General features: G+C 49.2%; 49 protein-coding genes (1 of these 49 running past the window's edge). 36 read left to right on the top strand and 13 right to left on the bottom strand.

Annotation, left to right across the window (positions count from 1 at the left end; genetic code table 11):
- Nucleotides 1–178 precede the first annotated feature (178 nt).
- The 14 genes from HAV38_RS18930 (at nucleotide 179) to HAV38_RS18995 (ending at nucleotide 17029) form a co-directional block, all read left to right on the top strand.
- Nucleotides 179–739 carry a hypothetical protein gene (locus HAV38_RS18930; protein WP_168056970.1) on the top strand — a complete coding sequence of 187 codons (561 nt, stop codon included), beginning with the start codon at nucleotides 179–181 and terminating at the stop codon, nucleotides 737–739.
- Between the two features lie 81 nt (nucleotides 740–820).
- Complete coding sequence (locus HAV38_RS18935) at nucleotides 821–1765, top strand: EpsD family peptidyl-prolyl cis-trans isomerase (protein WP_168056971.1); 945 nt, start codon at nucleotides 821–823, stop codon at nucleotides 1763–1765.
- 53 nt (nucleotides 1766–1818) lie between these two features.
- Nucleotides 1819–2619 carry a polysaccharide export protein EpsE gene (gene epsE, locus HAV38_RS18940; protein ID WP_168056972.1) on the top strand — a complete coding sequence of 267 codons (801 nt, stop codon included), beginning with the start codon at nucleotides 1819–1821 and terminating at the stop codon, nucleotides 2617–2619.
- Between the two features lie 127 nt (nucleotides 2620–2746).
- Nucleotides 2747–4165, top strand: coding sequence for a chain length determinant protein EpsF (gene epsF / locus HAV38_RS18945; RefSeq protein ID WP_168056973.1), 1419 nt, complete (start codon nucleotides 2747–2749; stop codon nucleotides 4163–4165).
- Nucleotides 4166–4693: 528 nt separating this feature from the next.
- Complete coding sequence (locus HAV38_RS18950; protein WP_168056974.1) at nucleotides 4694–5968, top strand: polysaccharide polymerase; 1275 nt, start codon at nucleotides 4694–4696, stop codon at nucleotides 5966–5968.
- 14 nt (nucleotides 5969–5982) lie between these two features.
- Nucleotides 5983–7107 (top strand): glycosyltransferase family 4 protein, encoded by a 1125-nt coding sequence (locus HAV38_RS18955; protein ID WP_168056975.1) that lies wholly within the window; start codon nucleotides 5983–5985, stop codon nucleotides 7105–7107.
- Between the two features lie 49 nt (nucleotides 7108–7156).
- Nucleotides 7157–8257: an acyltransferase family protein gene (locus HAV38_RS18960; protein ID WP_168056976.1), complete on the top strand. Its 1101-nt coding sequence runs from the start codon at nucleotides 7157–7159 to the stop codon at nucleotides 8255–8257.
- Complete coding sequence (locus HAV38_RS18965) at nucleotides 8257–9354, top strand: glycoside hydrolase family 5 protein (RefSeq protein ID WP_168056977.1); 1098 nt, start codon at nucleotides 8257–8259, stop codon at nucleotides 9352–9354. Before HAV38_RS18960 ends, HAV38_RS18965 begins: the two co-directional genes overlap by 1 nt.
- A 114-nt stretch (nucleotides 9355–9468) precedes the next feature.
- Complete coding sequence (locus tag HAV38_RS18970; protein ID WP_168056978.1) at nucleotides 9469–10947, top strand: lipopolysaccharide biosynthesis protein; 1479 nt, start codon at nucleotides 9469–9471, stop codon at nucleotides 10945–10947.
- A 54-nt stretch (nucleotides 10948–11001) separates the two neighbouring features.
- Nucleotides 11002–11778 carry a WecB/TagA/CpsF family glycosyltransferase gene (locus HAV38_RS18975; protein WP_168056979.1) on the top strand — a complete coding sequence of 259 codons (777 nt, stop codon included), beginning with the start codon at nucleotides 11002–11004 and terminating at the stop codon, nucleotides 11776–11778.
- Between the two features lie 97 nt (nucleotides 11779–11875).
- Nucleotides 11876–13150 (top strand): nucleotidyltransferase family protein, encoded by a 1275-nt coding sequence (locus tag HAV38_RS18980; RefSeq protein ID WP_168056980.1) that lies wholly within the window; start codon nucleotides 11876–11878, stop codon nucleotides 13148–13150.
- A complete protein-coding gene (locus HAV38_RS18985) occupies nucleotides 13147–14565 on the top strand; it encodes a mannose-1-phosphate guanylyltransferase/mannose-6-phosphate isomerase (RefSeq protein WP_168056981.1) in 1419 nt (472 codons plus the stop codon). Before HAV38_RS18980 ends, HAV38_RS18985 begins: the two co-directional genes overlap by 4 nt.
- Before the next feature lie 242 nt (nucleotides 14566–14807).
- Nucleotides 14808–15920, top strand: coding sequence for a glycosyltransferase (locus HAV38_RS18990; protein WP_168056982.1), 1113 nt, complete (start codon nucleotides 14808–14810; stop codon nucleotides 15918–15920).
- A gap of 56 nt (nucleotides 15921–15976) precedes the next feature.
- Nucleotides 15977–17029: an acyltransferase family protein gene (locus HAV38_RS18995; protein ID WP_168056983.1), complete on the top strand. Its 1053-nt coding sequence runs from the start codon at nucleotides 15977–15979 to the stop codon at nucleotides 17027–17029.
- 133 nt (nucleotides 17030–17162) lie between these two features.
- Here the strand turns inward: HAV38_RS18995 and ilvD are convergent, their stop codons facing one another.
- Entirely contained in the window at nucleotides 17163–19040 is a 1878-nt protein-coding gene (gene ilvD, locus HAV38_RS19000) for a dihydroxy-acid dehydratase (protein ID WP_168056984.1), read from the bottom strand.
- A gap of 563 nt (nucleotides 19041–19603) precedes the next feature.
- On the opposite strand from ilvD, the gene metC reads away from it, so the two are divergent.
- Nucleotides 19604–20773 carry a cystathionine beta-lyase gene (metC, locus tag HAV38_RS19005; RefSeq protein ID WP_168057048.1) on the top strand — a complete coding sequence of 390 codons (1170 nt, stop codon included), beginning with the start codon at nucleotides 19604–19606 and terminating at the stop codon, nucleotides 20771–20773.
- Between the two features lie 65 nt (nucleotides 20774–20838).
- Here the strand turns inward: metC and HAV38_RS19010 are convergent, their stop codons facing one another.
- A complete protein-coding gene (locus tag HAV38_RS19010; protein WP_168057049.1) occupies nucleotides 20839–21309 on the bottom strand; it encodes an Lrp/AsnC family transcriptional regulator in 471 nt (156 codons plus the stop codon).
- Nucleotides 21310–21978: 669 nt separating this feature from the next.
- Between HAV38_RS19010 and HAV38_RS19015 the strand changes: the two genes are divergently transcribed.
- The gene (locus tag HAV38_RS19015; protein WP_168056985.1) at nucleotides 21979–22632 is read left to right on the top strand and encodes a HugZ family pyridoxamine 5'-phosphate oxidase; all 654 of its coding nucleotides are present in this window, start codon (nucleotides 21979–21981) and stop codon (nucleotides 22630–22632) included.
- A gap of 128 nt (nucleotides 22633–22760) precedes the next feature.
- Here HAV38_RS19015 and HAV38_RS19020 read toward each other — a convergent pair whose 3' ends face one another.
- Both HAV38_RS19020 and HAV38_RS19025 read right to left on the bottom strand, forming a co-directional pair.
- Nucleotides 22761–23468, bottom strand: coding sequence for a haloacid dehalogenase type II (locus HAV38_RS19020; protein WP_168056986.1), 708 nt, complete (start codon nucleotides 23466–23468; stop codon nucleotides 22761–22763).
- A 184-nt stretch (nucleotides 23469–23652) separates the two neighbouring features.
- Nucleotides 23653–24849 carry a DUF2252 domain-containing protein gene (locus HAV38_RS19025; protein ID WP_168056987.1) on the bottom strand — a complete coding sequence of 399 codons (1197 nt, stop codon included), beginning with the start codon at nucleotides 24847–24849 and terminating at the stop codon, nucleotides 23653–23655.
- A gap of 366 nt (nucleotides 24850–25215) precedes the next feature.
- Here HAV38_RS19025 and HAV38_RS19030 point away from each other — a divergent pair, with 366 nt between their 5' ends.
- The 3 genes from HAV38_RS19030 (at nucleotide 25216) to cynS (ending at nucleotide 27063) form a co-directional block, all read left to right on the top strand.
- The gene (locus HAV38_RS19030; RefSeq protein ID WP_168056988.1) at nucleotides 25216–25614 is read left to right on the top strand and encodes a DoxX family protein; all 399 of its coding nucleotides are present in this window, start codon (nucleotides 25216–25218) and stop codon (nucleotides 25612–25614) included.
- 188 nt (nucleotides 25615–25802) lie between these two features.
- Nucleotides 25803–26399, top strand: coding sequence for a hypothetical protein (locus HAV38_RS19035; RefSeq protein WP_168056989.1), 597 nt, complete (start codon nucleotides 25803–25805; stop codon nucleotides 26397–26399).
- 193 nt (nucleotides 26400–26592) lie between these two features.
- A complete protein-coding gene (gene cynS, locus HAV38_RS19040) occupies nucleotides 26593–27063 on the top strand; it encodes a cyanase (RefSeq protein WP_168056990.1) in 471 nt (156 codons plus the stop codon).
- A 127-nt stretch (nucleotides 27064–27190) separates the two neighbouring features.
- Here the strand turns inward: cynS and HAV38_RS19045 are convergent, their stop codons facing one another.
- The 3 genes from HAV38_RS19045 to HAV38_RS19055 form a co-directional block, all read right to left on the bottom strand.
- A complete protein-coding gene (locus HAV38_RS19045) occupies nucleotides 27191–28351 on the bottom strand; it encodes a zinc-dependent alcohol dehydrogenase (RefSeq protein WP_168056991.1) in 1161 nt (386 codons plus the stop codon).
- A gap of 147 nt (nucleotides 28352–28498) precedes the next feature.
- Nucleotides 28499–28681: a hypothetical protein gene (locus tag HAV38_RS19050; protein ID WP_168056992.1), complete on the bottom strand. Its 183-nt coding sequence runs from the start codon at nucleotides 28679–28681 to the stop codon at nucleotides 28499–28501.
- Between the two features lie 27 nt (nucleotides 28682–28708).
- Complete coding sequence (locus HAV38_RS19055) at nucleotides 28709–29293, bottom strand: DUF4142 domain-containing protein (RefSeq protein WP_168056993.1); 585 nt, start codon at nucleotides 29291–29293, stop codon at nucleotides 28709–28711.
- A gap of 772 nt (nucleotides 29294–30065) precedes the next feature.
- Between HAV38_RS19055 and HAV38_RS19065 the strand changes: the two genes are divergently transcribed.
- The 8 genes from HAV38_RS19065 to HAV38_RS19100 all read left to right on the top strand — a co-directional run bounded on the left by HAV38_RS19065 (nucleotide 30066) and on the right by HAV38_RS19100 (nucleotide 40524).
- The gene (locus HAV38_RS19065; RefSeq protein WP_168057050.1) at nucleotides 30066–30656 is read left to right on the top strand and encodes a type 1 glutamine amidotransferase domain-containing protein; all 591 of its coding nucleotides are present in this window, start codon (nucleotides 30066–30068) and stop codon (nucleotides 30654–30656) included.
- 133 nt (nucleotides 30657–30789) lie between these two features.
- Nucleotides 30790–31044: a hypothetical protein gene (locus HAV38_RS19070; RefSeq protein WP_168056994.1), complete on the top strand. Its 255-nt coding sequence runs from the start codon at nucleotides 30790–30792 to the stop codon at nucleotides 31042–31044.
- A gap of 226 nt (nucleotides 31045–31270) precedes the next feature.
- On the top strand, nucleotides 31271–31735 hold the full coding sequence (locus HAV38_RS19075; protein WP_168056995.1) for a PRC-barrel domain-containing protein: 465 nt from the start codon (nucleotides 31271–31273) through the stop codon (nucleotides 31733–31735).
- Between the two features lie 146 nt (nucleotides 31736–31881).
- Complete coding sequence (gene ku / locus HAV38_RS19080; protein ID WP_168056996.1) at nucleotides 31882–32820, top strand: non-homologous end joining protein Ku; 939 nt, start codon at nucleotides 31882–31884, stop codon at nucleotides 32818–32820.
- 21 nt (nucleotides 32821–32841) lie between these two features.
- Complete coding sequence (ligD, locus tag HAV38_RS19085) at nucleotides 32842–35463, top strand: DNA ligase D (protein WP_168056997.1); 2622 nt, start codon at nucleotides 32842–32844, stop codon at nucleotides 35461–35463.
- 262 nt (nucleotides 35464–35725) lie between these two features.
- The gene (locus HAV38_RS19090; protein WP_168056969.1) at nucleotides 35726–35947 is read left to right on the top strand and encodes a hypothetical protein; all 222 of its coding nucleotides are present in this window, start codon (nucleotides 35726–35728) and stop codon (nucleotides 35945–35947) included.
- 208 nt (nucleotides 35948–36155) lie between these two features.
- Nucleotides 36156–37955, top strand: a complete 1800-nt coding sequence (locus HAV38_RS19095; RefSeq protein WP_168056998.1) for a VRR-NUC domain-containing protein — start codon at nucleotides 36156–36158, stop codon at nucleotides 37953–37955.
- 28 nt (nucleotides 37956–37983) lie between these two features.
- Nucleotides 37984–40524 (top strand): ATP-dependent DNA helicase, encoded by a 2541-nt coding sequence (locus tag HAV38_RS19100; protein ID WP_168056999.1) that lies wholly within the window; start codon nucleotides 37984–37986, stop codon nucleotides 40522–40524.
- A gap of 410 nt (nucleotides 40525–40934) precedes the next feature.
- On the opposite strand, the gene HAV38_RS19105 is transcribed toward HAV38_RS19100, so the two are convergent.
- Nucleotides 40935–41411, bottom strand: coding sequence for a hemerythrin domain-containing protein (locus HAV38_RS19105; RefSeq protein ID WP_168057000.1), 477 nt, complete (start codon nucleotides 41409–41411; stop codon nucleotides 40935–40937).
- Between the two features lie 508 nt (nucleotides 41412–41919).
- On the opposite strand from HAV38_RS19105, the gene HAV38_RS19110 reads away from it, so the two are divergent.
- The 3 genes from HAV38_RS19110 to HAV38_RS19120 all read left to right on the top strand — a co-directional run bounded on the left by HAV38_RS19110 (nucleotide 41920) and on the right by HAV38_RS19120 (nucleotide 46599).
- Complete coding sequence (locus tag HAV38_RS19110) at nucleotides 41920–42915, top strand: hypothetical protein (RefSeq protein ID WP_245182456.1); 996 nt, start codon at nucleotides 41920–41922, stop codon at nucleotides 42913–42915.
- A gap of 383 nt (nucleotides 42916–43298) precedes the next feature.
- Nucleotides 43299–43502, top strand: coding sequence for a cold-shock protein (locus tag HAV38_RS19115; RefSeq protein ID WP_168057001.1), 204 nt, complete (start codon nucleotides 43299–43301; stop codon nucleotides 43500–43502).
- 1696 nt (nucleotides 43503–45198) lie between these two features.
- A complete protein-coding gene (locus tag HAV38_RS19120; protein ID WP_168057002.1) occupies nucleotides 45199–46599 on the top strand; it encodes an MFS transporter in 1401 nt (466 codons plus the stop codon).
- Nucleotides 46600–46685: 86 nt separating this feature from the next.
- On the opposite strand, the gene HAV38_RS19125 is transcribed toward HAV38_RS19120, so the two are convergent.
- From HAV38_RS19125 to HAV38_RS19145, 5 genes are all read right to left on the bottom strand, one after another.
- The gene (locus tag HAV38_RS19125; protein ID WP_245182457.1) at nucleotides 46686–47396 is read right to left on the bottom strand and encodes an HAD family hydrolase; all 711 of its coding nucleotides are present in this window, start codon (nucleotides 47394–47396) and stop codon (nucleotides 46686–46688) included.
- A gap of 991 nt (nucleotides 47397–48387) precedes the next feature.
- Nucleotides 48388–48870, bottom strand: a complete 483-nt coding sequence (locus tag HAV38_RS19130; protein WP_168057003.1) for a hypothetical protein — start codon at nucleotides 48868–48870, stop codon at nucleotides 48388–48390.
- 77 nt (nucleotides 48871–48947) lie between these two features.
- A complete protein-coding gene (locus tag HAV38_RS21695; RefSeq protein ID WP_184013468.1) occupies nucleotides 48948–49349 on the bottom strand; it encodes a hypothetical protein in 402 nt (133 codons plus the stop codon).
- Nucleotides 49350–49770: 421 nt separating this feature from the next.
- Nucleotides 49771–50091: a BON domain-containing protein gene (locus HAV38_RS19140; RefSeq protein WP_168057004.1), complete on the bottom strand. Its 321-nt coding sequence runs from the start codon at nucleotides 50089–50091 to the stop codon at nucleotides 49771–49773.
- Between the two features lie 527 nt (nucleotides 50092–50618).
- Complete coding sequence (locus tag HAV38_RS19145) at nucleotides 50619–51968, bottom strand: MFS transporter (protein WP_168057005.1); 1350 nt, start codon at nucleotides 51966–51968, stop codon at nucleotides 50619–50621.
- 150 nt (nucleotides 51969–52118) lie between these two features.
- On the opposite strand from HAV38_RS19145, the gene cyoA reads away from it, so the two are divergent.
- The 6 genes from cyoA to HAV38_RS19175 form a co-directional block, all read left to right on the top strand.
- Nucleotides 52119–53048, top strand: a complete 930-nt coding sequence (gene cyoA, locus HAV38_RS19150) for a ubiquinol oxidase subunit II (RefSeq protein ID WP_168057006.1) — start codon at nucleotides 52119–52121, stop codon at nucleotides 53046–53048.
- A gap of 96 nt (nucleotides 53049–53144) precedes the next feature.
- Nucleotides 53145–55148, top strand: coding sequence for a cytochrome o ubiquinol oxidase subunit I (cyoB, locus tag HAV38_RS19155; protein WP_168057007.1), 2004 nt, complete (start codon nucleotides 53145–53147; stop codon nucleotides 55146–55148).
- Nucleotides 55141–55776 (top strand): cytochrome o ubiquinol oxidase subunit III, encoded by a 636-nt coding sequence (cyoC, locus tag HAV38_RS19160; protein WP_168057008.1) that lies wholly within the window; start codon nucleotides 55141–55143, stop codon nucleotides 55774–55776. The genes cyoB and cyoC overlap by 8 nt, the downstream gene beginning before the upstream one ends.
- Nucleotides 55773–56264, top strand: coding sequence for a cytochrome o ubiquinol oxidase subunit IV (gene cyoD, locus HAV38_RS19165; RefSeq protein WP_168057009.1), 492 nt, complete (start codon nucleotides 55773–55775; stop codon nucleotides 56262–56264). The genes cyoC and cyoD overlap by 4 nt, the downstream gene beginning before the upstream one ends.
- A complete protein-coding gene (locus HAV38_RS19170) occupies nucleotides 56261–57256 on the top strand; it encodes an SURF1 family protein (protein ID WP_168057010.1) in 996 nt (331 codons plus the stop codon). The genes cyoD and HAV38_RS19170 overlap by 4 nt, the downstream gene beginning before the upstream one ends.
- A 4-nt stretch (nucleotides 57257–57260) precedes the next feature.
- Nucleotides 57261–57671, top strand: partial view of an ATP-binding protein gene (locus HAV38_RS19175; RefSeq protein WP_245182464.1) — the start only. The gene runs 918 nt beyond the window's last position; only the first 411 of its 1329 coding nucleotides appear in the window; its start codon is at nucleotides 57261–57263; its stop codon lies off the right edge, out of view.

Raw genomic sequence — 57671 nt, forward strand, 5'->3', positions numbered from 1 at the left:
GTCTGGACCTGTTGATTATCGCCCGCACCGTCAAGGAAGTATTGAAAAAAGATAATGCGTATTAAGTCGGGACATGAATAATTTTGTTCAATGATGGATCCGGGGATGGGGAATTGAACGTTGCCCGGATGTTTTGAATGCACGCCAGATGTGTTGGTGTGCGTATTCTTAAGGAAAGATGATGAAAAAAGTCATATTTTTGCTGGGTCTCGCACTCTCAGGACAAGCGACTCTTGCTAGCGCTGCGATACCGATCTTTCAGCTGGCACCACGCACGATAGATACATCGCATTTAACCCAAAGTGTCAGCTCTGTCACGACCCAGAATTTGACGACTATCGCACGGGCTGGTTCACCCAATATAACGCGGATACGATTTGAAAAATCCGCATTGGGATCGCGCCGCACCAGTGATTCGAGTTCTGCCCCCGCCCCGCATGTTGTCTTTGCCGCGTTAGCGCAGTCCCATGGTATCTGGCCGCATATCGATGCGGCAACGCGGAACTCGGGACTGGCCATCGGCGGAAGCGAGGTGCATGAAAAAACAGTGTCGAGCGTGAGTGCTGTTGATGACTCTCTGTACTACTTTCTCAGAAACTTCAAGCGGCAACCACCCCCAAAACCTGCCAGCTGGACGTTGCTACTGGTAGGACTTTGCTTGACGCTTTATCAGATACGCCGTCGCCCGATGCGCGCATCAATCGGCGTATATCCGACGCAGATTATTGCCGCAGTCTGATTTATTCGTTGCGACGCTAACGGGTCAATTGATGCGCACGGCAAACAAGGGCGGTTGTTCTTTATTTTCAGGAGTCGGATTTTGACTAGCCACAAACACTTTAATAACTCTGATAAGTCCAAGGTGGCCTTGCGCCGTAATGGTGTAGGGATACTGATGCTGTTGGCACCGCTTGCAGCCATGGCGTTATCCGGCTGTAGCGATAGGGATAAAAATATTGGAAAGATTTTGGTCAGGGTAAATGGTGCCGAGATCACGTCGCATCAACTCGATGCGGAGTTAGCGCGCGCAAGCCCTGTCCGGGAGTCCGCTACGCAGGTTAGCCCAGCCGCACGAAAACTGGCCTTGGAAGCGTTGATTGAACGGAAGATTTTGTTAGAGGAAGCGGAGCGTAGCAAAATGGATCGCGACCCGAGAGTGCGGGAAGCCATAGAGCAATACAGGACTCAGGCGGTCGTTCAGGCCTATCTTGAATCGCAAGCGGGAACCTCAGTCAAGCCCTCTACAGAAAATATTGATAATTTTTTCAAGTCGCATCCTGAGTTATTTTCTCATCGAAAGGTGCTTGATATTCATCAATTGCGCATCGCCTCGCAGGATTTTAGTAGTACGCTACGAGCCGTTATGGAGGCCGCAACCTCGCTGGATCAGGTAGAAGCCTGGTTGATTGCGCACCACATTGCACATGTCAAAACGGCCGTTTCATATGTTAGCGCCGACTTACCTGCTGATGCACTTAGCCAGCTTCAAAACCTTAAAAAAAATCATTTGTTTGTTTTGAAAGACGGCGACCGAGATTTGCTTTCTGCACTTACCAACGTGGTGGAGAGTCCCATTCCTTTGGCACTGGCAAAAGCGCAGATAGAGCGATATTTGATGAATACCAAGATACAGGAGGTGGCGGCTTCAGAAGTAGCCCGCTTGCGCCCATTAGCCAAACTTGAGTATCTCGACTACCCCGACAAACGCGATGATGACAAACGCGAAGAAGCAGCAGGCTCGGTCACCGCGTTGAATAGAAAATGATTAACGTGATCAAAATCTGCAGCGAAGAAACACCCCTTATGAGGATAAAGGAAATGCTAAAAAAACTTTTTACAGCCTTGCTGACGATGTTGCTGCTAACGTCGGCGCTTTCAACAATTTGTGCGCGTGCCGCCGATATTCCGCTAGGCCCCGGGGATGTGTTGAAAATAGCCGTATTTGGCAATCCGGACCTGAGTCTGGAGACCAAAGTGAGTGAAGCTGGAAGTATTACCTTTCCTCTTATCGGCCATGTCGATGTCGGTGGGCTGTCTGCGTCAGACGCTGAAAAGAAGATTTCGGGTCTGTTGATCGGCGGAAAATTTTTGCGTACGGCTCAAGTCAACATTCTGGTCACCGAGTTACAGAGTCAACAGGTATCTATTCTTGGTCAGGTTCTGCACCCCGGCCGGTATCCCATTAATGGCACGCGCACCGTGACCGATATGTTGGCTGTGGCGGGCGGCGTCGGTCCGGATGGTGGGGATACCGCTACCATCGTGCGGACCCGTAACGGAAAAACTAAAAAGCAGGTTATTAATTTGGTCGATATGATTCATTCTGCCGACATGACCGCAAATCTGGACCTCATCAATGGCGACATGGTGTACGTGGATCGCGCACCAAAATTTTATATCTATGGCCAGGTACAGCATCCGGGCGGCTATCGGCTGGAACGCAATATGAATGTGACGCAGGCGTTGTCGATCGGCGGTGGACTGACGCCGCGTGGTACGGAACGCGGCTTGCGCGTCAAGCGTCTTGATGCGAACGGAAAAACAGAAACTTTTAGCGTTAAAACCGATGATGAACTCAGGTCGGATGACGTCGTGTATGTCCAGGAAAGTCTGTTTTGATTGCCGCAAAGAGTGGCTTTAAGAACGCGATCGGTAAAAAATGCGGTTCTTATTGGAGCAAGGCATGTGTGGATCTGGTGTCACACGTAACCTTACTTTTTGATAGCCATGTAGGGGGGATGTTAGCATGACTTTTTACCAACTTTTAATCATTCTGCGCGCACGCTACAAAATTGTGCTCGCTTCATTGGTCTTGATTGCAGGAGTGACCGCAGTTGTCAGCCTGTTTCTACCAAAAACCTACAAAGCATCAAGCACGATGCTGCTCAACTATAAAGGGTCCGATCCGGTATCGGGAGAGGTCCTGCCCGCGCAGTTGGTCGCTGGCTATATGGCCACGCAGATGGATATCGTCAGCAGCAGAATTGTCGCGTTGAAGGCGGTGGATAATCTCGGCCTTGTGAATGACCCATCCTTTCAGCAGCGCTTCGCAAAGGTCTCAAACGACGCCGGTTCGATCCGTGACTGGCTGGCGGATAGTTTGTTAAAAATGGTGGATGTTTCCCCGGCACGAGAAAGTAGCGTGGTTGAAATTAATGCCAAAGGTAGCGATCCAAAGTTCGCTGCAACAGTCGCAAACGGTTTTGCGAACGCCTATCAACAGGTCAACCTTGAGATCAAGACCGCGCCAATGCGCCAGGCTGCGAAGTATTTCGCCGCACAGATAAAAACCTTGCGTGTGGATCTGGAAACGGCGCAGAACAAACTTTCCCGATATCAGCAAGAACACGGACTAGTCAGTACCGATAATCATCTGGACGTCGAAACTGCGCGTTTGAACGATCTTTCCAGCCAACTGGTGAGCGCTCAGGGGCAGGCCATCGAAGCTTCGTCCCGCGGTAAACAGGCGATGGGTAGCGGCGGCAAAGATTCGCCGGACGTGATAGCCAATTCGCTAGTGCAAACGCTCAAGTCATCACTTGCGTTAGCCGAAGGAAAATTTGCGTTGATGGCGCAGAATCTTGCACCTAATCATCCTCAGTACCAAGCGGCAAAAGCAGAAGTAGATAGATTGCGTGCCGAGCTAAACAGTAATATCAGCGCCACAAATAATGGCGCTGCAAATAATGGTCGGATATTGCGTCAGCGTGAGGCTGAAGTACGCGCCGCGGTAGCAGCACAAACAGCCAAGGTATTGCAACTTAATCGTGCACGCGACGGACTGGCGGTACTGGTAAAAGATGTGGACAACACGCAGCGGGCGTATGACGCAGTTAATTTGCGTTTAACACGGTCTGAACTTGAGGGAAATTCCAATCAGTCAGATGTTTCATTGCTAACCGCCGCGACCATTCCGATGCACCCGGTCAGTCCTAACATTTCACTCAATATAGTTCTGTCGATCATGTTGGGCTTGATGTTCGGCGTGGCATTGGCTGTATTAAAAGAATTGGCACATCGTCGAGTGAGGACTCATCAAGATACTTCGTCGTTACTGCAAGCGCCTGTATTTGGCACTATCAACTGGGGCAAGTCCGGGCCTAAAAAAGTTGAACCTGCTGCGCGATCAATTTCCCGACGGGAAAAACCAGGGCTAAAGGGTTAAGCGCGATGGTTTATTTCAAAACCCGGATCGTCGATTCGTCCCCCCATTCGCGCGGTGGAGCCTTGGTAAAGTCGATTCACAGCGACCGCGCGCAAGGATACCAATATGTGGCGAAGTCTGCTGGAGCAAGGATAGCTAACAGTGGACAACTGACCAAGGTTCAACGTTTGCAACAGGAAAAAGGTATTCGTTTCGAGGATGCGCGGCGGCTTGAGACAGTCTCCGAGCATGACCTTCAGTAGGAATTGTCTCAGCCGTTCGATTGCCAGACTTTGTTAGCAGAACAAAGTGTTTTCCCTTCCACATAAAAAGCGACGTATCAACCCTTTAATCTGTAAGTGGAGGGATTTGGGGAAATTCGTAGCGGACTAAGGCGGCGTTGGTTTATGAATAATTGCAAGACGCTGGCGGTAAGACGACAAAAGTAGTGGATTCAGTTGTGGACAAAATTTTTGATACAAATTTTGCTTTTAAAGCGTCGTGGTTTCGGACGTAAACGTATTGCAACAATAAAGGCACACCAGGCGTATGCATTACTTTATAGCCGCCAGGAATTTTATTTTCCCGCGTAAAGTGGATCTGACAATACCGGATAGCGCGCTGGTGTTTTGGATTTTGATGATCGCGTTGGTTTATCAAGCGGTCCTGTGCGCGATTCATACCAATGTGCATACGATCTCAATGGCTGGCGTGGGTTTGACCGAGGGCGTTATTTACCTCGCCTGTATCGTGGTATTAAGTAAGCAAATCCGGCTTGAGTTTGTGGCCACGGCCACGCTGGTCGGTGCTTACCTTTTGCTGATGGCAATTTTTCGCAATCAACTGGATCCAAAAGGCTTCAGGGACGTGATGATTCCTATCCTGTTCTACGGACTTGGACGCCAGATCGGTAACCTTCACTATGCGGACCGCCTCTTGAAAATGATGGTCATGGTAGTGCTGGTTTTTGGACTTTTCGAATTATTATTTCTGGATTCGTTTTCCCGCATTTTCAATATTTTTTCCTATTACGTTAGTCAAGGCAGTTTGGTTGCCGGTTCTAACTGGTCCAAGGGCAGTGTCCTCGGATTGAACGGGATGCGACCGGAAGGTATCGGACGCACGATCTTACCAGCGTTACTCGGGAGTCACCGCGTATCGTCGATTTTTCTGGAGCCCGTATCGCTCGGTAATTTTGCGGTGATCGTTGGTGCCTGGGGCTTGTCTAAGCGGCGTGAGGAGATCAAGGAAATGCTTTTTTTTCTTTTGGCTGCCGCCATGATGATCACATTAAGCGACTCGCGTTACGGGATGATTACCGTGGCGGCGCTGGTATTGATGCGCTGTCTGCCTTTCAGTAAAAAAAATGTCTGGATGATCGTCATGCCACTGCTCAGCGTCGGGATGTTGTTGGGAATTGCGCTATTTTTTGATGGCGGGTATGGCGATAACGTTATCGGACGCCTTTACGTTAGCGGAAAAATGTTGCTGAAATCAAGTCTCGGAATGATATTTGGTGTCGAAGGATTTGATATGAGTTTTGGAGATATGGGATATCAGTCTTTGCTAACACGACTGGGTGTGGTGCTGTGCCTGTCTCTTTGGGCTGCCTTCTGGATGCTCAGAATGGAGGACGAAAGGGGAGATCGTTTTCGATCCTATATCACACTATATATGTCTCTGATCCTGTGCGTTAGCGGCACTTCATTATTTGCACTAAAGACTGCCGGCATTCTTTGGTTTCTGGTCGGCTGCCTGGTCGGTCAAGAAAAAGTGGCGGTGTCAGCTCGACCCGGAATCGCATCAAAACTGTTTCGCGCTTAAAAAGGACGCTTACTATGCCTATCAAAGTCGTACACATTGTGCGCCAATATTCTCCTTCCATTGGCGGCCTGGAAGACGTGGTACAAAATATCGCGCGCCAGCAGCGCGAACACTATGACCAGCTTCCACGGATCATTACCCTCAATCGGTTATTCAGAAATTCCAGCGAAGTTTTGGCGTCTACAGCGGTGGTCAACGGCGTGGGTGTCGTGCGCCTGCCGTTTCATGGAACCAGCCGTTATCCACTCTGCCCCCAAGTATTGCAGCATGTAGCCGACGCTGATATTATCCATGTGCATGGGATTGATTTTTTCTTCGATTACATGGCGTTGACAAAGCTCTTTCATCGTCGACCGCTGGTTGCCTCAACGCATGGTGGATTCTTTCATACTAGTTTTGCATCGACACTCAAAAAAATCTATTTTAATACGATAACGCGCACGTCCGCCATGGCTTACGACATGATCATTGCCACCAGCGACAACGACGGCGACATCTTTAAAAAAATCGTCAAGGCCCCTAAGTTGGCGGTGATCGAAAATGGTGTCAACGTTGAAAAATACAGGAACCAGGCGGCGCCGATGCCAACCCGGACGCTGATATATTTTGGGCGCTGGTCTATCAATAAAGGATTGCTCGAAACACTTGCCCTATTTAAACAATTGGCAGTGCGTCAGCCCGGCTGGAAACTGATCGTGGCCGGCCGCGAATACGATCACACTGCAGACGAATTGCAATCATGGTTAGTTACGCACCGGCTGACGGATGCCGTTCAAATAGTGCCCAATCCAACGGATGATGAATTGGCAGCATGTATCGGGCAGTCCAGCTACTTTATCTGCTTGTCGCGGCATGAGGGTTTTGGGATCGCACCGATTGAAGCAATGAGCGCGGGACTGACGCCGGTTCTGAGTGACATCCCACCTTTTCGCAATCTGGTCAAACAATCTCAAAGGGGCCTATTAGTTTCGTCAGAAAATGCAAAAGATACCGTTGGACAACTACTTCGATTACACGAAGAAAACCAATGTAATTATGCGGCGGGACGTACCCACATGCAGCAGTTCGCGGATCGCTACAACTGGCGACATATCGCGAGTAAATATGTGGATGTTTATAAAAATTCAATAAAGTGTTAGCGCGGTTTTTATCAAATTTATTTACTAAATATTTTTTATTGGTAACGTTATGATAAAAACGAGAATTGATGCGATTACCGGCTTGCGCGGCTTGGCGGCGTTGATGGTGGTGTACGCCCATTCGATAAGCTCTTTTTCATTACCTTTAAAAATCAATTTTTTGGGAGAGGTCGGTGTAACAATTTTCTTTTCATTGAGCGGATTTTTGATGGCCTATCTTTATGTAGGGAAGACATATTCGCTGGGAAATGTAATTGAGTATGCAATCTCGCGCTTCTCAAGGATCGCGCCAGCTTATCTTTTTATGTTGTTACTTTCTTATATCGTTTATACGTTTATGGATCCGAATTTTGTATACCAGATATCCAACCAGAACATCCTGCGACATATTCTTTTCTCAGGGAATGTTTCGGTGTTCTGGAGTATCACGCCGGAAGTTGAATTTTATGTTTTATTTATTCTTGTATGGGCCGCCACCAGTCGGTATCTGAAGCGATTCGATATCGTGGGAATCATGTTTTTGGTGTTTGGGAGCATCGCCATTCTGTCCTGTCGGAATTTTTTTCCCGGTACTTTTATAGGCGCTAAATTACATTATTTTTTGTTTGGGGTTGTCGCAGGTGTGGTGCGCTCCCGCATTAAAGATGAGCAAGAAAAAAATTCCATCACTTTTTTGCATATGATTCTGATCGGCCTGCTGGTCCTGATGCAAAGCGGTACCATTTCATTGCCCTTTATAAGTAACAAGGAATTTTATAACAGTTTACTGACGGCTGTTGTCGGGGCATTTTTGGTTTTTTGCTTTACGTTTCCATCGAGAGTTGGAAAAATATTTTTCGAAAATAAGTTTATCGTTTTTTGTGGCGAATGCAGTTTTTCCCTCTACTTACTGCATATGCCTTTGATATATCTTTTTCTGAAGTTGCCCAGGGTGAATGGGAGCGACTTCATTTCGGTCTCGCTTCACATTATTTATTTGGTTGCGTTTGGCTTGGTGGTTTTGCTTGCCTCCTGGTTGAGTTTTCACTTTATTGAGAAACCTGGTGCACGCTTAATTAACGCACTAGGCACTTCTTGTAAGAAAAAAATATTTTCAATATTTCCTGTGCCATCCACTGAAAAAATGCGCTCCATTAAAGGTGATAACTAATGATAAAAATATTTTCAACATCGATACTTTACTATTTGTTCTACCTGGGAAGTCTCGCGCTCCAGCTACTTCGACCGTTGCTACGTAAATCGCGCAGCGGTTTAACGGTGTCGCTATTGGTCGGATGCTCACTTGTGACGCATGCGGCATATGCTAACTGCCTCAATAGCAATCGCATGGCTGGCGTCAATTTAAGTGGAGCGGAGTTTGCTGCTGAAAAATTGCCCGGCGTGGTCTTTAGGGATTACATTTATCCGGAGATGGCGGATATGGATCATTTTCAGGGAGCGGGGATGAATACTTTTCGTCTGCCGTTTCTTTGGGAGCGGATCCAGCCAACATTATTCGGCGCTCTTGACCCGGGCGAACTCCAAAGGATCACTGACACTGCCGCTGCTGCTCGCTCGCTCGGCGTCTGCTTGATACTGGACGTACACAACTATGGCGAGTATCGAGGCCAACCTATTGGTTCTGCCACGGTGCCGCATCTGGCATTTATCGACTTGTGGAAGCGTCTGCTAACTTCCTTTAAAGATCCTGCTAACGTTGCATTCGGATTGATGAACGAACCCAGTAAATTGCCAACTGCGGAATGGGCGGTAGTTGCGCAAGAAACGGTAATCGCCTTGCGCATACAAGGTGCAAAAAATTTGATTTTGGTTCCCGGCGGCGGATGGAGCGGCGCACATTCATGGTTTGAAAAAGGTGCCGGGGTATCAAATGCGGACGCGTTTCGCAGATTTCATGACCCCGCAAATAATTACATGATCGAAACTCACCAATATGCAGATGCCAATTTTTCCGGTACTAGTAACAGTTGTATTGATCCTGCGGCTTTGGATACCATCATGGCTAAAATGACGCGATGGGCGATTGCTAGCAGACAACGGTTATTTCTTGGCGAATTCGGCGTGCAACCTAATCCGTCGTGCCTTCAGGCGTTAGGGGCGATTGTCAACGGTACCAAAAATACATCCATCTGGGGAGGCTGGACTTATTGGTCTTCCGGAAAATGGTTAGGGAGTTATCCGTTCACCCTCCAACCGGACGCTAACGGTGATAAGCCTCAAATGGCAGTTTTGAAACCAGCGATGTGACACGGCTGAATGTAAAAGTGTTTGCGGTTACCAAGTGTGAACACTTCAAATTATTTAAAGAACGAGAGTACCCATGGAATTTAAGTCTGAGCGCAAGTTGAGAGTAAAAGCAAAATGAAACTTAAGCAATCCGGGGGCGTTGCGTCAGGATCGATGTGGTCGATCGTGGATAACCTCGCGCAGCAGATTCTTTCTTTCGTGATCTTTGCGGTGCTGGCACGATTTTTGGCACCGGATGCTTTCGGCTTATTGACGGTCGCGCACCTTTTTATCTTGTTCACGCGCCTGGTCGTGTTTGATGCTATCGCTATGCCTATCGTGCGGTCCAAAGAACCCACTGACAGGCTGTATTCCTGGGTATTTACTTGTTGCACGCTGGCCGGTCTGCTGCTCGCCGGATTAATGTTCTTTTCGGCGGGCCTGGTGTCCGTGCTTTTTCGTGCGCCAGACCTGAAATCGGTGTTGCAAGGTATGAGCGTTTCGGTAGTGTTTTATGGCCTGGTGCGTGCGTATGAAGCCAGGCTGGTGCGCAACATGATGTTCCGGCAGCTTGCGGTCCGTTCGATTTTATCAGTGTCGATTGGCGGTGCGGTAGGCATTGTGCTGGCAACAAAAGGGTGGGGCGGTATGGCGCTGGTTGTGCAGCAGGTGACCGCATCCGCCCTTGCACTGGTGTTGGTTGTGGTGCAAACCCGGTGGTTGCCTCGGTGTGTTTTAGACAGTGCGTTGACGCGGCGCTATTGGGATGACATTCGGCAAGTAGGACTAACCGGGGTTCTTGGATTTGCCAACACGAATGGTGATTCTTTATTGGTAGGCCTATTTCTTGGGCCGTATGCCACGGGCCTTTACAACCTTGCTAAGCGCGTGACGTCGTCTGTGTATCTGGTTATTGCCAGTTCCATGCATAAGGTAGCGTTACCGGTATTTTCCAACGCAGGGACAGATTTGGCAGCGTTGCGTCAGGGGTATTTAAAAATACTGGGCATTACTTTCTTTTGCGCCGCGCCCTTACTATGTTTCCAGGCGGTATTAGCTAAACCTTTGGTAACGGCAGTTTTCGGTGCCAAATGGTTGCCTGCAGCACCGGCCATTGGCGCTCTGGCCATTTTGTATCTGCTGTCGTCCGTTACCCAACTAAATGACTATTTGTTTTTTGCGATGGGTAAAAACCGGGTACCGGTGCTAGTAGGTATAGCGCAATTGATACTGGCGACCGCGCTCGCCTCATCTTTTTACCACTTCGGTCTACTTGGTATGAGCTTGTCATTTTGTGGCGCGTTTCTACTGGTATTTCCGGTTTCCCAAATCATACTGAATCGATCGCTTGGTTTGAACGTTCGCATGATGTGGTACGCGCTCGCCCCACCTTTGGTGGGTAGCATTATTTTATTCTTGGGTTTAGGTACTTATCTCCTGCTGATACCGCAGGACTTTAATGATGGGGTGTTGATAGGCGGCGGCGTGCTGATCGCCTGCTTGCTGTATCCCTTTATTGTGGCGATTATCGGTTGGAAAATTAGAGCAGTGAACAGTTCGTGGCACGAGATGCTGCTGGCTGCACTGCGCATCCGGCGATCCATTGTGCGATGAATAATGAAAATCTTACCAAGTTGATTGTAAGTACAAATTTCCCAGGAGTTAGTCATGAGCGAAGAAAAATTTATACCTATAGCCGGTTATCCGGTTATCAAAACGACTTCGCCGATATTGGCAAGGTACTTGCGCCAGATCGTGCAGAAGCACAAAAAGGTGTCGTTATTTTTCGCTAATACGAATTTCATTGTTCAGTGCCGCTATATGTTGGGCACCATGAAAAGTGATTCAGTGACGATAGTTAACGATGGCGTTGGCATGGACATCGCCGCGTTTTTGTTTCGCCGGCAAAAATTTGAGGAGAATTTAAATGGCACTGACTTCATACCGTATTTTTTCTCTCATGTCCAAAGACCGTTGCGTGTGTTTCTATTGGGAGGAAAGCCGGAAGTCCTGACCAAAGCAGCTGAACATGTTCAGGTGTCGTTGGGGCAGACGGTCGTTGGGACTTGCGACGGGTATACCGGTATCGAACATGATCATGCTGAATTGCTTGCTGATATCAATGACGCGCAGGCCGAAGTGGTATTGGTGGCGCTTGGCAATCCGATTCAGGAGGAATGGATATTGTCGAGTCGCCCAAAGCTGCACGCCAATGTAGTCATCGGTGTCGGCGCATTGTTCGACTTCTGGAGTGGCGAAAAAGCACGGGCGCCAGCATTCGTGCAACGCACACGCCTTGAGTGGTTGTATCGGTTGTGCCTGGAGCCGCGCAGATTATTGCGTCGCTACACCTTCGACATCATGCAATTTTTGTTTCTGTGTCGAAAGCATCGAGGCGATAGTTCAGATAAACATACAACACCCGCAACAAACCTGAAAGCCTGAGGTGGTGAATATGCAGGCAGGGACAAAGGATAGGTGGCAATGTAAAGATGTTGAGATGATGTCGAGAATCAGCTGAATTAACCCAAGAGGTGCAAAAATGAAAGCAATGATATTAGCAGCAGGTAAGGGTACACGCGTTCGTCCGCTTACCTACGATCTTCCAAAGCCGATGATCCCCATTTTGGGTAAGCCGGTGATGGCGTATCTGGTCGAGTTTCTCGCCAGCTATGGCGTGCGCGACATTATGGTAAATGTCAGCTATTTACATCAAAAAATCGAAGAGTATTTTGGTGATGGCAGTCAGTTCGGGGTGCAGATTGGTTATTCCTTTGAAGGTTATATTAATGATAGTGGCGAAGTAATTCCCGAGCCGCTGGGTTCTGCAGGCGGCATCAAAAAAATTCAGGAATTTGCAAACTTCTTCGATGATACGACTATCGTAATATGCGGCGATGCATTAATCGATCTGGATCTGACTTCCGCGTTGTTTGAGCATAAGCGCAAAGGTGCCATGGTCAGCGTTATCACCAAAGAAGTCCCTTGGGATAAAGTTGATAGTTACGGCGTGGTGGTAACTGATACCGATGGCCGGATCAAGTCGTTTCAGGAGAAACCTAAACAGGAAGATGCACTTTCTAACTTCGCCAGCACAGGTATTTATATATTTGAGCCGGAGGCCATCGATTTGATACCCGTTGGCACTATGTTCGATATCGGCTCTGACTTATTTCCATTGATGGCCGAAAAAGGTTTGCCGTTTTACGCGCAACAACGGTTCTTCAATTGGATCGATATCGGTACTGTGACCGATTACTGGAGCGTGTTGCAAAGTGTTTTACAAGGAACGGTAGCGCAGCTGGAAGTCCCCGGTACGCAAATTGCCGACGGTGTTTGGGTGGGTCTCAACACTAGCATCGACTGGAGCGGCACGACCATTCAAGGGCCGGTATATATCGGTGCCGGTTGCCTGATTGAGCCAGGTTGCACCATCATCGGACCGACCTGGATAGGACATGGCAGCCATATATGTTCCGGTTCGAAGGTAGTCCGGAGCGTCTTGTTTGAATACACGCGGATTTTGCCTGACGCCTATCTGGAAGAAATGGTGGTAGTAAAGGACTATAGCGTCAACCGTGCCGGTGATATGTTGCAATTGCCAGAATCCGGTAACAGTGAATGGGGCGATGCACGCGATAAGCAACCTGAATTGCCACCAAACACAAAGCTTGAAGGCCAGCTTGAAACTGCACCTGAATTGCAATCGGAATCACGGTCAGCATCGCACTCGAAACCACCATCAAAACCTCAACCCGGATCTCAGCAAAAGGCCACGACAAAATCGAATTCGCCCACGCCGTTAGGTATCGCATGAAAATCTATCCCGTCATCCTTGCCGGAGGTTCCGGAACGCGCTTATGGCCGCTCTCCCGCGCGGCATTGCCAAAGCAGTTGTTGCCGCTGTGCTCGCAGTTTTCGATGTTACAAGAAACCCTGTTGCGCTTGTCGGAGTGGACAGAGTTGATGCCGCCGCTCATCACCTGCGGTAACGAGCACCGGTTTCTTGTGGCTGAGCAATTACGCGCCATCGGGGTTACCCCATTGGGTATTTTGCTGGAACCGGAAGGGAAAAATACCGCGCCGTCAGTGGCGGCGGCGGCCCATTTTTTGTTAAAAGAAGACAAGGAGGCGCTGATGCTGGTGCTTCCCGCTGATCACGTGATTGCTGATGTCCAGGCGTTTCATCTAACCGTTCAGCGTGCCGCACAGGCAGCGCGAATGGGTGCTCTGGCAACCTTCGGTATCGTGCCATCCGGCCCGGAAACCGGCTATGGTTATATTCGTCGAGGTGAAGCGGTGGAGAGTGCCGACGGCTGCTTCGCGGTTGAAAAATTTGTAGAAAAACCTGACAGTTCAACGGCGAAGATTTTTGTCGCTGATCCAGCGTATAGCTGGAACAGCGGGATGTTTTTATTTTTGGCATCGTGTTATCTGGAAGAGCTTCATACCTTCCGCCCGGCTATCGCAGAGAGTTGCCGGAAAGCCTTTAACGACGCGTATCGCGATCTGGATTTCTGCCGTCTGGATGAGGTTTTTTTTGCTGAGTGTCCATCCGAATCAATTGACTACGCGGTTATGGAAAACACCGCGCATGCAGTGGTGGTGCCGGCAGAAATCGGCTGGAACGACGTTGGATCGTGGTCTGCGTTATCGCAAATTCTCGATCGCGATACTAACGGAAATGTTCTCCGTGGCGACGTGTATACCGATAGTGTTACCAATTCAATGATTCGGGCAGAAGGTCGCTTCGTCGCTGTGGTTGGCGTGGAGGATTTGATCGTGGTCGAAACTAAGGACGCGGTATTGGTGGTCCACAAAGATCAGGTTCAGAAGGTCAAAAAAATCGTCGACGACCTCAGGATTAAGGGGCGCCCGGAACATCTGAATCACACTAAAGTTTTTCGGCCTTGGGGAAGCTACGAGGGGATTGATATCGGTGATCGTTTTCAGGTGAAACGCATCACCGTTAATCCGGGTGGAAAACTGTCGCTACAAATGCATCATCATCGCGCTGAACATTGGGTTGTCGTTAGCGGCACTGCGCGGATTACCTGCGGGGAAGAAGAAAAATTTTTAACCGAGAACCAGTCTACTTATATTCCAATTGGCATCAGGCACCGGCTAGAAAATCCAGGAAAAATGCCGCTTCATCTGATTGAAATACAGTCCGGCGGTTACCTTGGGGAAGACGATATTGTTCGGTTCGAGGACATATACCAGCGGTGTTAAATAAGCGTTGGTAAATAAGCGGTATTACAGAAGCAATGTTACACAAATAGCGTAGCAAAAGCAGAAGCAGAAGCAGAAGCAGAAGCAGAAGCAGAAGCAGAAGCAGGTTATAGAAGTGGTGTTAGGAAGTGCTTGCAATCATCTATCTTTCGCGGTTATTGCGCCGCCCTTCATCCGCATTTTATAAAGTGACGTCAAACCGGGATCCAGATGAATAAGTATTTAGATTAAGGAAGATAAGCATGCGATCTTTGATGATAACGGCCCATGACTATAGGTCCCGCCGCCGTGTTAACGTACATTTTATAGCTGCCGAATTAAAAAAATACGGCCCGACCAGTTTTTTTTCTTGCCAATACAGTTTTCTGTCGCAGTTAAAATCGGACCCCAGGAAATCGCTAAATCGTCTTGCAAATAAAGTCGGCTTGCGCGATGGCGTCAACTGTTTTTTATGGAAGACCTTTATTCATCCGTTCAATACGCGGCATAATTTTTGCGCTCCAATAGAAAATTTTTTGTTCAAGCGATATATTAATAATCCCAACCCGATCTTGGTCGAGTGGATAAAAAACACAGACGTTATCATCTTCGAAAGTGGAATCGCGCCGATTTTCTTTGATCTTGTCAAGCGTCTGAATCCGAAAGCAAAGACTATTTATCTTGCTTCGGACGACCTTGAAACCATCAATGTGGCATCGTATGTGAAGAATACTTTCGCCGAAGTTGGTCCCAAAATGGATGCCATTTGCCTGACCTCGTCTCTCATGGCGGACGAGATGCCAGATCTGAAGAATTGCTATGTGGTCCCGCACGGCTTTGATTCTTCCGTCCAGGATCACGCAAATCCATCGCCGTACGGCCCCGGGTTGCATGCGGTGTCGGTGGGATCCATGTTGTTCGACCCGGATTTTTTCGTCATTGCGTCGAAACTATTTCCTGAGGTGACGTTTCACATTATTGGCTGTGGAATGGAAGTACTTCCAGAGTTTGGAAAAAACGTTATTGTGCACGTTGAGATGCCGCACCTGCTTACGTTGCCCTACATTAAACATGCAACTATAGGAATAGCACCGTATCGTTCAGAGAATGTCCCGCGCTATCTTTCGGACACTTCCATGAAGTTGATCCAGTACGATTTCTTTCAATTACCGGCAGTCTGTCCGAACGGGGTAGTGGGGGACTACGTCTCACGCTTTGGTTATACCCCCGGCGATGCTGAGTCTATTCTACGGGCTGTGCGAGGGGCGCTCGAGGCGCCGCGTTTACCGCCCCAAAAATTACATTTGAGCTGGTCCGAGGTGGTGGAGCGGCTACTGGCACCGGATAAGTTTTTGGATACGAGGTTAGTATCATGAGGGCCTTAGGATTTGGGTCGGGTAGGGCCAGCTTTGGACCGTCACCGGATAAGATCGTGTTCAATCACTACGACTTTATCGATAATGCTAAAGCCATCGGCATTGCTCTTATTGTGCTTGGGCACAGCAAAGGACTCCCGGATTTTGTGTCACATTTAATCTTTGGCTTTCACGTCCCGTTGTTCTTTTTTATTTCTGGCTTCTTGATCAAGTCGAATAAGTTAGAGACTAGCATCGTAGATAACTCTAAAAAAGCATTACAAAACGTAGCGCTGCCCTATGTTTTATTTTTTATATTTGCGTATATATATTGGCTGCTTACACGCAATATTGGTGATAAGGCACTGATGTATTTGGGAACTACGTGGCATGCACCCGTTGGCAGTTTCTTTAGTGGAGTAGTGTCCGAGTTATATGTTGACCCTCCGCTGTGGTTTTTTCCCTGCTTTTTTTCGACAATCATTGCGTATCACGCATCGCGTAAATTGTTTTCAACTACGACTGCTACCTCGTTGTTTGCAGCCGTGGCATTTGCCATTTCAATACTATGGAAATCGACAGCCGCTCAATTACCGTTAGGATTATCCACAATGCTCATAGCGTTGTCGTTTTATTCTATGGGGCAAGCTGTTCGTGAGAAAAATTATTTTACCAACCTAACGCTATCAGATCTTTTTTTAGGTTTCTTTATAGCATTGGCTTCACTCGTTTACGCCGTATCGAAAACTGGCTCGGTCGACCTCGCAAATATGGATTTTGGACTGTGGCCCGCGCTCTATTTGCCTACAGCTATAATGGGTATTTTCGCTACGTTCGCCATTTCTCGCTTATTGCCTTCCTCACGGATAACTAAATGGTTGTCAGCAAATACGCTCACCATTTTTCCTTTGCACTTTATTTTTTTTAGTTTAATTCGAGGCGTCGCCACTCTTCTGCATTTGATCCCGCATGATTATCGCTACGGCTTAGGATGGAGTTTAATGAGTAGTGTTTTAGCGATCCTGCTCTGCGTTCCAGCAGTGTATATTTTACGCCTTTTGCCCTTGCCGACAGATAGCTTTGGGCGGAAGAGAGGGGGGACAAAAGCCCGCAACTTACGCAGTCTTTGAGCTGAACAGTTTGTTCAATACTTGTAGTTTCCACGGTTTGAAGTCCGCTCGCGCTTGAGTTCGATAAAAAAACGCACCATGCGGTGCGTTTTGTGAAATTGCCCAAGCAGTTTTTAGGATATTGAACCTGAGTTCAGCGCTTTAATTGACTAATATCACGCACTGCACCGCGATCGGCCGAGGTTGCCATGGCAGCATACGCTTGCAACGCTTGTGATACGTAACGCTGGCGATTCACCGGTTTCCATGCATCTTTACCTTTGGCTTCCATCGCTACGCGGCGCTGAGCCAGTGCATCGTCGCTGATTGCCAAATGGATACGACGATTTGGAATGTCGATTTCGATCGTGTCACCGTCTTCGACCAGACCAATTGCGCCGCCTTCAGCCGCTTCAGGAGACGCATGACCGATCACCAGGCCAGACGAACCGCCCGAGAATCTGCCATCTGTGAACAACGCGCATGACTTGCCCAGACCTTTGGATTTGATGTACGACGTTGGGTATAACATTTCTTGCATACCGGGGCCGCCTTTTGGTCCCTCATAGCGAATAATGATAGTGTCGCCAGCTTGTACCACGTCACCCAAAATCGCTTCGACTGCTGCGTCCTGACTTTCAAATACACGTGCTTTGCCGGTGAATTTTAGAATGCTTTCGTCCACTCCAGCGGTCTTGACGATGCAGCCGTTGACAGCCAGGTTGCCGTACAGTACTGCCAGACCGCCATCCAGAGAATAGGCGTGGGCTTTATCGCGGATGCAACCTGTGCTGCGGTCCATGTCCAGGCTCTCAAAGCGCTTTTCCTGTGAGAACGCCGTTTGCGTTGCGACACCACCGGGCGCGGCGCTAAATAATTTATGGACCGCGGGGTCTTGGGTCTGCGTAATGTCGTTGTGAGCAATGGCTTCTGCCAGATCTTTGCTGTGAATTGTCGGGCGGGTGGTGTCGAGCAATCCAGCGCGCGCTAACTCACCCAGAATGCTAATAATCCCGCCAGCACGGTGGACATCTTCGATGTGATATTTATCCGTCGCCGGTGCAACTTTGCATAAGCACGGCACGTTACGTGAGATGCGGTCGATATCGGCCATCTTGAATTCGACTTCTGCTTCTTGCGCTGCAGCCAGCAAATGCAGCACGGTATTGGTAGAACCGCCCATTGACACATCGAGCGTCATAGCGTTTTCAAACGCGGCCTTATTCGCAATCGTGCGTGGCAGAACGGAATAGTCATCTTGTTCGTAATGACGTTTTGCCAGTTCAACGATCAGGCGTCCAGCCCGCAAGAACAATTCCTTGCGATCAGCATGCGTTGCGAGAATAGTCCCGTTACCTGGCAATGCCAGACCCAGTGCTTCGGTCAGACAATTCATTGAATTGGCAGTGAACATACCGGAACATGATCCGCAGGTGGGGCAGGCAGAGCGTTCAATTTCTGCGATTTCTGCGTCACTGACCGATGAGTCGGCAGCTTTGACCATGGCATCCACCAGATCGATCTTGATGATGCGCCCGGTGCCGGGTGCCTTACCCGGCAAGACTGCCTCGACTATTTTTCCGGCTTCCATCGGACCACCGGAAACAAAGACGACCGGAATGTTCAGACGCATCGCTGCCATCAGCATACCGGGCGTGATTTTGTCGCAATTGGAAATACATACCATTGCATCCGCGCAGTGCGCGTTGACCATGTATTCGACTGAATCGGCGATCAGTTCGCGCGATGGCAATGAGTACAGCATACCGCCGTGACCCATCGCAATACCATCATCAACGGCAATGGTGTTGAATTCTTTAGCGACACCGCCTGCTGCTTCGATTTCACGGGCGACCATTTGACCGAGGTCTTTTAAATGGACGTGACCCGGGACGAATTGGGTGAATGAATTAACCACGGCAACGATCGGCTTATCAAAATCGCCATCCTTCATCCCTGTTGCGCGCCAAAGAGCGCGAGCGCCGGCCATATTGCGACCATGAGTGGTGGTACGTGAACGATATTCTGGCATGACTTCAATCTCCGGTGATTCAATTAGGTGCTGCAATGAGGTGCTGCAATAAGGGCTGATATTAAGTGATGCTAAAGGAGCACATGCGCCGTTAAGGCCCGACTCGATTATAAATCTGCGCTAAGAGTGCCTTGTCACTCGCGCGCTGTCAAATAGTTGATTTAGCCTTCAATAAGATGTTTTGCATATTAATCGTTATGGATAAAGTCCGCGCGTAAGTATCCGGGACAGGAAACCGGCGTACCGACTGTTAAATGGTAAAATTTACTATAGAAATATAAAATGTTAGATAAATTCACTAGTAAATAACAGAAAGAGTTCTTATTAAGAAATATTTTTCCTACTGAATATACTAAACTTTATGCTGGCAATATCGCCAGACAGGTTAGCAATGGAAAAATATGTCTTCAGTTACTCGTGCAAACTCGGCTCCAGACGTTTCTGCAACCTCCTGCGAACTTTCCGCTATGGGCAATCTTGATGTCTCGAATGAGCTGTCAAAGCGGCAAGACCTGAGCCACCAAATCGCGCGAGGTAGCGCGCCGGCTCTGGATCAAAAGGTAATGCAGCACGTAGATACGCAGTTGATTCATGCAGGGCGCGATCCTTCATTATATGGTGGCATGGTAAATACGCCGATTTTTCGTGGTTCGACCATCATGGCCGATAACCTTGACGATTGGGAAGCGGGGCGGCAGACCGACAATCCTATGGCCAAATATGGTCGTTTTGGCACGCCCACCACGCGATCCTTCGAGCAAGCTATGACCACCCTCGAAGGGGGCGATCATGCGTTGGTATTCCCCTCCGGTTTGTCGGCCTGTACCCATAGCATTATGGCGTTTGTGCAGGTCGGCGACCATGTATTGATTACCGATAGCGCGTACGGACCGACGCGCGCCTTTGCAGAACGCGTTTTGCGCCGTATGGGCGTTGATGTGGAGTTTTTTGACCCACTGATCGGTGGCGAAATTCGCCATTTGATACGATCCAATACGCGCGTTGTGTTTGTTGAGTCGCCGGGCTCGTGGACCTTTGAAGTGCAGGACATCCCGGCGATCGCTGAAGAGGCCCATAAAGTCGGCGCTTACGTATTGATGGATAATACCTGGGCGACGCCGTTATATTTCAAACCGTTTAAGCATGGCGTGGATGTATCGATCCATGCTGCGACCAAATATATTGTCGGTCATTCAGACGCTTTATTAGGCGTTGCAAGCGCGAACCTGCGATCATGGCCGGTTTTAAAGCAGGGTGCGCATGATTTCGGCCAAACGGCTGGGCCGGACGACATTTATCTGGCCTTGCGCGGCATGCGCAGTATGGCGGTGCGTTTGCGTCAGCACTGGGATAGCGGAATGCAGCTAGCCGAACATCTGTTATCGCAGGCGCTGGTTGAACGAGTGCTGCATCCAGCGTTGCCGTCCGATCCAGGGCACCGTCTCTGGAAGCGCGACTTCCTCGGTGCCAGCGGCTTGTTCACGATAGAACTGAAACCCGTGGGTCGTCCTGCGCTGGCAAGTTTTTTCGACAGCCTGAAATTATTCGGCATCGGATTATCGTGGGGCGGATATGAGAGTTTGGCACTGCCAATCGATAAACCGCCTTCCCGCATAGCATCGCACAAGACGTATCAAAACCCTTTAATACGGATTCACGTTGGCCTGGAAAATATCGATGATCTCAAGCGCGATATGGACCGCGCTTTTAAAAGCATGGCACTGGCATTGTAAGCAGGAATTAAACTATTTTCGGAGCAGTGCGGTTGCAGCGCCACGCAGCAGGTGCCAAAAGAAGCTTAATTAGACCCATCGATATATCCCAGCGGCAGTGCCGTGGTGTGCTTGATTTGCTCCATAGCAAAGCTGGCACTGACATCAAATAGTGCATTTGATTGGGTTAGTTTTTGGTATACCTTGTCATAGGCGGCGATATTCGGCACTACTATCCGCAGCAGATAGTCTATATGGCCGCTCATCCGATAAAATTCAACCACTTCTGGAATGAGCTGTACTGCGGCGCTAAACTGGGCGTACCATGCGGCATTGTGCTGATTGGTTTTGATTGAGACAAATACTGTCACGCCTACGTTGAGTTTCTGCGGATCCAGCAACGCGACCCGACGCATCAGGTAACCTTCTTCTTCCAGTTTCTGGATACGGCGCCAGCACGGGGTCGATGAGAGATTCACCTTCTCCGCTATTTCGGCTACCGCTACGGTCGCATCCTCTTGCAGGATGGCCAGAATCTGTTTGTCTATTTTGTCCATATCAGCCTTAGTTTGTTTAGTCGTGTTGTTGAAAAGGGCTTGTCGGCCTATTTCGGATGGAAATACACAGGCTACGTCATGCCCGCAATCGGGCACGACGGGCATCATTTTGTGATGCAATGAATATAGGATTTGTTGATCATATTGGGCATAAGCCAAACCGCGCTGCAATCGAAAAGGGCCCTGCAATGCAGCCGCGCAGGACTTGTCCAGAGTCTTATATGATGCTGTTTTATTTGTGCCGCTGTCGAGTGCCGCCTCAATGTAGGTGAGATCCGCTGCCTGATAAGCGGTGCGCGCAGCCCGTGGGGGCGCCCGTGCGTTAGGGCATCTGGCAGGTTTTCTGTGCCGTATGACGGTAATAAATTCACGTGAGTAGGTTTACCATGCATGCAATATGGTCTTAGATATAAAACGTCAAAAAGATGGATTAGCGTCAATTTTACAGTGAGATGGCAGCAAGTTGCTAAGATCATGCGACAGATCCTAAGAGATAATTTGGTCGCAGACTTTATGTGCGCTCAACGCATATAATAAATTGCAGGTTAATTTTTTAGGCAAACAAAACCCCGACAAAATTTAACATTCATCCAATTATTGTTTTAGTTAATTAATTTCCGTGGCCCAATTAAATCGAGAATTTCCTACTCACTTTTACGTAAAGTGCACATGAAAATTACCTTTGCTTCCGCACTACATTTGATGCATGAGGCCACTTGGGGCAGCTTGGCTACACACTCCGCCGAGATGCCAGGATATCCCTTTGCGACTGCGTTGCCATTTGCTTTAGATGAACAACATTGTCCGGTGTGTTTAATCAGCGGTCTTGCTGAACATACTAAGAATCTTATTGCTGATGCCCGCGCAAGTTTTTTGATTCATAGCCCAACGGGAGACAATGTATTGACAGGAGAAAGGATATCGATTATTGGAAACATGGTAGCGATTTCGCCTTCGCAGGATTTCATCACGCGGTACTTGCGCTATCACCCCGATGCGCGAGAATATCTTGCGCTCGGGGACTTTACGTTCTATCGACTGACACCTAAACGGTCTCGGTATGTCGCTGGATTTGGCCAGATGGGATGGCTTGAAGCAGAAGAATGGACAGAGGCAAAAATATTGCCATTGGCCGAGGAAAAGACTGTCATACACGACATCGCCAGTATGCGCAAGGCTCCGACCAAAATTTTTGGAATTGACTATTACGGGTTTGACGTAGAGATCAATGGCAAACGTACACGGCAACGGTTTCCGGACGCGCCCATTGCCTTAGGTCAAATGAGCGAAATTGTGAGACGGTTTCTTGCGGCGTTCGAATAACTGATTATCCTCCAACCACTGATTCTGGATCAGGCTAACCGGTTGGCGGAAGTTCGGTAGCTAAGCGCGATGCGGTCCTCGAATAATTGGAACGTTTTAAAAAAAATAGTGCACCAACCAAGGCGTCCTTAACATCCCAGCATTTCCGCGAGTGCTAAAATATTGGTGGCATGAAAGGTATTGTCGGGATGCGGCGAAACGTCTTTAATGCGCGCAGCCCCAAACTCCAAAGGGCGCTCAACGTAGGCAGTATTAAGCCCGGACTTGTGGGCCGCATTCAGATCATCCTGATGCGCGGCCACAAGCATTACTTCCTCTGGCGCTATGGCAAAAATTTTTGCTACGCCCAAATAGGTTGCCGGATCAGGTTTATACTTTTGGAAAACCTCTGCCGATAAAATACAATCCCACGGTAATCCTGCGCGTTTGGCCATATTAGTGAGCAATCCGATATTGCCGTTCGAGAGCGTACAGATAGTGTATTTGGATTTAAGGCGCGTCAATCCTGCGACAGAATCCGGCCATGCGTCCAGCCGATGCCACACTTTATTCAGATGGCCTTTCTGAATTTCATTCAAACCTGTAATGCCAAATCGCTGGAGTATATCTTCCAGGATCATGCGATGTAAGTCATCGATTAATGTCCATCCCAACTCGCCCGACATAACGCGTTGCATCGCTGGCTTGTAACCGTCGCGCCACGCCACTGCAAACTGCGCGCCGGTTATACCATTGGTAATGTCAGGATGGATGTCGTCGAATTCGCGCGCAATGCTGCCGTGCCAGTCAACGACTGTGCCGAAGATATCGAATGCCAGTACCTTTAATTGTGTCATTTTTCTTCTCTTTTTAGATTTGTTTGAGCTTTGTATTAGCTTGGATTCCGGCTCAAGTTTCTGCTTAAATTCGTACTTTCATGCCAACGTTTAGTGGATTACGCTAGGGTTCCGGTCGGTGTCGGTGTTGTTGCGCGGTGCACCAGACGCAATGACCGCACTAGACGCCTTCACTACAGAGCATCTACGTGTTGTCTCCTGATAGCGCATATTTACGGCAGTGCTCAAGATAGCCGCCTTCATGGCTGGCGATAAGCTGGACCACACTGTTCCATAACCATGCGGGCGTGGCAAGCGTTTTAGGCCGATTAAGTTTTAGTTCACGCAGCCAGCTTTTGCGACTCGGATCATCCATCTGTCGCGCGTGCGCGCAGCCCACAGCGTGGCCCAGATAACGTGCCATATGGGTTGCTTGCTCAACGCCAAGCTCTTCGATTTCCAGTTTGAGATCTTGAGGCAGGAGTTCTCTGATAAATACACCGTGGGCCAAAAAGCGTTGGGCGGCCATGCGTTCGCCTAAGGCGGGTGACATATGGCGCGCACCCTCAACCACCCGCCGGGCGTTATCGCGTGGCATGCTGACGTGTGCATAACGCGGGGCGGCCGCAATGGTCGCTTCTTTAATATCGATAAGGCAGTAATCATCGTCGCCGACGTTGACCAGCACAGCATAGCGTAACCGCCCTAACGAGCTGCATCCTTTTACCCAATAAGCGGCGTCTGCGACCTCAATCTTTGCATCTTCATCGCGAGACTTTAAGCGGGTGATCAGGCTGATCACCTCTTTCGACTCAAACATGGTCGCGATACTTTTTTTCTCCGCCTTGGATAGAGGCCAAAAATTTTTTCCGAGTGGGATATTGGGTCGGGTATCGACAATTCGCTCTCGGGCGAGTTCTTTCCATGAGCGTTTAACCGCGCTACGCAGAACAACTTTAACTACCTCGGGTTTTTGCATGCGCACCCGCGATTGACCATCATGGCCCGCTTCTAGTGCTTGTTCATAACCTGCCACCAAATGCTCCAGCATGCCTGCGGTGATAGCACCCGGCAAGCGCGATCCGCGTGCGACTGCAGCTAGCGACAGCCCGAGCCTGACCAGATCGTGCGCAGGATTACCAATAATCGTCTGATCGAAGTCGCGTATTTGTACCTCGACCCGTCCATCGGCTGCGGCTAGCGGTCCCAAGTTGCCAAGATGGCAGTCGCCGCAAATCCATATCGCAGGGCCGTGAGGCAAGTTATGCCCTCTTAGACTGTGTAGCCATTCGTAGTATTGGGCGGTATTACCGCGCACGTACGCGTGTGGTGAACGTGCCATTTTCTGATTTCGGCGAGCGGTCAACAGCGGCTGACGGGCATCCGGAACGGGGATATTCATTGATTGCCATCCATTCAAAAAATCAACGCAGATATCCTCGATATCGGATAATGTGCGATATTCACCTTAGCGAGGGCGAAGCAGGCCTTTCCCTTTAGTTTCTCATAATGCTGCGCAAGTGAACATGATTAAAATACGACAGTGTTGAGGGACATCGTCTGGCACCGCTCTAAAAAATAATGATTTGAACCGGTCAGGTGCACCCTAATCCGAGATAAATTTTCGAGCACCACTTAGTGGGATACGTCATTTACGGGAATACATAATTAAGTCAGGACATTCACTTGCCGTCACGTAACTTTGCGATTTCTGGCTGAGCCTCTGCCGGTGATCCCACGAGGGCATTTTAAGGTCAAACGGATCATTATGCTTTATAAAAGAATTGCTCTCGGTATCGTCTTTATCTGGTTCGCCGTCGGTGGCTCAGGACATTTTATTGCCCCCGATTTTTTTATAAAAATCATTCCTCCCGACCTGCCCTGGCGGATGCCAGCCGTGTATATCAGCGGGTTTTTTGAACTGGCGGGGGCGCTAGGATTGATTTTTTACAGGACCCGAAGAATGGCGGGAGTCGGGCTACTTGTATTGACCATCGTCGTCACCCCCGCAAACGTTTATATGTGGCGTAACGCCGCACTTTTCCCCATGGTTTCTGAGACTTTGTTGGCCTTCAGATTAATCTTGCAAATAGGGCTGCTGGCTTGTATCTGGTGGGGATCGTCGTTGACACCACGCAATAAAGCGCGCAGTAGGTCAGTTAAATAAGCGCAAATTTGAGAGGTCTGAAGAATTCTGCCATGATCGTAACGGTAGGTCAGGACTGGATGCTGCTAGTTGATGTCGCGCACCGTTGTGGACCGTTGTTAATCCCGCCTGCACCAAACATAACCCCCCCGCATTGAATAATCAGACACAATTCTCTCCATAATAAAAACGTCTACGCGCAGGATTACATGAAAAAAACGATTGCTATATTACTATTTTATATCTCTAGCTCGACGGTTTTCGGGGGTGAAACTATCGTTTTCATTCGACATGGCGAGAAACCAAAGCAGGGCCTCGGGCAACTTAATTGTCAAGGCTTGAACCGATCCATGGCCTTGCCTGACGTACTGATAAAAAAATTCGGGAAACCTGATGCCATTTTCGCGCCGGATCCATCCCAGCTTAAAAAAGACGGCGACCGGGTTTACGCTTACGTCCGCCCCTTGGCAACGATTGAACCGACGGCTATTCGTTTGGAAATGCCGGTCAATGTTGCCTTTGGATTCGATAACAGCGCGGGATTAAAAGACGCACTGTTGGCGCCTGTATACAAAAACGCAGTTGTGTTTGTCGCGTGGGAGCATCACCTTGCGGAAAAGGTAGCGCGGCAACTGGTTGCAAGTATCAGTAAAACCGAGGCCGCGAAAGTCCCTGAATGGCAAAACGACGATTTTGATAGTATTTATGTCGTTCGTACTGGAATCAGTGCAGGGGTGGAAGGGGTATCATTTAACATTGATAAACAAGGACTAAATGCGCTGTCGAGCACTTGTCCAGTTGACTGACCGGCCCGCGATCCGCTTGCCTGGCTATGGGAAGTCGTAAAACAGGTTACATTAGGACGACGGTGCGCATGCGGTGCGGATAATCGGCATCCTTACAGAAGATTGCGCAGGTTTTTGCCTTTTGGTGTGTCTATTTGTCCGAGACGGGCTTGCGCGCCGTTATCTCTCGATCCCTTCTGATAAAGGAAATACCTTGCAACAGTCCAACGTTTATAATGATTCCCGTCACGCCTTGACAACACGCGTTTTGGTCGCCAAGGCCTTGAAGGATTTGTCCTGGGAGCAAATAGCGACTGGCACCGGGCTTAGCATTGTGTACGTTACTGCCGCTCTATTAGGTCAGCACGCCTTGCCAAAAAACGTAGCGGAAATAGTTTGCCAGCGTCTCGACCTCGCGGCTGGCGACGCCGCGGAACTACAGTCGATACCTTTACGGGGAAGCATCGCCGGAGGAGTTCCTACCGACCCGACGATTTACCGTTTTTATGAAATGGTGCAGATCTATGGTACAACCTTGAAAGCCCTAGTACACGAGCAGTTTGGGGACGGTATTATCAGCGCCATTAATTTTAAACTGGATATTAAAAAAGTAGACGATCCGGAAGGCGGATCGCGTGCTGTTATCACGCTGGACGGTAAATTTTTGCCCAATAAACCGTTTTAATAGTTGCTGGTAAATGGTGGTTTTGGCGTTAATAAAAGCCCGGCCAGCAAAACGCACCACGGCAAGGCGCTGCCGGGTGCGTTTAATCGCTTAACGAAAATGGCACATTGAGCGGAGCGTTTGACATTCAGGGCCGGAGCACGATCTTACGACAATTATCTTCCTTCTTGTCGAAAATACGATAACCGTTTGCAGCCTCTTCGAGCGGCATTCTATGCGAGATGATGACTTCGGGATGTAGTTTTCCGTCAGCGATAAAGTTTAATAATTCCGGCATATAGCGTTGTACGTGGGTCTGTCCTGCCTTGAACCCAATCCCTTTTTCGAACGCATCTCCGAACAGAAAGCCGTGAATGAATCCGGCGTACAAACCGGGCACGCTGACCATGCCTCCGCGGCGCACTGCGGCGATGCATTGACGCAATGCCTTACCGCTGCTGCCTTCAAGCTTTAACGTCGCCATTACGGTTTCTATGGCGCTGCCCTTGGCCTCAAAGCCTACCGCATCTATGACTGCATCCACACCGCGATAGGAGGTATTGTCGATGATAAATTCTGCGGCATCGACGGCGTCAAAATTGATCGGGATCACCCCATATTGGGCCTGCGCGAAGGCCAGTCGATAAGGATGGTGATCCACCATAAATATAGGATCGACACCGAGCATACGAGCGCAGGCAGCCGCCATCTGGCCCACCGGTCCCGCACCGAAGATTGCCAAAGACGAACCGGGACCGACATTTGCATTCAATACCGCCTGATAGCCGGTCGGAAGTATATCGCTAAGAAAAAGAACCTTCTCATCGTCTAACGTATGGGGAATTTTTATGGGGCCGACGTTCGCCTTTGGCACACGGACATATTCGGCTTGCCCGCCCGGAATGCCACCATAAAAATGACTAAAGCCGAACAACGCTGCGCCTGGACGCAAGCTTTTTTTATTCATGATAGTCCCGCGCCCTGAATTGGTGGTTTCGCAGGCGGAGAATAAATGCATGTCGCAGAAAAAACAGCTACCGCAAGCGATGACAAAAGGCACGACGACCCTGTCGCCCTTTTGTAGTTTAGTCACGCCGGGACCCGCGTCTACGACTATGCCCATAAACTCATGGCCTAAAATGTCGCCTTCTTTCATTCCCGGTACTTTGCCACGATACAAATGAAGGTCAGAGCCACAAATGGCGGTAGCGGTCACTTTCAAAATAATATCATCAGGCTCCTGAAGTACAGGATCTGGGACAGTGTCCACTTTTACATCGTTGCTAAAATGATAGACAAGCGCGCGCATCAAATACTCCTTAACGTGACAGGTTTATGCCGCCTTAACGGTGCCACACGGTTGCCATAAACCTGGTGTGTATGGCTCCACGCGTGCTCATAAAAAGTGCCGTGGAGCGAAGTAAAATGGTCAGACTTACCAGAGGAGGTCAGGGCGTCATTTATCATGCTTACGACCAGACCCGGTCTTTTTGCCGCCGCCGCTGACTTTATTTTCTGTCGCCCAGGCACGCCGTACCGCCTCATCTTTGGGTACGCCTTTTTTCTCGTATCCTTCTTCGATGTGAGCCGTTTGTCGCTTTTGTTTATCCGTATATGAGGATTTATCACCGCGTGGCATTTCAAACTCCTTTAAGAGTTTACTAGCTTATTTCTTTGCATCAACACTGGTTTTTAATTGCGTCGCCATCGTTAAATGCTCTTGGAGAGCAGGTAAATTAGTTGCCGCAAACTGCTTGATATCACCATCCTTGGCATTGGTTGAAGTCTTCTTGAAAAGATTGACGGTATCTTTATGGGCGGATACGCCGATCACGTCGGCATATTGCTTATCAAACGTATGGCCGCTGAGCTTGCCCATCATCACAATCTTGGCCTTGGCCGCAACGCTGGGGCCAGGGGGTAGCGTGACACCCTTGGAAGCAGCTAATTTTTGAAGATCGTCAGCTACCTTGGTGTGGTCATCTATCATCTTTTGCGCAAAAGTTTTTACCTCCGCATCGCTACTTTTTTGGAGTGCTATCTGGCTCGCGTTAATTTCAGCATGGCCTGACTCGGCGGCCTCGGTAAGAAAACTTTTATCGCTACGCGCCAAACTGTCAGCAGCCCGTACGTTGACTGTAGACAATGTGGTTGCCCCTACAACCAGCACGGTAATGCCAAGCATCTTAAGCATTTTATAGGGCGATGCAGTGGGAAATGCACGTATTGAAGGACGGGACAAATTCGTCATGATTTCTCCTAAAAGGCGATATGAGTGATAGAAAAAGCATTGATGAGGGCTAACGTTGATCGTTTATCGATGCATGGCGCGCTAACGTCAGCACCCGGAAACCAAAGTCGGTTGATTAAGTAATAATAAAGAATATTCATGTTAAAAAAATCAGACAATGCCTCGCTGCCTTGTAAGACTTGACGAAGTTGCAAGATTAAAGTGCGTAAGCGCTTGCAAGAATTAATGCAGCCTGCGCAATACGGAGACCCGTCAATGCCTTCTGTTTCTCCTACAGACGATAAAGGTCACCGCTTATATCAGACAGGACACGAATTCACTATGCTATAAAATCGATGCCAGATCCGCACACGAATTAGTCCGCAAACTTGCGTAATCATTGCGCAATGAGAAATTTGCGCAGACTGGGTTTCATATACTTTGTTTTAAGTAAATTCGGGATGAAGTTGAGTCTTGCGGGCAAATTAGCTTTCGGCAAGGCCCCGACTAAAAGGCTTCTTCCACCACATAAGAGGGAGTGACTATGGTTACCAAAGATAAATCGGCAAATACCGCAAATATTGTGAAGGGCGCAGAATCAATGCCCGGGGGGGCGTCCACCATTCCGACGGAGCGCTCGACTGCACACGATACGCCCTCCGAGCTTGCGTTGGATGATGCAAATGAAATGTCTTTTCCTGCCAGCGATCCTGTCGCGGTGTCAAACATCACGCGCATCGAAAAAGCCCCCGAGATGTCAGCCGCCGCGTCTGATCATCAGAACAGTAATGCTATGGGTCTGAGCGAAGAAAGTGACATAGAGCCGGAAGCACCTGACCTCAGTCCATTAACGATTGCCATTTTAGTCACCGATGGGTTTGAGCAAGCGGAGTTACTTGCACCCCGGCAAGCTTTGGAGTCGGCAGGCGCTACGGTCCATGTGATTTCCGATAAAACGGGCCGTGTTCAGGGCTATGAACATACCGATAAAGGTGAAAGCGTTGACGTCGATTGTGCTTTATCAGAGGCCTCCCCGGAAGACTATTCCGCAGTGTTGTTGCCGGGCGGGGTAGTCAATGGTGATGCATTGCGCATGTCCCCCGATGCCCGCGCGTTTATTCAAAAGATCAATAAGGCCCACAAGCCTATCGCATCCATTTGCCATGGCGGGTGGCTATTAATATCAGCTGGCATTGCAGCCGATCGTACTGTCACCAGTTGGCCCAGCTTACAGGACGATTTTACAAATGCCAAAGCGAAATGGGTGGATCAGGAGGTAGTCTGTGATGACAATTTTGTATCCTCGCGCAAGCCATCCGATATCCCCGCCTTTAATAAGGCCTTCATAGGGCTTCTGCGTGAAAAAATAAAGGAATTAGCGTGAGGTCGAATCGAGTAGGCTGTGGTAAAGCGGACCCAAGGCTAGAACAATGTGTTCGCCAGCGGTGAGCAGAGAAAAATATGTTTGTTGTTGTAATATTTCTCGGGATTAGACCCTTTGTATGCGTGGGATCATCATGCAAAATAAACCAAAACCTCATCAGATCAATACTAAATCTCCGGTCAGGAAGGACAATGTGCCGCGTCAGCCGAACGAACGGGACGAGTCCTCCGATCAACATAGTTCCGCGCCGCGCGCCGATATGAAACAGGCTGCTATTGATGTGGAAAACGGGTTAGTGGATACCGACCTCTACGGAGCGCGTGGCGTGGGGGAAGCCGCGAAAAGTCCTGCAATCAAGAATAAAAGGCCTAAGACCAGGGCACCATAAATGCAGCCGCTTATGGGAACTTTTAGTGGCGCCTTTTTAGTGGTACTTCTGATGCGAGATTGGCGTGTGACATCACCCGTTTGTAGTAATTTAGCAGCCTGTTCTCTATGTTTAATTCCGCATAAATTTGGGGAACTTAAGTGATTTTTATGAAGTCTAGTATTTACGTTATGTCAACGGTTCGACATACGTAATCCATGTTTATTTTTTCCGAAAGGAGCTAAAAATGAGTTATCTGGATCGTGACACTTATGGCATGTACAAAAACAATACTAGCGGGGGCCCTGGGCCTGATCTTCTTGGGGCCGATACTTTAATCGGTAACGATGTGTGTAATCAGGCGGGTGAAGACTTGGGCGACATTAAAGAGTTGATGATCGATACCCGCTCAGGTCGGGTGAGTTATGCGGTACTGTCCTTTGGGGGGTTTCTGGGGATGGGAGAAAAGTTATTTGCTGTGCCATGGGGGGTTTTAAAACTCGACACAGTCAATGAGCGTTTTATTCTTGATATGGATAAAGACCGCCTGGAACATGCTCCGGGTTTTGATAAAGATCATTGGCCAGATATGGCCGATCAAAACTGGACCAATGAAATTGATACTTACTACGGAAGGGGCGCTAACACTGATCTTTCCAGCGGCTATACGGACAATCCCCTAGGAAAAAATGATCTCTCCACAAGATTGTAAGATCGTTATAGTTTGAAAGTTATGCGATTTTTAGATCGCGTGGTGTAACCGGATATGGGCAGATATGACTATCTGCCCATAGTTCAAAAAATTCATCAAATAAAATAAAAACGAACGATAAATTGATAGCGCCGCAGGAGTCGACGATGGCTACTACGAGTAAACGTATCCTTTGGAAAGGCGCGATCTCGTTCGGACTCGTCCATATTCCCATTGCTTTACATGCGGCAACTGCGGAGCAGGGGCTTAACTTTGACTGGCTCGACAAACGCAGCATGGATCCTGTGGGCTATAAGCGGATCAATAAAAAAACCGGTAAGGATGTCGATAAAGAAAATATCGTAAAGGGTATCGAATACGAGGATGGCCAGTACGTTATTTTGTCGCAGGAAGAAATATCGGCGGCTTATCCCAAATCTACTCAGACGATTGAAATCGAGTGTTTCGTTGACGCCGGCGAAATCCCCTTCTTGTTCCTTGAGCGTCCCTATTATGTATCGCCGATTAATAAAGGCGCGAAGGTATACGCGCTGCTGCGTGAGGTCTTGGTGAAGACCGGCAAAGTTGGCATCGCCAAAGTAGTGATTCAGACTAAACAGCATCTTGCAGTACTGATGCCCTGTGGTCCTGCTCTCGTTCTGGATTTGTTACGATGGGGCGAGGAGGTCAGAACATGGGACGAACTTGACCTGCCAGCCGAGGGTATTGAGGCCAGCGGTATCAGCGATAAAGAAATGAAAATGGGCGAGCAACTGGTGCGCGATATGGGGGGCAAATGGAATCCTGCGGATTTTACCGACTCATTCAAAGAGCAAATTTTAAAGCTGGTTGAAGAAAAAGTGAAAGCAGGCAATACCGAGTCAGTCACCCCTATTGAAAGCGAAGCCACTGACGCTGGTGCGGGTGCACGTATTTATGATTTGACTGAGATGTTGCAACGTAGCCTAAACAGTATGGCGAAATCGTCTACACCAACTAACCCCGCCGCTAAGCCCGATGACGTGCTCCCAAAGCCCGCTGCCAAAAAAGCCAAGCCGACTGCGCCGCCGCCAAAGAAGGCCGCCCCTAAACGTAAATCCGGTTAAATCGCTCTAAAGGAGTTCGCAATGACGCGTCCCGATCCCCTGAGGACTTACAAAAACAAACGCGATTTTAGCAAAACCAGCGAACCGGAAGAGGGTGGCCTTGCCAGTCCAGAGGGACTGGTCTTCGTCGTGCAGAAGCACTGGGCCTCCCATTTACATTATGACGTGCGGCTGGAATTTGAAGGCACAATGCGCAGTTGGGCGGTACCGAAAGGGCCAAGCTACGATCCTAAAGTCAAAAGAATGGCGGTGCAGGTAGAGGATCATCCGATTGCTTATAACGCTTTCGAAGGTGAAATTCCGGCTAAACAATACGGTGCGGGCAAGGTCATTATTTGGGACAAAGGTACATGGGAGCCCATCGCAGACCCGGCCGTAGGGTTGCGGGACGGGAACCTTAAGTTCGTCCTGCATGGTTTTAAATTGCGTGGAAAGTGGGCGCTTATCCGCATCAAGAACAAAAATGGTGCCGAGGATAAAACCAGTTCTGAGCACAAACCAACCTGGTTGCTCATCAAAGAAAAAGATGCGTTCGCCCAACCGTCGGCAGCTTATAACGTAGTCGATGAAATGCCTGATAGCGTTGCAAAACTGTCTTTGCCATCAACGATAGTTGCGCCGAAGACCAGCATCGCCAATGGTGCCGATAGCGAGCCGGCCAACGCCGAGGTCAAAGGTAACGTCAGGAAGTCAGTCAAGAAGAAAATCGCAGCACCCGCGAGTTCTGCGCTTTCGGTTGAAGACGGTACCATTCCAGCCGGTGCGATCGAGGCCCCATTGCCAGCAGAATTAACGCCCCAATTGGCGACGTTAGTTGATAGTCCACCGCGAGATTCTGAGGAGTGGCTATACGAAATAAAATACGACGGTTATCGGCTATTGTCCCGGATTGAGGGTAACAATATTTTGCTGATAACGCGCAACGGGAACGACTGGAGCCAGAAGTTACCCGCGCTGGCGGACGCCCTGCGCAAGGCCCAATTGCCCAATGGTTGGTACGATGGCGAGATCGTTATGCCGGGCGAGAAAGGTATCCCGGATTTTCAAGCCTTGCAAGGCGCTTTCGATACCAAAAAAACCCAGGAAATTGTTTACTTTCTTTTTGATTTGCCCTTTTTTAGTGGCTTCGATTTGCGACCGGTGCCGCTGGTGGCGCGGCGGTCAGTGCTAAAATTTTTGTTAGAAAAATCCACCTCGCCGACGATTCGGTTTAGCGATACGTTTGAAGCATTAGGGCGCGATATCGTGACATCCGCTTGCAGTCTCGGAATGGAGGGCGTCATTGGAAAGAAGAAGGATGCGCCATACGTCGGGCGCCGTTCTGCCGACTGGATAAAATTGAAGTGCAGCCAGCGGCAGGAGTTTGTGATTGGCGGCTACACGGATCCGCAAGGCCGTCGCACCGGGCTGGGATCATTGTTACTCGGGGTCCACGACGCGGATGGAAAGTTGCGCTACGCAGGCAAAGTTGGGACCGGCTTTGATGATAAAACGTTGCGGTCGTTGACAGCAGCGTTAAGCGCAATTGGATGTGCCGAAAGTCCTTTTACCGCCGCCAGCGATCTCCGTCCCGTAGGGCACTGGGTGCAGCCTAGATTATTAGCGGAAGTGTCGTTCTCCGAATGGACTAAAAGTGGGCGGATACGTCATCCCGTATTTCATGGTTTACGCACCGACAAGCCCGCGCGCGCGATTGTGCGCGAAGTCGCCACTCATCTGAGTGCGCCGGAAGATCGCGTAACGTCGCTTCCTGCATGGTTAAAAATTACCAGTCCCGAGCGTGAGATTGATCCCGAAAGTGGTACCACCAAGATTGAACTGCTGCGCTTTTATGCGCTGGTTGGGCCATTGATGATGCCGCATCTCAAAGGACGGCCGGTATCATTAGTCCGCGCGCCCGATGGGGTAGGAAAGCAGCTTTTTTTTCAGAAACACCTTGCACTGGGGGAGCTTGCGGGCGTAGCACAACTGGCTGCAAGTCTTTATCCTGATCATGAGCGCTTACTTGAGGTTGTTAAGCCGGAGGGGCTGTTGTCAGCGGCACAAATGAACGTGATGGAATTCCATACATGGAATGCGATCAAGACAGCGATCAATAAGCCGGATCGCATGACATTCGACCTTGACCCGGGCGAAGGCGTAGAGTGGCAAATGATGCAGGAGTCTGCTTTGCTGGTGAAAGCGTTGATGGACCAGTTAGGGCTAACCTCGTTTGTAAAGACCAGTGGCGGCAAAGGTTTCCACATAGTTGTGCCGGTCGCAAAGCACTTTGGATGGAACCAGATCAAAGCATTTTCACGCGCGATAGTCGCGCAATTGGTATTAGCACTGCCGTCACATTTTGTCGTAAAAAGTGGACCCCGAAACCGCGTTGGAAAAATTTTTGTCGATTATTTACGTAACGGTTTTGGTGCCACGACCGTGTGTGCCTGGTCTGCAAGGGCCAGGCCAGGACTCGGCGTATCCGTACCCTTAGCGTGGGATGAAGTGCCTAAGGTCAATAGCGGCGCCCATTGGACGGTATCAAGCATTCATACCCGTCTTGATCAGGGCAACGGTCCGTGGGAGGGCTATGCAGATGCGGCCCAAGGTTTAGCCGGTGCGATGAAGAAATTGGGCTTCAATCCTGAGAGGGAAGGGTAGCAGATTTGATTGATGTAGATTATCCGGGGCGGCATTTTAAATGCTTACCGAAGGACATAAATTGCCTTAGCCGTAACAGCTTGCGACCTGTCAATTAACTAACTCCCTCATTTCTCGGCTTGTTTAAAATGGAAGGCCGCATAACCTGCCTTTGGTTCCGTTGGTCGCGGAAAAGCCACACAAATATTTTTACTGTATATCCGTACAGTTGTTGTGGTAAGCTTTGATCTCGGTATAAATGATTTCTTCGGGATAACTAATTATGACTCACTCCAATGCAGTTGTTACCCAGCCAGATGTAGTTAAAGGCGGATTCACGGTAGGTTTACGTATCGGCGGTCGTGAAATTTCGATCTGTCGTGATTATCGCAAGCGTTATTACACGCCCAATCCGATCATCGAATGGCGTACCGGCCATGCATCAGGATATCTCGAATTATTGTTTCTCCGCATTTGGTTGATACGTTTATGTGCTGCTCGGTAAGTCTGTTTTTAACTGTAATTCAGGCCTATTTGGAGCACGGCCTGAATGTATGCGATTTGAAGCACAGGGTGTTGTGACGCTTTCATTGCTCCTTAATTGAGGTCTGGTATCTTGTTCACCTCATCTAAACAATTGCTCCCAAAAATAGATCCGGCGCTTAGCAATTCAACGGTCAGGAAAAGCGCTTTCGGTCTGATCGTAACGTGAAATGATGAAGTCGCTCGAAAACCGTTTTTACTATCTTGATAACTTTTGCATCGCCATAAATTGGGTGCGGGAGCGTTACGACGATCTGCTCACGAAGGAAGAGCGCGGGTTCATCGATTTCTTCCCATTGTTACCGCAGCCCTCCAGAGCGCTGTTGGTGCGGATGCTGATGCGAAAGGGGGACTACTTTCGATCTGGAAAATTGTGCTATGACGAGATCGGGGAGGTTCAGGCCGCCGCCGCCCCGCTGATTGCCTTGGGATGGGTTAACGATGCCCCAGCGCTTCATTTGGATACTTTGTTTAGCCTATTAAAGAAAACAGAAGTAAGTCATATTTTCGGCGCATTGCTGCGTAAAAATGCAGCTTATGCGGCGAAAAAAGCGGACCAGTTATTGGCGCTGCGCAATGAGTTTTCTGATGGGCCTGATGCGCGAGCGGACGTAGCTAGGGGCGTTGCTACCGCGGATGGTGCGGATGGTGCGGATGTTGCGGTTGGTGCTAATGCCGACGTCGATGCGCCTGTAAATGTTGCGACGGACGATAACGCTGAGTCCGAGACCCGTGCATTTTTATCCTGGTATCCGGATGCCTCCGATTGTGTATATCAGGTTTGTGTAAGTGCACTATGTGATCGTTTAAGATTATTGTTTTTCGGTAATCTGCGACAAGACTGGACCGAATTTGTCCTCGTTGATCTCGGCTTATTTACCTATGAAAAAGTCGCGTTTTCATTGGCATCCCGTGGATTTCAGCATCGCCAGGATATCGACGATTATTATTATCTGTACCAATGCGGGCAGCGGTTCCATCAGGGAGAGTCAGCAGAAACTGTACTAATCGATATACCGACCGAAAGCTATGACAGTATTTTGCTAGAGGGGCGACGCAACAGGTTGTTGTTTCAGATCGCGGAGCATTACGAGCAAGCTAAAGATTATGCAGCCGCACTCAACCTATATGGGCGGATCACTTATCCAGGTTCACGCGTTCGGACAATTCGCACCATGGAGCGGTGCGGGCATTTTTCTGCTGCATTCAGTCTAGCAAAAATTGCGGAAAATCAACCCGAAAGTGAGGCTGAGAAACAGCATCTGCTGCGGATTTTCCCCAGGTTAAACCGTCAGTTAGGATATCCAAAAGCGCCCGTTATTGAAAAAAGATCGGTAGACAGGATCGATCTGATGTTGCTTCGTCCCGCGGAGCCGAAATCAGTCGAGGAATGTGCCAGAGACCATATTGAGGCCCTCGCTCCGGAGCAGGGCGCGCGGGTACACTACGTTGAGAATGGGCTAATCAACTCTTTGTTTGGGCTGCTATGCTGGAATGCGATTTTTGCGCCGATCCCGAACGCCTTTTACCATCCGTTTCATACTGGTCCCGTCGATCTATATAGTCCCGATTTCTTTCAGCGTCGTGCTGCCCAGTTTGGCGAGAGTTTGCAACAACTGGATTCCGATCAATATATATCGACCATTCGTCAAAGCTTTAAGGATAAATACGGTATTCAATCTCCCTTTGTGTTTTGGGAGTTAATGTCAAAAGAGTTATTGGAGGTTGCTCTGGCATGTTTGCCCGCGTACCATTTGAAACGATGGTTCGAACGCATGCTGGAAGATATCAAGTCAAACCGCGCAGGGATGCCCGATCTTATTCAGTTTTGGCCGGCTGAAAAGAAATATCGGATGATCGAAGTAAAAGGACCGGGAGATCGATTACAAGATAATCAACTGCGTTGGCTCGACTATTGCGCTCGAAACGACATGCCGGTGGCGGTATGTTACGTCCAATGGGCGGATTGAATACTAAACCATCAATGAAATACCAACAATGACATACCGTGTGACCGTCCGGAACCTATGCGAGTTCACCGCGAAGCGCGGCGATCTTGATCTGCGCTTCACACCTTCACCCTCTGCACAAGAAGGCATTGCCGGACATGGAATAGTTCAATCACGGCGCGTCGCGCCTTATTTGTCAGAGCTTAGCCTTAGCGGCGAAATCAATAATTTGCAGGTCGTGGGAAGAGCAGACGGCTACGATCCGGTCACAAATCAACTTGAAGAAATCAAGACTTACCGCGGTGACTTCCACCAAATCCCGGATAACCATCGCCAACTACATTGGGCGCAGGTAAAGATTTATGGATGGATGCTGTGCCAGGAACGCGGCTTGTCGGCAGTCACGCTGGCGCTGGTTTATTTTGACATCCGGAGTCAACAAGAAACGGTGATCGCTGAGTCTCACTCTGCCCTGGACCTTAAGCAATTTTTTGAAACGCAATGCGCTTTGTTTCTGGCTTGGTCACAATCTGAACTGACCCATCGCGCGGCGCGTGATCAAGCGCTGGACGCACTGAAATTTCCTTACGCTGATTTTCGGACTGGACAACGCGCATTGGCGGAGGACGTCTATCGCGCTACTATCAGCGGTCGATGCTTGATGGTGCAAGCGCCAACCGGCATCGGAAAAACCGTCGGCACCTTGTTCCCGACACTTAAAGCGTGCCCAGGGCAGGGTGTGGATAAAATATTTTTCCTCGCCGCCAAGACCTCTGGCCGCAGCCTTGCGCTAGACGCGCTTAATGTGATCCGAACGACGGCAGGTATTTTGCCGTTGCGGGTGCTCGAACTGGTCGCGCGCGACAAAGCGTGCGAACATCCGGATAAAGCTTGTCATGGGGACTCTTGCCCGCTTGCGCACGGTTTTTATGATCGTCTGCCAGCTGCACGTCAGGCGGCTGCGGACCTTCAGGTGATGAATCGGCAGGCCCTGCGAACGGTAGCATTGGCACATCAGGTATGCCCTTATTATCTGGGGCAGGATATGGTGCGCTGGAGCGACGTGGTGGTGGGCGACTATAACTATTATTTCGACTTGAACGCTATGCTCTACGGGCTGACCGTGGCTAATCAATGGCGCGTGACCGTTCTGGTGGATGAGGCACACAACATGGTTGAGCGTGTCCGCAATATGTATACAGCCCAGCTGGATCAAATTGATTTTAATATTGCGCGACGTGAAGCGCCGCTCGGACTTAAAAAGCCATTAGATCGCTTTAACCGGCATTGGAATACATTCAACAAGAAGCAGAGCGAGGAAAACAAAGACGCCGCTTATCACGTCTGTGCCTCTATTCCGTCCACCTTCTCCGATGCGTTACAGCAAGTCATCAACGCGCTCTCCGAGTACATGAATGAGAATCCCCTCGGACTAAACTCGCGGCTATTACAGTCCTATTTTGATTTGTTGCTTTTCTCGAACCTGCTGGCCTCGTTTGACACACATTCAATATTCGATATTTCCATTGCAGGAAATAAAACAGAAAAGATGGTGGGAAAAATAGCCGGACAGCCGCCAGTTACATTAACAGGAAAAAGTGCAGGACTAAACGGCAATCCTTTTCAGTTGATAGCGGCAGTAGAGAAGGCGAGTGCCAAGGCCACGGTTCTTTGTGTGCGTAATATTATTCCCGCCCCGTTTCTGGCCCAGCGATTTGCAGCAGCGCGTTCGGTCGTTATGTTTTCTGCCACATTGACGCCGTTGCAGTTCTATAGTGACACTCTTGGTATGCCCGAAAACACGGCCTGGATTGAGGTCCAGTCGCCGTTTTCCCCCGATCAGTTATATGTTCAAATCAACGCCATCTCTACGCGTTATCAAGATCGTGCAGATTCATTGATGCCGATAGCGACGTTGATCGGGAAAACTTACTCGTCGACACCAGGAAATTACCTCGCTTTTTTCAGTAGTTTTGACTATCTCCAAAAAGTGGCAGACCTCTTTGCAGCTCGCTTTCCCGAAATTCCTATATGGGTTCAGTCGCGACGTATGGCAGAGTCAGAGCGCGAACAATTTTTGGCGCGCTTTTCACCCAGCGCTAAGGGAGTAGGATTTGCCGTCTTAGGAGGCGCCTTTGCAGAAGGCATTGACTTGCCGGGTGATTGCCTGATAGGAGCGTTTATTGCCACCTTGGGACTGCCTCCATTGAATCCTGTTAATGCGCAGGTGATGCAATGCATGAGCACCGCTTTTGGTGCTGACGCCGGTTATGATTACACGTACCTATTCCCCGGAATCCGTAAAGTTGTTCAGGCGGCAGGTCGGGTGATCCGCAGCCAGCATGACCGTGGCTCTGTGTATTTAATCGATGACAGGTTTGCGCAACCAAACGTCGCTCGGCTTTTACCACCTTGGTGGAATGTTGATCTTAAGCGGATTAAAGAGGGTACAGCGGTGACTTCTGGTGATCCGGTTAGCGCACCGGTCAGGGCTGCGTTGGTTACCTCTGTCGCTTCGCCCGCACCCGTAGCTTCCGCTACTTCGGTAACCGGGCAACAACTTGGAATTATTTTTCCAACGATAGATTGAGGGCGGGCTGAGGAAGAGCAGTGTCATCGGAAACATCCTTTCGCAGCGGCGCATCGCCAATCGCATCAACACGTTGCAAAAACCGCAGCGCTAAAATTTTTCGTCACAGGTTATTTTGCGTATTTATTTCGGAATGGCTACTGTGCGGTATCGCTGCTTTGCCGTTGGTTGCGAATACTATTGATATCGCAGCCGATATTGCTGCGATATTAAAGACGAGAACCAAAAATACTGCCAATACAAGCGCTGCTGGCTTCCCCCCCGCGTAAAAAAAGGGCTGCACTGCAGGGTGCATTGGCTTATTCTATTTCGGCTTCGCCGGTTCGCACTTATTGGTATAAGCGCTGACTTTCTCCTCGGCTGCAGATATCGCTGAAAGTATCATGGCGATACCATCCCTCCTCTTATGATCACAAACCCTGAACCGTCATCTGCTTTTTACGTTCAAGCATTTGATCGCGTAATGCGACAAGATTAAGCTGAGATTTTTTTACTTGAGGAAACATCTCTGTCTCTTCTTCGAGGACATGATGCGCTATTTGTTCCGACAGAACTTTTACTTTCGCGTCGAACAATTCATCGTCGGGTTCCATGATCTTGATTTGTTCGATGAGTTCTTTTGCACTCGCATGTTCAATAATAGCCTCATTGACCAAGTCCGGACCATCCTTGGCTGCATCCCGCGCGGCAGGGTAAAAAATTTCTTCCTCAATGATGCAGTGGACGGTCAGTGCGGCACATATTTCTTCGGCCAATATTTTCTTCGCCCGCAATGCGCCCTCGTCCAATTTCTCGATTTGTTGAAATTTGGCTTTCACGTTCTCATGATCGGCCACGAGCATCGCTATTGCATCTATAAAGCTGTGATTAGTTTCAACGGGATTCATGTTAATCCTTTAGAAAATTGAAAAAGTGGTAGCCCATGTAAATCTTGGAAGTTGAATTTAATGTAGGAGCAGCCGGCTTAAAAGTAAACCTCTGTAAGCGCGGACCTGCCTGAAGATTTTCGTTAACTGTGTGGCACCTATACGAGGTAAAACCTAAGCTACAAGCAGAAAACCATCCTGACAATTCACTAAATTTTCATCGTTTCCTACAAAAAAATCAGTGTTCCTCCGATATCAGCAGGCAACGCCGCCCCTTACGATTCAACCGTTGCTATAAAAGTATTTATTGAAATGATGCAGGTAAAATATTTAATTTTGGCAAGTGGCTTTAAGCACTCGCATCAATAGTATCGAGGGACGGTGAAGAAAGGTCTACTGTAACGATATGACTAGGTAAGTTTCTATCCGCCTTTTAGCGCATTTATCATTAAACGGTAGCATCAAAGAACGTGGCAATGGTTATGCATGAACACCTGCAATTTTTTATTGAACATTTAAGGAGAGTCAGATGGATGATCAGTCCAGAATTTCAGGTTTGCATCCGCTGGAAGCCGGCAGGGACCTCGGTGTCGGTGATGGCAACGCCTCTGGAGTATCCTGGGCCGCGATCTTTGCTGGTGCGGTAGCTGCAGCTGCGTTATCGCTGGTGCTATTTATCCTCGGTACCGGGCTCGGATTATCGTCCGTTTCGCCGTGGTCATACAACGCTGCCCCTTTAGGGAAGGCCACCATTATCTGGCTTGCGTTCACGCAACTGGCCGCTGCTGGTATCGGCGGGTACATGGCAGGGCGCTTACGTATTAAATGGGCAAGCGTCCACAGTACGGAAGTTTATTTTAGGGATACTGCGCACGGATTGCTGACGTGGGCAGTTGCGACCTTACTGACGGCAGCTTTTCTGACGAGTGCGGTTAGTGCAATCACCAGCGGGGCAGTGCAAGTTGGCGGTGCCGCTGTTGCCGCCGTCGGCGCAACCGCAGGTGCCAGCGCAAATGGTGCCAATTATTTCTCCGATATGTTGTTGCGTCAGACTTCCTCAGCTTCGTCAGACGGGATAAATACTGCCGCCGTACCGAATGAGGCTGGCGGGAATACAACAGGCGCCTTAGCCACGGGGGCCGGTCCATCTGGTTCTATGGCTTCGAATAGTGCAATTCGCCCCGGCGAAAATACTGCTCTTCGTGCTGAAATGGTTAGAATATTAGCTAACGCTACACGCACCGGTACCTTGCCTGCCGACGATAAAGCATACTTATCACAACAAGTTTCGCAAACGACGGGTCTACCAAGGGACGCTGCCAATAAAAGGGTCGATGACATTTTTGCGCGTATGACTAAAGCTAAAACCGATGCTGAGGTCGCTGCAAAAGATACTGCAGACAAGGCAAGAAAGGTGGCTGCTCAGTCTGCGTTGTGGATATTTGTTGCACTCCTGTTAGGAGCATTCTTTGCCAGTGTGATGGCTACATTGGGCGGTAAACAACGTGATCGTGTGTGGGGGTAAGTCACACGATAACCGCTTTACACGCTTCCGACTTATTCGGTTACTTTACGATATCTTTATACCGCTGGAGAAGATGATGGGATCTATTTTATTATGGCTTATCGGTATTCCTATTCCAATTATCATTTTGATTGCCTTATTAACTTAATGCTGGCACCCCTCTTGAAATGGGATACGCTTTTCAAACGGTATCTGTAAGCGCACCGTTTTCGCAGGGACTTGAGGGAATAAAGGCAATAACGCGCATGACAAATCAAATTCTTAGTGGGATATTAATAGGTACAGGGTGAGTACCTATTGATAGAGGTGAGTTGCAGGAATGGGGCGGTATCGTCGTTTTTCTCTGACAACTTGTTTGGCGTTTTAACTTGGAAGGATGCATTATGGCAACGGGTACTGTGAAATGGTTTAACGACTCCAAAGGTTTTGGTTTTATAACCCCCGACGATGGGGGCGAAGACCTATTCGCCCATTTTTCGGCAATACAGATGGGGGGATTTAAAACTTTGAAAGAAGGTCAGAAAGTAACATTTGATGTGACGCAAGGCCCCAAGGGAAAACAAGCCTCGAACATTCAAAATCCTTAACCACTGCGCGGCATTGCCTTAAAGTTGCGGCGCTGATCAATGGCTCATTTTTTTAGAAAATGGGCCATTTCATTGGCGGGGAGAATTAAATTTATTTTTTTAAATACAATAAATATTGCGCAGCCTTGTGATTTAGGAGTAATTTATCTCACGTCTATCCTTCATGATTTTTATTAATTTCGTTCTGGATAGCAAGGGAAAGAGATTACAATTTTCGTGAAACTTTATTCAATTTTTTATAGTCTTATTGATTATTGGAAGCGTTAAAAATATTAATAAAGTTTCTTTATGCTTATAAAAAGCTTAAAGCGTTGTACTCACGTAATTTATTCCTCGTGGGCCTTTGTCACGGATCGCAAACTCAAATAAACATTTGACACTCACTCAACAATATTAATTAGGGAGCATGATATGACCAGAGGTCCTTTATTTCGTGAAGAAGATAGAATTGGCCAGCGCTTGCGTATTAATCAAAAAGCGCCCCTACTTGCGACGGGAGAAGTGTCAGACAAACCAGGGAAGAGTGATGCCTTGTGGACGCGTATGAACATAGCGATGCGCTTATCCTGTCAACAAATAAAGCCCACTTCGAAGCCATAATAACGCTAGCGCAATGCGCCGCCAAAGTTATAAACCGTCAGATAAATCAGCAATGAAAAGTATTGGCTGGTTTGTCTGGTTTATGAAATGTATTACGCATCACTTTCGACTCTGCCAAGTCCGTATCGGGTCAAATCCTTTCGAATGCTTATTCGATTCAGCTTTTCCAAAACCATTCCCAATTTTTCTGAACCCCGCAGGCGATCCGGGGGATTAAAATTGAAGGTGGCAATATTCCGGGAGCCCAACTATGAGCGCCCGACGAAACGAAATCTTTTAACTCCGTACGATGATTGTCGTTGCCATGCTCTTTGTTGAAAGTCACGCCTCAGAGTGAAGCCCTTCTCTTAATTCCCAACAAGCCGAGAAATTTAGGCGTTTAAAATCCAATGACCAATATTCCAACGCCATCCCGGGGTCTTGCAGCCAGAGGGCGGAATTTGGTCTTTTTTTTCGGCGTAATTTTACGTGCGAGGGATGCACGTATTTTTTGACGTTATTTCATGACTTTTTTACGATACGGAAAAATGCTATCGCCTGTGTTCCGCAATATTTTTAAAATGCTTAGAAGTATCTGTCATATAAGAAATATTTTCACGGGGTGAATATTTTCACAACGAATGACTTTTGAGGCCTCATTCCCAAATTATCGAGCATGCTTGGTGGTAACTTTTGAATAATACGCCGTTTTAAAATAACGGCTTCTTACAGCGCTTCTTTGCCCTTCGTAATTTTATGGGCGAGAGTGGGCGCAGTAAAACATTATCAATATTCACCGCCACCTTTAATAATATTTCCGATTCACACCTCCCTATTTAAAGGGTTTGAGCCGTTACTGAGCGCACCGTGCGGCTCGACCAACCACACGTTCAATATGTAGTCGTTTTTCCGTTACTATTTCTCTCCGCCAATTTACTCCCCTTGTTATAATCTGGTGCGTCATTTCTCTGTAAGGAGTGACGATCTGGGGATAAATCTTACGGAAAACCCGGAGTGACCCTGAGACCCGAAGAAGAAAATACGCTCAACAGATCATATCCGCAGTAAAAGCGGGAGCAGCTTTGAGACAAACTCTCAGTACGACTTAAGGATCAACATGAAAAACGGTCAGCCTCCTTCGCTAGCGGTTTTATTGGCCACAAGCTTCGCATTTATCATCGTTCAGTTAGATGTGACGATTGTCAACGTGGCATTGCCGCAGATTGGCCAAGAGCTGCATGCCAGCGTTACAGATCTTCAGTGGGTTGTCGACGCCTACACGTTGGGGTTCGCGGTTTTCTTGTTATCTGCGGGTGTCATAGGCGACAAATATGGATCCAAGCGTATTTTCTTATCTGGCTTTGTATTGTTTGCGCTGTCCTCTTTTGCTTGCGCGTTGGCGCCCACAGCGACTGCACTGAATATAGCCCGCGCACTGCAGGGTATAGGCGCCGCATTTTTGGTGCCGAGCTCGCTGTCGATTCTCAATTTCACTTATGCCGCTGACAAAAAAATGCTTGCAAAGGCAATCGGCTGGTGGACCGCAGCGGGCGGTGTCTCTATTGCTGCGGGCCCTGTTTTCGGTGGTCTTTTGGTATCCAGCAGTGGATGGCGCGGTATTTTTTGGGTGAACATACCGATTTGCATCGCGGGATTTATCATAACCCGCAAAGTAGTACCGTCTATGCCAAGTAAAGATCCTGGGAGGTCGTTCGATGTGACGGGCCAAATATTGGCAATTATTATGCTGACAGGTTTTGTTGGTGCCGTTATTGAGGTCCATCCGTTAGGGCTGTCGCATCCATTAGTACAGGGTGGTTTTCTCGTTGCGTTTTTGGCGGGTATCGCATTTTTAATGGTAGAACGCACGATCGCTGCACCGATGTTGCCCTTGCAATTGTTCAGTCGGAGTAGTTTTACGGGAGCAGTATTATTTGGAGTCCTCGTCAATTTTTCGTACTATGGGGTGATCTTTATTCTGAGTTTTTATTTGCAAAAAGTACGCGGATTTTCCGTTATGGCGACAGGTCTCACTTTTTTGCCGCTTACTGCAACCTTTATTTTCTCGAATATTGCTAGTGGCTGGATGATGGCGCGAATGGGCTTGCGTATCCCAATGGTTCTGGGCGGTTTGATTGGTGCAACGGGTTACGCTTTGTTAGGGTTAATCGGCATATCACAAGACGCCACGTTTCTTGAAATGCTGCCCGGTCTCGCCCTTATTCCTGCGGGCATGGGCTTGGCGGTTCCGGCCATGACGACCTCTATTTTATCCAATGTTGAGCGGCATCAGGCGGGAACTGCGTCGGCGGTACTGAACATGGCGCGGCAGGTCGGCGGGGCCTTGGGTGTTGCTATTTTTGGCGCAATGATCGCCACAGGTTCGGCGCTGGACATTATCGCTCACGTCCGTGGGGCCATGGGTGCTTCTACGATATTGCTATTAGTGGCTGCTGGCCTGGCTTTTTGGTGCAAAATTGAGCGCACCCAAGAGCAACTCTCAGTTTTGAAGAGTTGACTATATCTAAAAGCCGCGCCGAGTCTGGAGAACAGTCGTGACTGCGTATTTTCAACAGGTGTGCTCACTATTGATTTTTTATGCGATTAGGAGGGAGGCGATTCAAAATCGATAACCAGCGATTCAGTCATTTCTTCAAGTAGTATCAAGCCGCTTGCATCCACAACGACAAACAGAGCGTCGTAGGTATTGATTGTGTGGTGTACGGTAGTCATGGGATGCGCGTGGGTTGCGGTGACAACCATCACTTTTGCGCCTGCGGCTTCTCCAGCGAGAATACCTACCGGAGCATCTTCGAAGACGAGACATTCGCTTGAGTCAACGCCTAATTTTTGTGCAGCCAGAAGATAGCAATCCGGGTGTGGTTTTCCGATTGCGACGTCATCGGCTGTGATAAGGATAGCCGGAACTGGAATGCCTGCTGCTTTTAAGCGGCGTAGTGCTAACGCCTTGGGAGCCGACGTCACAATGGCCCACTTTGAGGTTGGCAATGCGTTTAAAAAAGTCACTGCGCCGGATATCGCAACGATGCCCTCAATGTCCGCAATCTCTGCTTCGGTAATGACGACAGCCTCGGTTTGCGGGTCAACGCCGGGCAGTCCTAATCTGCTTATCGTATCAACCGCCCGAGCGCCATGAATAGTAGGTAAAAACGCCTCGACATTCAAACCGTGACGTTGCGCCCAAGCGCGCCAAATGCGTTCTGCGGCAGCGATAGAGTTAATCAGCGTCCCATCCATATCAAAAAGGAGCGCACTATATTTACCTGGGAGTACTGTTCGAGTATTTGGGAGCAATTTTATTTATCTCATTTTATGGAGGGGTTTAGAGAGCATCTGGTTGTAGGGTATCAACGTGTCTTGGCTGATTAATTCGGCCGCACCTGCCGCCGCCCATACTGTGGCGCATACCGCAGCAATCGCGAGCATTCACGATTAAAATAGTGCGTTGAATTCGCAAAGTTGGTTGAAAAGGGCAACGTCTCTTTACTGTTGGCGCTCATAGACGGGATGCAAAATTACCAACCAGATCATGCCGCAGGACCACCGCCCGAAACGGGTGGTTTTTTATTTCTGCAATGCAACAGTCGTGATTATACTCTTACACAGGGTCACTTTATTTTGACGGCGGCCGGATCTCTTCGTCCGATTATTTTATCCAAAGGTAGGCGGAAGATCGCGTACACGTTTCCCGCTGGCATGATAAACAGCATCTGCCACGGCGGCGCATAAGTCTGTAATGCCGATTTCGCCTAACCCCTGGCACCTGAAGAATTGATGTGAGAGTCATTTTCGTCCACGACGATTGTAGCGCGCTCATAGGAGAAAAAATGCCTTGAATTCCGGAATCGGTTTTTGCGTTGCACCTTGAGCGTTAAGTCTTGTGGCATATTTTTGACCTCCCGGATAACGGCAACGATATTTTGGTATGCGCCTCAGCGGCAAATATTGCCGTTACGTTCGCGAATTTCTGCGTCCATTTTTTGAGCGGAGACTGTGGCCGATAATTTTCGTCCATCGGGGAAAACCACACTAACGGAGGACGATTGCCCCTCTTTAAGCATGGCTTAGCAGAACATATTTGGCCACGCGTGCAATAGCCACTTGCAGCGCATCTTTTGTGCCGCATCCGGGACGAAGAGTAAAGCGCTAACGCAATAGCGTAGCGGCAGTCATCAATCCAGATACAAGTGGGTGTAACGCGTTCCCTTAAGTCCAAGATCGTACTTGCCCGTGCGAGCATCAGCACGTAGGGAGGTAATCGGCACAAGGTCCCGGAAGCCGGTCACTACATATTGGGCCATTCGAAGACAAATGAGCGATTACCTCCTTTTGCAAACATGTGCACGGTTTTAGTCAGCTTAATATCGCCCACTGTTGCACTGATTCGATAACTTCCGAGGTGCGGAAATTTAATCAGCATCATCGGTCCACCACAGTTAGTATGCAAAATATCCTTGTTCCCAAGATCAACAATGCTTATTTGAATGTCGGCAAGGAAACTGCCGTCCTTGCGGGCGAAAGTGAGCATCATGTCATAATTTTTGGCAGCGCTTTTTATATAAGCAGACTCGTCCGCCCCAACGCCGCCGCAGGCAAAGATATACCCATCCTTGTCCCTTGGTCGGACAGTCACGGCTGCTGGGCCAGACTGAACGTTTACCTGCGTATTGGGGCTTGCCGCGGCCTGAGAACTGGCAGGAGCTTGGGCGACCGAAGCGGCAGCCCATCCCAGCGTCAAAACAATCGCGAGAGGTTTGATTACCTTCATGGGTGCCGCCCCAAACAATCGGTAACTTTTACAAGCTACGTACAAGTTGCCCTAATTTTCGTTTCATGGGTTTGCCATTAAGGAGCTGAGGTTTTGCCAGTCCCGGTACCCGTACCCGTAGTGCCGGTGCCCGTACCCGCACCCGTAGTGCCGGTACCTGTACCCGTAGTTCCGTTACCTGCACCGGTCGTTCCGTTACCTGCACCGGTCGTTCCGTTACCTGCACCGGTCGTTCCGTTACCTGCACCGGTCGTTCCGTTACCTGCACCGGTCGTTCCGGTACCGCCCCCTGTCATACCGGTACCACCACCCGCCGTTCCGGCACCGCCACCCGTTGTGCCAGCTCCTCCACCCGCCGTTCCGGCACCTCCCGGTGACGTCGCGGCGCTGTTGGTGCCCGCCGCATCGTCGGTTTTTTTACAGCCGACCAGAACAGTGGTAGCAATAATTGCGGCTAGAAGTAAATTTTTGTTCAGCATACGAACTCCATGTGGTTGGTTTAAAAATTGTTACCCTGTGGTGTTTTAACGTTTACCGTTTGTGCGACTTATCTCTGATTGCAAAGTTCAAATTCGTTAAGGCCCATTATTTCACCATGATCAATCGCATATTTAAATTTGCCTTGATAGTTAGAAGTTACGCTTTTATCCCGACTTGCTATTCAGTGCTCCTTGACAATTTTGGTGGAAAAGTTTGAGGGATATTTCGTAAAGGCAGCTTGAACTGTGCTTTGTAAGTTTTACGAAAAGCATCGCCCTGGCATGAGAGGAGAGATGGGAGCAGAGATGTGATCTGATGTACGAGAGAGTCGCGCGCACGCATTATGAGCGGATGCAGCGCTGCAATTCCGCTCTCGGAGATACGTAAAATTGACTCTTTTGATTTTCATCATCAGGATAATCAGCTCCCCACCCTAATCTCATTTTGAACAGATTTAACGCCGTCCGTGTCGTGCGTAATTTCTTCCACTCGCTTCATCTCTTCCTTCGTCGCCACTTTGCCACTAAGGCGAACCACTCCGTTGCTGTCCGTCTCTACTTTTATGTTTGTTGCATAGGCCATTTTTTCAGCCGTAAGTTTTGATTTTATCTTTGTGGTGATGACCGAATCCTTCACGATCACTCCAAATTTGGTCTGAGGCGCAGCGTAATCAACAGCGTATGCAAGGGGCGGCATTAAAACGCTAATAACTAAACAGGTGGCAGTAAGCTTGATTTTCACGATATCTCCTTGGTCGAATAAGAGGGATACTAAAATTTCGCTTAAGACCGTTATTAACGGCCTGCGTTGCAAATAAAAACGTCCGACCCAGTGCCAGTTTACGATGTTTTTGCGCTAACGTGATTTGAGGCTGGCTATGTTCAAAATCGTTATGACCGATTTTTGTCCTCACGCGACTCCCGCCCGTGCAGTTTCTCAGCGGGTTCTACCCCAAGTAGCTGGTGTTAAAGGTTAGTAGTTTGTTGCCCTTTTGTTTCATATTCTTGCTAAGTTTGATTATTATTTGATAATTTTAGATGAAACAAACCGATTTGCAAGGTGTACTTTTGCCTCTTAAATTGAAAATGCCGAAAAAAATTTTTCGGCATTTTGACTATTTATGGGTCGAAATAAACGTGATCGCGTGCATGCAGGATTAAACGCCTCAATCCGGGTTACCGGGACCCCTGGTATCCCGACCAAGCGAAACCCTGGCATTTTAAAAGGGACCTTTTTCCGGCGGAATCTGGATCTAGAATTCCCCTTTTTTAATCACGAATTTCAAGCGCACGATTAAGGCTGAGTGCCGCCAGTGAGCAGGCCGCACCCGATAGTAAATAAAAGCTCACATAGGCCATGCCGAAATGCGCAGACAGCCCTAGTGCGACCAAGGGCGCAAAGCCCGCCCCAACCAGCCAGGATAGATCGGAGGTTAGTGCCGCACCAGTGTAGCGATACTTAGGCAAGAAGTTGGAGGTGACGGCACCAGCCGCCTGACCGTAAGATAATCCTAGCAAACTAAATCCAACCCAGATAAAGATGTTTTGCCCCATGTCCCCACCGTTCATCAGTGTAGGGATAAATCCGCTCAAAACAGCGATCAGGATCGCACATCCACCGAGCGTGGTACGACGGCCCAGACGATCGGCAATCAAGCCCGATGCGATGACACCGAGTGCCATCAATCCGGCACCGATTACCTGAACAACCAGAAAGTCACTAGTCGAGCGCAATGAATAGAGGCTGATCCATGACAGCGGGAACACAGTCACCAGATGGAACAGGGCGTAGCTAGCCAAGGCAGCTAACGCACCAATAATTAGATTGCGTCCTTGTGAGCGGGTCATTTCCACAGCGTTGGTGGGTTCCAGTTCACGCTCATCGAGCAAGCGCGCGTATTCTTTGGTGGATACCAGGCGAAGTCGTGCGAAAAGTGCTACAACGTTGATGGCAAACGCTACGTAGAACGGATAGCGCCAGCCCCAGTCCAAAAAGTCTTCAGTCGTAAGATTGGATAACATATAAGCGAACAATCCGCCAGCAATCATAAAACCGACCGGTGCGCCTAATTGACCAAGCATTGCGTACCAACCGCGTTTATTTTGCGGTGCGTTAAGCGCAAGTAAAGAGGGCAGGCCGTCCCACGATCCACCCACGGCAATACCCTGACCAATGCGTAGCAAAGAGAGCAGTACGATGGAGGCAAAGCCGAGATGCTCGTAAGCTGGCAGGAAGGCTATGCCAGCGGTTGAAATGCCCAACATGAATAGCGCGGCCGTTAATTTAACTTCGCGACCGAACCGCCGCTGGATCGCCATGAAAGCAATCGTGCCAAACGGTCGCGCCAAAAATGCAAAGGAAAAAATAACAAACGCAAAGAGGGTGCCCTCTAACCGCGACTCGAACGGAAAAAATACGGATGGAAACACCAGGACTGAAGCCATGGCGTAGACAAAGAAGTCGAAGTATTCCGAGGCGCGGCCAATCACGACGCCAATGGCTATTTCACTGGGGGCGATCTGGGAATGATTGGCTTTCGTGTCACGCACATTGGAACTGGAAGAATCAAGCGTAAAATCGGCTGAACGTTCGCTATTATGTATGTGAATGCTGGTCATAATTATTTCTCAAATGGGGTTTCGGTGGTGTCGGTTGAGCGGCCCACTCTTCCGAATTTCTTGGGAGGGTAGGACAAAACGTCCAATTGCCAAGGTATACCGCTAGAGGTACATTATCATATTTTAATGCTTTGACTGGAATATTCCTGCATGGTCTCCCTAAATGCTCGTCGCGGATGGATACTCCTCCCCGCTTTATTGTTGGCTGGCTGCAATACGGTGCTGATGAACCCATCTGGGGACATCGCCGTGCAGCAGGGCAATCTAATTGTGGTCTCCACTTTATTGATGTTGCTGATCATCGTTCCGGTGATTGCCCTCACAATATTGTTTGCGTGGCGCTACCGCAAAAATAATACGAAGGCCACCTACGAGCCAGACTGGGACCATTCAACGCAGCTCGAGCTAGTCATTTGGGGCGCACCTTTGCTGATTATCATTGCTTTGGGGCTATTAACCTGGATTAGTACCCATACGCTTGATCCGTACCGCAAACTATCCAGACTTGATGCAACGCGACCGATTCCGGCTAATGTTAAGCCGCTTACGGTGGAGGTGATCGCGCTGGACTGGAAATGGTTATTCATCTATCCAGAGCAGGGCATCGCTACCGTGAATGAGTTAGCGGCGCCCGTCGATGTGCCTATTCATTTTAAGATCACCGCATCGTCAGTGATGAATTCGTTCTTCATACCAGCGCTTGCCGGTCAGATTTACGCGATGCCAGGCATGCAGACCTCGCTTAACGCGGTCATTAACAAACCGGGTGAATTTGACGGTTTCTCGGCAAATTATAGTGGCGCGGGATTTTCGGACATGCGCTTTAAGTTTCATGGCATGACCCCGCAAAATTTCGAAAAATGGGTGCAAACGGCAAAGGCCGGTGGGGGGGCGCTCAAACGTTCCGATTACATGCAGTTAGCACGCCCTAGCCAACGAGAGCCGGTGCGTCAATATGGCGCGGTAGACCCTGATCTCTACCACGCAATTGTTAACCGTTGTGTGGAAGCGAATCAGATGTGCATGGACAAGATGATGACCACTGGCGCTAACGGCAAAATGGAACATGCTCATGAATAAATACCTGCAAAAAATTCAGACAGCGGGTCCAACAGCGCGTGAACCCGCAGGCATCCGTTTATGCCCCGCGCTCCTCTTATTCCTCGGAAAGTCACGATGCTAGACCACCTTAATCTGACGAAGCTCATCTTCGGTCGCCTCACCTGGGAAGCAATCCCATATCACGAACCCATCCTGCTTGCCACCTTCATCATGGTGGGTGTTGGCGGCTTGGCTGTTTTCTGTGCATTAACTTATTTCCGCCTTTGGGGCACATTATGGCGCGACTGGGTTACGAGTATTGATCACAAACGCATTGGCGTGATGTACATCGTGTTCGGTTTAATCATGCTTTTGCGCGGGTTTACCGACGCACTGATGATGCGGGCGCAACAAGCGTTTGCTTTTGGAGGCTCGGACGGTTTTTTGCCACCACATCATTACGATCAGATTTTTACTGCGCATGGCGTGATCATGATCTTTTTCGTTGCCATGCCTCTGGTGACGGGGCTGATGAACTATGTTATCCCACTGCAAATCGGCGCACGCGATGTGGCGTTTCCGTTTCTGAATAATTTCAGCTTCTGGATGACCGCGTTTGGTGGCGTATTGTGCATGGCATCACTGTTTGTCGGTGAGTTTGCCCGCACCGGCTGGTTAGCCTATCCGCCTCTGTCAGGCATATTGGGTAGTCCGGATGTGGGGGTTGACTATTACATATGGTCATTACAGATTGCCGGGGTAGGGACGTTACTCTCGGGTATTAATCTGATCGCGACCATCGTGAAGATGCGCGCTCCGGGCATGAACATGATGAAAATGCCGATTTTTACGTGGACGTCGTTATGCACCAACGTATTGATCGTCGCTGCTTTCCCAGTGTTGACTGCGGTACTCGGTATGCTCGCGCTGGATCGCAATGCCGGGACTAATTTCTTTACCAATGACATGGGCGGCAACGCCATGATGTACGTCAACCTGATCTGGATTTGGGGTCATCCTGAAGTGTATATTCTGATTTTGCCAGCTTTTGGGGTATTTTCAGAGGTCGTTTCCACCTTCAGCAGTAAGCGCTTGTTCGGTTATACGTCGATGGTGTACGCCACCGTCGTGATTACTATCTTGTCCTATTTGGTATGGTTACATCATTTCTTCACGATGGGTTCTGGGGCCAGCGTCAACTCGTTCTTTGGTATCACGACGATGATTATCTCCATCCCGACCGGGGCCAAGATATTCAACTGGTTGTTCACCATGTATCGGGGACGCATCCGCTTTGAAGTCCCGATGCTGTGGACCATGGGTTTTATGATCACCTTCGTTATTGGTGGAATGACGGGCGTATTGTTAGCAGTGCCGCCAGCCGACTTCGTGTTGCATAACAGTCTGTTCCTGATTGCTCACTTCCACAACGTGATTATAGGTGGCGTGTTATTCGGTATGTTTGCAGGTATCAACTACTGGTTCCCGAAAGCTTTCGGGTACAAGCTCGATGATTTCTGGGGTAAATGCTGCTTCTGGTTCTGGACGATTGGTTTTTATTTCGCCTTCATGCCGCTGTATGTATTGGGCCTGATGGGTGTAACACGCCGTCTTAGCCGCTTTGAAGATCCTTCATTGCAGATATGGTTCCAGATTGCTGCGTTTGGCGCAGTGTTGATTGCGCTGGGTATTGGTTCATTCATCGTGCAACTAATAGTCAGTTATCGTCGTCGCGAATCGTTGCGCGATACCACGGGCGATCCTTGGGGCGGTCGTACGCTTGAGTGGTCGACCTCGTCACCGCCACCGGACTACAACTTTGCATTCACACCGCGTGTATATGACAATGACGCCTGGACTGATATGAAGAATCAAAATTACGAGCGACCAGAGCAAGGTTTTGCCGCGATCCATATGCCCAAAAATACCAGCGCTGGATTTATCATCGCTGCGCTGAGTGCAGTGATTGGATTCTCGGTGATCTGGCAAATGTGGCTTGTCGCCGGTGTCGGCTTTGCAGCGATGATGGCTGCAGTCATTATTCACACCTTTAACTACAACCGCGATTATTTCATCCCGGCGGACGAAGTCGTCCGTGTCGAAGATGAACGCACACGTCTGCTGGGTAGCCATGTCTGAGATATCACCTTCCTCCGCTAGCGCAATGAGCGCTTCCCCAAGTGCGCGTTTTTACGTCAACGAGCATCACCCCGAGAACGGTACGCTACTCGGGTTCTGGCTATACCTGATGAGCGATTGTCTGGTGTTCGCCAGCCTGTTTGCAACTTATGCAGTGTTGGGCCGCAATTATGCCGGTGGTCCGACTGGCGCGGAACTTTTCGATCTGCCGCTGGTTGCGCTCAACACGTCGTTACTGCTTCTGTCATCGATAACCTATGGTTTTGCGATGCTCGAAATGCAGAAAAAAAATGTCCGCAGTACGCTAATCTGGTTGGCGATAACCGGTGTACTTGGGGCTTGCTTCATAGGATTTGAACTCTATGAATTCGTGCATCTGATCCATGAAGGCGCGGGTCCGCAACGCAGTGGCTTCCTGACATCGTTCTTCGCGTTGGTTGCCACTCACGGGTTGCACGTCACGTTTGGTATCGTATGGTTGGTGACATTGATGTTCCAGGTCGGTCGCCATGGCTTGACGACAGAAAACAATCGTCGTCTGATGTGCCTGTCTATGTTTTGGCATTTCCTTGACGTTGTCTGGATTGGCGTCTTTACCTTTGTCTATCTAATGGGAGTGCTGCCATGAGCGGACATCAAGAACACCCTCCGCTACCTATTGAAAAGGGTCACGATCATCATGACGCTCATGTTGATCACGGCAGCTTCAAGACCTACGTCACCGGCTTTGTGCTTGCCGTGATTTTGACGGCGATCCCGTTCTGGTTAGTCTTGGGTAAAGTGTTTGATAAATCCAGTACCACCGGGCTCGTTTTACTAGGCTTTGCGGCGGTGCAGATAGTGGTTCACATGATCTACTTTTTGCACATGAACACCAAGTCCGAAGAGGGTTGGTCGATGCTGGCGCTGATCTTTACGGTGATGTTAGTGGTTATCATGCTGAGTGGTTCGGTTTGGGTGATGTATCACTTAAATCACAACATGATGCCAGGCGTGATGTCAGATTCGGCACAGGAAACCGTACCTGAATCGTTCAGGCAAGCAGTGCCATCCGCACCCAGCATGCCTAACATGCCTAACATGCCTAAAATGCACAACATGCAAACTATGCCATGACCCCGGCGCCGCGTGGCACGGTAACGACCGGCAAAATGCCGGAATGCGCTGCAACCGCAGTTGCGGAGGGTGCTCCTCCTCGTTCCCGGTCCGCGGCGGCCAGATTTGCAGTGGCTGCTTTGGCGGGTTTCCTCTTCTTCACCTTTGTTGCGCTGGGCACCTGGCAGGTCAAGCGCTTGCAGTGGAAGCTTGATCTGATAGAGCGGGTGACGGATAGGGTGCATGCTTTACCTGTTGCTGCGCCCGGTCCGGCTCAGTGGTCGAAGGTAAATGCCAAAGCCGATGAATACCGTCACGTCCACCTTAGCGGCACTTACCTGTACGAATTCTCCGCGTGGGTCCAGGCTTCAACCGACCTTGGTAGCGGATTTTGGGTGATGACACCGCTTCGCCGCGAGGATGGCAGCGTGGTGATGGTCAACCGCGGTTTTATTCCCGTCCGGACACCCGGTCAGCGCGATCAGGCTGACACCTGGCAATCCAGCGCTAATCCGGGTCCCTCCAATACACCCGTTGTCCCCGTAAATGTTACCGGCCTGCTGCGCATGAGCGAACCTGGCGGGGGATTTTTGCGCCACAATGATCCTGCTGCCAATCGCTGGTATTCACGCGATGTACAAGCTATTGCGGCGGCCCGTGGACTTTCCGCCATCGCCCCTTATTTTGTGGATGCAGACGCTGTTGCAATGCCTGGCGGTGCCGCAAGTGGCGAAAACTTCGTCACTAATCCGATTAATGGGGCACACAATGGCCTGACTGGTCATCGCGGCGACGATGTAGACGACGCGCCGATCGGCGGCCTGACGGTAATTGCCTTTCATAACAATCATCTGATGTATGCAATCACGTGGTACGTTCTTGCGTTGATGACTGCAGGCGCTGGTCTTTGGGTTGCGCGCGAAGATCGACGCCTGCTGAGGGCAAATAAGAGCTCAGACGGTATCGATGGCGATAGTAGCGATCGGAAAAATGAAGATGGCAATCAAAACTGAAATGATGGGAGCGACACCGAACCCAATTGAAGGCCGGGCTGAAGTAACGCGTTTTGAAAACGGCGCCGGGCGCAACAATATGTTGCAGCTGATCCAGTTGCGCTGGATTGCCGTCATCGGGCAGATTACCACCATTGCCATCGTTATCCTCGGCTTCGACATCGAGCTGCCACTGCCGCAAATGCTAGAGGTACTGGCATGTCTGATCGCATTCAACATTGCCAGCCATTTGCGCTGGCACGAAACACGCACAGTAAAAAATAGTGAATTATTTCTTGCGCTGCTAGTCGATGTGGGGACGTTGACTATCCAGTTACATCTTAGTGGTGGCACTACCAATCCGTTCGCATTTTTATTTCTTTTGCAAGTTATTCTCAGCGCCGTGTTACTTGAGGCCTGGTCAACCTGGACTATC

This window comes from Glaciimonas immobilis, from assembly GCF_011947285.1.
Classification (GTDB): Bacteria; Pseudomonadota; Gammaproteobacteria; order Burkholderiales; family Burkholderiaceae_D; genus Glaciimonas; species Glaciimonas immobilis.

Bases quoted from the DNA above. Each gene is read 5' to 3' on its own strand.
- HAV38_RS19115 (WP_168057001.1), top strand. From the start codon at position 43,299: ATGGCAACGGGTACTGTGAAATGGTTTAACGACTCCAAAGGTTTTGGT.
- HAV38_RS19030 (WP_168056988.1), top strand. From the start codon at position 25,216: ATGCTTTATAAAAGAATTGCTCTCGGTATCGTCTTTATCTGGTTCGCC.
- epsF (WP_168056973.1), top strand. From the start codon at position 2,747: ATGACTTTTTACCAACTTTTAATCATTCTGCGCGCACGCTACAAAATT.
- HAV38_RS18955 (WP_168056975.1), top strand. From the start codon at position 5,983: ATGCCTATCAAAGTCGTACACATTGTGCGCCAATATTCTCCTTCCATT.
- metC (WP_168057048.1), top strand. From the start codon at position 19,604: ATGCAGCACGTAGATACGCAGTTGATTCATGCAGGGCGCGATCCTTCA.
- epsE (WP_168056972.1), top strand. From the start codon at position 1,819: ATGCTAAAAAAACTTTTTACAGCCTTGCTGACGATGTTGCTGCTAACG.
- HAV38_RS18960 (WP_168056976.1), top strand. From the start codon at position 7,157: ATGATAAAAACGAGAATTGATGCGATTACCGGCTTGCGCGGCTTGGCG.
- cyoA (WP_168057006.1), top strand. From the start codon at position 52,119: ATGGTCTCCCTAAATGCTCGTCGCGGATGGATACTCCTCCCCGCTTTA.
- HAV38_RS19010 (WP_168057049.1), bottom strand. From the start codon at position 21,309: ATGGACAAAATAGACAAACAGATTCTGGCCATCCTGCAAGAGGATGCG.
- HAV38_RS19050 (WP_168056992.1), bottom strand. From the start codon at position 28,681: ATGCCACGCGGTGATAAATCCTCATATACGGATAAACAAAAGCGACAA.
- cyoB (WP_168057007.1), top strand. From the start codon at position 53,145: ATGCTAGACCACCTTAATCTGACGAAGCTCATCTTCGGTCGCCTCACC.
- HAV38_RS21695 (WP_184013468.1), bottom strand. From the start codon at position 49,349: ATGCTGAACAAAAATTTACTTCTAGCCGCAATTATTGCTACCACTGTT.
- HAV38_RS18980 (WP_168056980.1), top strand. From the start codon at position 11,876: ATGAAAGCAATGATATTAGCAGCAGGTAAGGGTACACGCGTTCGTCCG.
- HAV38_RS19120 (WP_168057002.1), top strand. From the start codon at position 45,199: ATGAAAAACGGTCAGCCTCCTTCGCTAGCGGTTTTATTGGCCACAAGC.
- HAV38_RS18930 (WP_168056970.1), top strand. From the start codon at position 179: ATGATGAAAAAAGTCATATTTTTGCTGGGTCTCGCACTCTCAGGACAA.
- ilvD (WP_168056984.1), bottom strand. From the start codon at position 19,040: ATGCCAGAATATCGTTCACGTACCACCACTCATGGTCGCAATATGGCC.
- HAV38_RS18990 (WP_168056982.1), top strand. From the start codon at position 14,808: ATGCGATCTTTGATGATAACGGCCCATGACTATAGGTCCCGCCGCCGT.
- HAV38_RS19105 (WP_168057000.1), bottom strand. From the start codon at position 41,411: ATGAATCCCGTTGAAACTAATCACAGCTTTATAGATGCAATAGCGATG.
- cyoC (WP_168057008.1), top strand. From the start codon at position 55,141: ATGTCTGAGATATCACCTTCCTCCGCTAGCGCAATGAGCGCTTCCCCA.
- HAV38_RS19130 (WP_168057003.1), bottom strand. From the start codon at position 48,870: ATGAAGGTAATCAAACCTCTCGCGATTGTTTTGACGCTGGGATGGGCT.
- HAV38_RS19015 (WP_168056985.1), top strand. From the start codon at position 21,979: ATGAAAATTACCTTTGCTTCCGCACTACATTTGATGCATGAGGCCACT.
- HAV38_RS18970 (WP_168056978.1), top strand. From the start codon at position 9,469: ATGAAACTTAAGCAATCCGGGGGCGTTGCGTCAGGATCGATGTGGTCG.
- HAV38_RS18950 (WP_168056974.1), top strand. From the start codon at position 4,694: ATGCATTACTTTATAGCCGCCAGGAATTTTATTTTCCCGCGTAAAGTG.
- HAV38_RS19020 (WP_168056986.1), bottom strand. From the start codon at position 23,468: ATGACACAATTAAAGGTACTGGCATTCGATATCTTCGGCACAGTCGTT.
- HAV38_RS19065 (WP_168057050.1), top strand. From the start codon at position 30,066: ATGGGTCTGAGCGAAGAAAGTGACATAGAGCCGGAAGCACCTGACCTC.
- HAV38_RS19110 (WP_245182456.1), top strand. From the start codon at position 41,920: ATGGATGATCAGTCCAGAATTTCAGGTTTGCATCCGCTGGAAGCCGGC.
- HAV38_RS19090 (WP_168056969.1), top strand. From the start codon at position 35,726: ATGACTCACTCCAATGCAGTTGTTACCCAGCCAGATGTAGTTAAAGGC.
- HAV38_RS18985 (WP_168056981.1), top strand. From the start codon at position 13,147: ATGAAAATCTATCCCGTCATCCTTGCCGGAGGTTCCGGAACGCGCTTA.
- HAV38_RS19075 (WP_168056995.1), top strand. From the start codon at position 31,271: ATGAGTTATCTGGATCGTGACACTTATGGCATGTACAAAAACAATACT.
- HAV38_RS19025 (WP_168056987.1), bottom strand. From the start codon at position 24,849: ATGAATATCCCCGTTCCGGATGCCCGTCAGCCGCTGTTGACCGCTCGC.
- HAV38_RS19145 (WP_168057005.1), bottom strand. From the start codon at position 51,968: ATGACCAGCATTCACATACATAATAGCGAACGTTCAGCCGATTTTACG.
- HAV38_RS18975 (WP_168056979.1), top strand. From the start codon at position 11,002: ATGAGCGAAGAAAAATTTATACCTATAGCCGGTTATCCGGTTATCAAA.
- HAV38_RS18965 (WP_168056977.1), top strand. From the start codon at position 8,257: ATGATAAAAATATTTTCAACATCGATACTTTACTATTTGTTCTACCTG.
- cyoD (WP_168057009.1), top strand. From the start codon at position 55,773: ATGAGCGGACATCAAGAACACCCTCCGCTACCTATTGAAAAGGGTCAC.
- HAV38_RS19035 (WP_168056989.1), top strand. From the start codon at position 25,803: ATGAAAAAAACGATTGCTATATTACTATTTTATATCTCTAGCTCGACG.
- HAV38_RS19100 (WP_168056999.1), top strand. From the start codon at position 37,984: ATGACATACCGTGTGACCGTCCGGAACCTATGCGAGTTCACCGCGAAG.
- HAV38_RS19170 (WP_168057010.1), top strand. From the start codon at position 56,261: ATGACCCCGGCGCCGCGTGGCACGGTAACGACCGGCAAAATGCCGGAA.
- HAV38_RS19070 (WP_168056994.1), top strand. From the start codon at position 30,790: ATGCAAAATAAACCAAAACCTCATCAGATCAATACTAAATCTCCGGTC.
- ligD (WP_168056997.1), top strand. From the start codon at position 32,842: ATGACGCGTCCCGATCCCCTGAGGACTTACAAAAACAAACGCGATTTT.
- HAV38_RS19095 (WP_168056998.1), top strand. From the start codon at position 36,156: ATGATGAAGTCGCTCGAAAACCGTTTTTACTATCTTGATAACTTTTGC.
- HAV38_RS19045 (WP_168056991.1), bottom strand. From the start codon at position 28,351: ATGCGCGCGCTTGTCTATCATTTTAGCAACGATGTAAAAGTGGACACT.
- HAV38_RS19055 (WP_168056993.1), bottom strand. From the start codon at position 29,293: ATGACGAATTTGTCCCGTCCTTCAATACGTGCATTTCCCACTGCATCG.
- ku (WP_168056996.1), top strand. From the start codon at position 31,882: ATGGCTACTACGAGTAAACGTATCCTTTGGAAAGGCGCGATCTCGTTC.